Origin of the sequence: Nocardia coffeae (assembly GCF_019890715.1) — a bacterium.
Classification (GTDB): domain Bacteria; phylum Actinomycetota; class Actinomycetes; order Mycobacteriales; family Mycobacteriaceae; genus Nocardia; species Nocardia jiangxiensis.
In genome coordinates this window covers 515,027-572,697 of record NZ_JAINZY010000002.1, presented here as the reverse complement: position 1 = coordinate 572,697, position 57,671 = coordinate 515,027, and the positions used below count along the sequence as shown (strand labels likewise).

48 protein-coding genes (2 of these 48 running past the window's edge) are annotated in these 57,671 nt (G+C 66.8%); 17 read left to right on the top strand and 31 right to left on the bottom strand.

The features are described 5' to 3' along the window. Nucleotides 1–6,902 carry the 5' portion of a WXG100-like domain-containing protein gene (locus K7711_RS11785; RefSeq protein WP_222968392.1) on the bottom strand. It extends 5,137 nt beyond the left edge of the window, so the window shows 6,902 of its 12,039 coding nt (coding positions 1–6,902); it begins with the start codon at nt 6,900–6,902; its stop codon lies off the left edge, out of view. Between the two features lie 531 nt (nt 6,903–7,433). Then, a complete protein-coding gene (locus tag K7711_RS11780; protein ID WP_222968390.1) occupies nt 7,434–8,381 on the bottom strand; it encodes a LysR family transcriptional regulator in 948 nt (315 codons plus the stop codon). 93 nt (nt 8,382–8,474) lie between these two features. Here K7711_RS11780 and K7711_RS11775 point away from each other — a divergent pair, with 93 nt between their 5' ends. The 5 genes from K7711_RS11775 to K7711_RS11755 all read left to right on the top strand — a co-directional run bounded on the left by K7711_RS11775 (nt 8,475) and on the right by K7711_RS11755 (nt 12,596). Beyond that, complete coding sequence (locus tag K7711_RS11775; protein WP_308014646.1) at nt 8,475–9,230, top strand: amino acid ABC transporter ATP-binding protein; 756 nt, start codon at nt 8,475–8,477, stop codon at nt 9,228–9,230. A gap of 87 nt (nt 9,231–9,317) precedes the next feature. After that, nucleotides 9,318–10,265, top strand: coding sequence for a glutamate ABC transporter substrate-binding protein (locus K7711_RS11770; RefSeq protein ID WP_222968388.1), 948 nt, complete (start codon nt 9,318–9,320; stop codon nt 10,263–10,265). A gap of 59 nt (nt 10,266–10,324) precedes the next feature. Beyond that, a complete protein-coding gene (locus K7711_RS11765; RefSeq protein ID WP_222968386.1) occupies nt 10,325–10,954 on the top strand; it encodes an amino acid ABC transporter permease in 630 nt (209 codons plus the stop codon). Next, nucleotides 10,951–11,787: an amino acid ABC transporter permease gene (locus tag K7711_RS11760; protein ID WP_222968378.1), complete on the top strand. Its 837-nt coding sequence runs from the start codon at nt 10,951–10,953 to the stop codon at nt 11,785–11,787. The genes K7711_RS11765 and K7711_RS11760 overlap by 4 nt, the downstream gene beginning before the upstream one ends. A gap of 53 nt (nt 11,788–11,840) precedes the next feature. Beyond that, entirely contained in the window at nt 11,841–12,596 is a 756-nt protein-coding gene (locus K7711_RS11755; RefSeq protein ID WP_222968376.1) for a class II glutamine amidotransferase, read from the top strand. 47 nt (nt 12,597–12,643) lie between these two features. Here the strand turns inward: K7711_RS11755 and K7711_RS11750 are convergent, their stop codons facing one another. Continuing rightward, a complete protein-coding gene (locus K7711_RS11750) occupies nt 12,644–13,528 on the bottom strand; it encodes an alpha/beta fold hydrolase (RefSeq protein ID WP_222968368.1) in 885 nt (294 codons plus the stop codon). Between the two features lie 254 nt (nt 13,529–13,782). On the opposite strand from K7711_RS11750, the gene K7711_RS11745 reads away from it, so the two are divergent. Beyond that, complete coding sequence (locus tag K7711_RS11745) at nt 13,783–14,163, top strand: VOC family protein (RefSeq protein WP_222968366.1); 381 nt, start codon at nt 13,783–13,785, stop codon at nt 14,161–14,163. Between the two features lie 228 nt (nt 14,164–14,391). Here the strand turns inward: K7711_RS11745 and K7711_RS11740 are convergent, their stop codons facing one another. The 6 genes from K7711_RS11740 to K7711_RS11715 all read right to left on the bottom strand — a co-directional run bounded on the left by K7711_RS11740 (nt 14,392) and on the right by K7711_RS11715 (nt 19,736). Continuing rightward, nucleotides 14,392–15,126, bottom strand: coding sequence for a GntR family transcriptional regulator (locus tag K7711_RS11740; RefSeq protein WP_235747014.1), 735 nt, complete (start codon nt 15,124–15,126; stop codon nt 14,392–14,394). Nucleotides 15,127–15,294: 168 nt separating this feature from the next. Continuing rightward, nucleotides 15,295–16,338, bottom strand: coding sequence for an LLM class flavin-dependent oxidoreductase (locus tag K7711_RS11735; protein ID WP_222968364.1), 1,044 nt, complete (start codon nt 16,336–16,338; stop codon nt 15,295–15,297). A gap of 12 nt (nt 16,339–16,350) precedes the next feature. After that, nucleotides 16,351–17,838, bottom strand: coding sequence for an aldehyde dehydrogenase (locus tag K7711_RS11730; RefSeq protein ID WP_222968362.1), 1,488 nt, complete (start codon nt 17,836–17,838; stop codon nt 16,351–16,353). After that, the gene (locus K7711_RS11725) at nt 17,831–18,562 is read right to left on the bottom strand and encodes an alpha/beta fold hydrolase (RefSeq protein ID WP_222968360.1); all 732 of its coding nucleotides are present in this window, start codon (nt 18,560–18,562) and stop codon (nt 17,831–17,833) included. The genes K7711_RS11730 and K7711_RS11725 overlap by 8 nt, the downstream gene beginning before the upstream one ends. 2 nt (nt 18,563–18,564) lie before the next feature. After that, the gene (locus K7711_RS11720; RefSeq protein ID WP_222968358.1) at nt 18,565–19,116 is read right to left on the bottom strand and encodes an amino acid synthesis family protein; all 552 of its coding nucleotides are present in this window, start codon (nt 19,114–19,116) and stop codon (nt 18,565–18,567) included. Next, the gene (locus tag K7711_RS11715) at nt 19,113–19,736 is read right to left on the bottom strand and encodes an amino acid synthesis family protein (RefSeq protein WP_222968356.1); all 624 of its coding nucleotides are present in this window, start codon (nt 19,734–19,736) and stop codon (nt 19,113–19,115) included. Before K7711_RS11715 ends, K7711_RS11720 begins: the two co-directional genes overlap by 4 nt. 374 nt (nt 19,737–20,110) lie before the next feature. Between K7711_RS11715 and K7711_RS11710 the strand changes: the two genes are divergently transcribed. The 5 genes from K7711_RS11710 (at nt 20,111) to K7711_RS11690 (ending at nt 24,253) form a co-directional block, all read left to right on the top strand. Further along, on the top strand, nt 20,111–20,536 hold the full coding sequence (locus K7711_RS11710) for an ester cyclase (protein ID WP_222968354.1): 426 nt from the start codon (nt 20,111–20,113) through the stop codon (nt 20,534–20,536). 29 nt (nt 20,537–20,565) lie between these two features. Continuing rightward, the gene (locus tag K7711_RS11705; protein WP_222968352.1) at nt 20,566–21,072 is read left to right on the top strand and encodes a flavin reductase family protein; all 507 of its coding nucleotides are present in this window, start codon (nt 20,566–20,568) and stop codon (nt 21,070–21,072) included. Nucleotides 21,073–21,146: 74 nt separating this feature from the next. Then, on the top strand, nt 21,147–22,619 hold the full coding sequence (locus tag K7711_RS11700; protein WP_222968350.1) for a purine-cytosine permease family protein: 1,473 nt from the start codon (nt 21,147–21,149) through the stop codon (nt 22,617–22,619). Continuing rightward, entirely contained in the window at nt 22,616–23,881 is a 1,266-nt protein-coding gene (locus K7711_RS11695; RefSeq protein WP_308014644.1) for a bifunctional 3,4-dihydroxy-2-butanone-4-phosphate synthase/GTP cyclohydrolase II, read from the top strand. The genes K7711_RS11700 and K7711_RS11695 overlap by 4 nt, the downstream gene beginning before the upstream one ends. 21 nt (nt 23,882–23,902) lie before the next feature. Then, the gene (locus K7711_RS11690) at nt 23,903–24,253 is read left to right on the top strand and encodes a hypothetical protein (protein WP_222968340.1); all 351 of its coding nucleotides are present in this window, start codon (nt 23,903–23,905) and stop codon (nt 24,251–24,253) included. A gap of 270 nt (nt 24,254–24,523) precedes the next feature. Here the strand turns inward: K7711_RS11690 and K7711_RS11685 are convergent, their stop codons facing one another. The 3 genes from K7711_RS11685 to K7711_RS11675 all read right to left on the bottom strand — a co-directional run bounded on the left by K7711_RS11685 (nt 24,524) and on the right by K7711_RS11675 (nt 27,395). Then, entirely contained in the window at nt 24,524–25,486 is a 963-nt protein-coding gene (locus K7711_RS11685) for a ferritin-like domain-containing protein (RefSeq protein WP_222968338.1), read from the bottom strand. Nucleotides 25,487–25,708: 222 nt separating this feature from the next. Next, nucleotides 25,709–26,095, bottom strand: a complete 387-nt coding sequence (locus K7711_RS11680; RefSeq protein ID WP_222968336.1) for a phosphate signaling complex PhoU family protein — start codon at nt 26,093–26,095, stop codon at nt 25,709–25,711. A 22-nt stretch (nt 26,096–26,117) separates the two neighbouring features. Continuing rightward, complete coding sequence (locus tag K7711_RS11675; protein ID WP_308014643.1) at nt 26,118–27,395, bottom strand: diguanylate cyclase domain-containing protein; 1,278 nt, start codon at nt 27,393–27,395, stop codon at nt 26,118–26,120. Between the two features lie 475 nt (nt 27,396–27,870). On the opposite strand from K7711_RS11675, the gene K7711_RS11670 reads away from it, so the two are divergent. Continuing rightward, complete coding sequence (locus K7711_RS11670; protein WP_222968328.1) at nt 27,871–28,479, top strand: class I SAM-dependent methyltransferase; 609 nt, start codon at nt 27,871–27,873, stop codon at nt 28,477–28,479. Nucleotides 28,480–28,588: 109 nt separating this feature from the next. On the opposite strand, the gene K7711_RS11665 is transcribed toward K7711_RS11670, so the two are convergent. Beyond that, nucleotides 28,589–30,646: a CocE/NonD family hydrolase gene (locus tag K7711_RS11665; RefSeq protein ID WP_222968326.1), complete on the bottom strand. Its 2,058-nt coding sequence runs from the start codon at nt 30,644–30,646 to the stop codon at nt 28,589–28,591. Between the two features lie 287 nt (nt 30,647–30,933). Next, on the bottom strand, nt 30,934–31,848 hold the full coding sequence (locus K7711_RS11660; RefSeq protein WP_222968311.1) for a LysR family transcriptional regulator: 915 nt from the start codon (nt 31,846–31,848) through the stop codon (nt 30,934–30,936). A gap of 77 nt (nt 31,849–31,925) precedes the next feature. Here K7711_RS11660 and K7711_RS11655 point away from each other — a divergent pair, with 77 nt between their 5' ends. Beyond that, nucleotides 31,926–33,179 (top strand): MFS transporter, encoded by a 1,254-nt coding sequence (locus tag K7711_RS11655; protein ID WP_222968309.1) that lies wholly within the window; start codon nt 31,926–31,928, stop codon nt 33,177–33,179. Between the two features lie 178 nt (nt 33,180–33,357). Here the strand turns inward: K7711_RS11655 and K7711_RS11650 are convergent, their stop codons facing one another. Both K7711_RS11650 and K7711_RS48895 read right to left on the bottom strand, forming a co-directional pair. After that, nucleotides 33,358–34,503 (bottom strand): alpha/beta hydrolase, encoded by a 1,146-nt coding sequence (locus K7711_RS11650; protein ID WP_222968300.1) that lies wholly within the window; start codon nt 34,501–34,503, stop codon nt 33,358–33,360. A 205-nt stretch (nt 34,504–34,708) separates the two neighbouring features. Further along, nucleotides 34,709–36,358, bottom strand: a complete 1,650-nt coding sequence (locus K7711_RS48895) for a hypothetical protein (RefSeq protein WP_222968298.1) — start codon at nt 36,356–36,358, stop codon at nt 34,709–34,711. Nucleotides 36,359–36,978: 620 nt separating this feature from the next. Between K7711_RS48895 and K7711_RS11640 the strand changes: the two genes are divergently transcribed. The 4 genes from K7711_RS11640 (at nt 36,979) to K7711_RS11625 (ending at nt 43,031) form a co-directional block, all read left to right on the top strand. After that, nucleotides 36,979–39,768: an aminotransferase class I/II-fold pyridoxal phosphate-dependent enzyme gene (locus K7711_RS11640; protein WP_222968296.1), complete on the top strand. Its 2,790-nt coding sequence runs from the start codon at nt 36,979–36,981 to the stop codon at nt 39,766–39,768. 370 nt (nt 39,769–40,138) lie between these two features. Further along, a complete protein-coding gene (locus K7711_RS11635; protein ID WP_222968294.1) occupies nt 40,139–40,357 on the top strand; it encodes a ferredoxin in 219 nt (72 codons plus the stop codon). Beyond that, the gene (locus tag K7711_RS11630) at nt 40,354–41,745 is read left to right on the top strand and encodes an NAD(P)/FAD-dependent oxidoreductase (protein WP_308014642.1); all 1,392 of its coding nucleotides are present in this window, start codon (nt 40,354–40,356) and stop codon (nt 41,743–41,745) included. The genes K7711_RS11635 and K7711_RS11630 overlap by 4 nt, the downstream gene beginning before the upstream one ends. Nucleotides 41,746–41,759: 14 nt before the next feature. Then, nucleotides 41,760–43,031, top strand: a complete 1,272-nt coding sequence (locus K7711_RS11625; RefSeq protein ID WP_222968292.1) for a cytochrome P450 — start codon at nt 41,760–41,762, stop codon at nt 43,029–43,031. On the opposite strand, the gene K7711_RS11620 is transcribed toward K7711_RS11625, so the two are convergent. The 15 genes from K7711_RS11620 to K7711_RS11550 all read right to left on the bottom strand — a co-directional run. Continuing rightward, complete coding sequence (locus K7711_RS11620; protein ID WP_222969309.1) at nt 42,962–43,456, bottom strand: CoA transferase; 495 nt, start codon at nt 43,454–43,456, stop codon at nt 42,962–42,964. The two genes, K7711_RS11625 and K7711_RS11620, sit on opposite strands and share 70 nt — an antisense overlap. A 79-nt stretch (nt 43,457–43,535) precedes the next feature. Next, a complete protein-coding gene (locus tag K7711_RS11615) occupies nt 43,536–44,486 on the bottom strand; it encodes a zinc-binding dehydrogenase (protein WP_222968284.1) in 951 nt (316 codons plus the stop codon). Between the two features lie 12 nt (nt 44,487–44,498). Continuing rightward, nucleotides 44,499–45,602 carry an acyl-CoA dehydrogenase family protein gene (locus K7711_RS11610; protein WP_222968281.1) on the bottom strand — a complete coding sequence of 368 codons (1,104 nt, stop codon included), beginning with the start codon at nt 45,600–45,602 and terminating at the stop codon, nt 44,499–44,501. Beyond that, nucleotides 45,599–47,110, bottom strand: a complete 1,512-nt coding sequence (locus K7711_RS11605; RefSeq protein WP_222968279.1) for a class I adenylate-forming enzyme family protein — start codon at nt 47,108–47,110, stop codon at nt 45,599–45,601. The genes K7711_RS11610 and K7711_RS11605 overlap by 4 nt, the downstream gene beginning before the upstream one ends. Nucleotides 47,111–47,119: 9 nt before the next feature. Continuing rightward, the gene (locus tag K7711_RS11600; RefSeq protein ID WP_222968277.1) at nt 47,120–47,407 is read right to left on the bottom strand and encodes a hypothetical protein; all 288 of its coding nucleotides are present in this window, start codon (nt 47,405–47,407) and stop codon (nt 47,120–47,122) included. 28 nt (nt 47,408–47,435) lie between these two features. Further along, entirely contained in the window at nt 47,436–48,731 is a 1,296-nt protein-coding gene (locus K7711_RS11595; RefSeq protein ID WP_222968275.1) for an acyl-CoA dehydrogenase family protein, read from the bottom strand. A 20-nt stretch (nt 48,732–48,751) separates the two neighbouring features. After that, a complete protein-coding gene (locus K7711_RS11590) occupies nt 48,752–49,903 on the bottom strand; it encodes a thiolase family protein (RefSeq protein ID WP_222968266.1) in 1,152 nt (383 codons plus the stop codon). Further along, nucleotides 49,903–50,346: a Zn-ribbon domain-containing OB-fold protein gene (locus K7711_RS11585; RefSeq protein ID WP_222968264.1), complete on the bottom strand. Its 444-nt coding sequence runs from the start codon at nt 50,344–50,346 to the stop codon at nt 49,903–49,905. The genes K7711_RS11590 and K7711_RS11585 overlap by 1 nt, the downstream gene beginning before the upstream one ends. A gap of 171 nt (nt 50,347–50,517) precedes the next feature. Next, nucleotides 50,518–51,768 (bottom strand): acyl-CoA dehydrogenase family protein, encoded by a 1,251-nt coding sequence (locus tag K7711_RS11580; RefSeq protein WP_222968262.1) that lies wholly within the window; start codon nt 51,766–51,768, stop codon nt 50,518–50,520. 50 nt (nt 51,769–51,818) lie between these two features. Continuing rightward, nucleotides 51,819–52,904, bottom strand: coding sequence for a phosphotransferase family protein (locus K7711_RS11575; RefSeq protein WP_222968260.1), 1,086 nt, complete (start codon nt 52,902–52,904; stop codon nt 51,819–51,821). Continuing rightward, a complete protein-coding gene (locus K7711_RS11570; protein ID WP_222968258.1) occupies nt 52,904–53,353 on the bottom strand; it encodes a Zn-ribbon domain-containing OB-fold protein in 450 nt (149 codons plus the stop codon). The genes K7711_RS11575 and K7711_RS11570 overlap by 1 nt, the downstream gene beginning before the upstream one ends. Before the next feature lie 146 nt (nt 53,354–53,499). Continuing rightward, nucleotides 53,500–54,678, bottom strand: a complete 1,179-nt coding sequence (locus K7711_RS11565; protein WP_222968257.1) for a thiolase C-terminal domain-containing protein — start codon at nt 54,676–54,678, stop codon at nt 53,500–53,502. After that, the gene (locus K7711_RS11560; RefSeq protein WP_222968249.1) at nt 54,675–55,832 is read right to left on the bottom strand and encodes a CaiB/BaiF CoA transferase family protein; all 1,158 of its coding nucleotides are present in this window, start codon (nt 55,830–55,832) and stop codon (nt 54,675–54,677) included. The genes K7711_RS11565 and K7711_RS11560 overlap by 4 nt, the downstream gene beginning before the upstream one ends. Beyond that, complete coding sequence (locus tag K7711_RS11555; protein ID WP_222968247.1) at nt 55,832–57,142, bottom strand: CaiB/BaiF CoA transferase family protein; 1,311 nt, start codon at nt 57,140–57,142, stop codon at nt 55,832–55,834. The genes K7711_RS11560 and K7711_RS11555 overlap by 1 nt, the downstream gene beginning before the upstream one ends. Continuing rightward, nucleotides 57,143–57,671: the 3' portion of an SDR family NAD(P)-dependent oxidoreductase gene (locus K7711_RS11550; RefSeq protein ID WP_222968245.1), read on the bottom strand. 236 nt of this gene lie beyond the right edge of the window; only the last 529 of its 765 coding nucleotides appear in the window; its start codon lies off the right edge, out of view; its stop codon occupies nt 57,143–57,145. It lies immediately after the preceding gene.

The following is a 57,671-nucleotide window of genomic DNA, read 5'->3' as shown; positions in this document are numbered from 1 at the left end:
TCCGCGACGAACCAGTGGACGGGGGTGGTGTCCTCGGTGGTGACACGGAATACGGCGGAGTTGTCGTTGACGGTGTCGCTGTGCGAATTACTGGTGCTGTAATGGTATGCGGCGCCGGGGATTACGTTGCGGTCGACCTTGCCGACCGATTCGGTCACAGATGCGCCCCACTGGTGACCGAGCTGACGGCTGTCGGTGTGCCCGGCGCCGTTCACGGACTGCAGCCAGCGCTCGGCGTCCATCTTCGGCGGCCGCGGACGCACCCTGACGTTCGTGAGATAACCGGTGGTCTTGACGGTGATATCGGTGGCGGCCAATGTTCCTGGCGTCGAGGCCCCTTCGACGGCGACATAGGAGTCGCGGAAGATCCGCGACGCATCGGCATTCATGTGATACGGCGACAGCCCGGTGTGGATGGCCTCGTGCGCCATCGACTCCGGATTCGTGGCGGGCTCACCGACCGCATTACGCCAGAGCCACCGCCCCACTCGATATCCCATATCGCCCGCCTGCCCCACCGCCCAGTGGGTCGAACCCTGCAGGAAATCGCGCACCTGCGGCCAGGTGAGCGTCGGCTCCGATCCCTCGCCCGCCGTGTCATCGTCGAGCGGGAAGGTGCCGGGCATCGGCCGGTTGTCTGCTTCGGCGATCTCGTGTTCCTGCGAATCGTCGTGTCCCGCATCGCGACGATCCACTTCGTGCCCGTTATCGCTGGAGTCGTCATGCAGATCTATTTCGTGCCATTCCTCGTGCCCGTCCCGCGACTCGGGTGGGGTGAAGGTGATCCGCGGGACCTCGCGAGGGCGGAAGCTCCCGCCGAACCCCGGAGGCGGGGCGGCGTCCTCGAAGTCGAAATCGAATGTCGTGAAGGCTCTCCCGGTGGTCGGGTCCACGAACGACAGCTCGAACTCTTCGGAATCGTCGGGGAAAGTACGGATGATCCGCGGAACGACGGCGTCCTCCTCGATCGACCGATTATCCGGAGTCGACTCCAATTCCGGAGGCGTCTCCTCGGAGTGCTCCGAGGACGTGGAGGGGGCGCCTTCCTGCTCGAGTTCCAGTGCGATGTCATCGATGAGATCGAATGCGGCCCTGCGGACTTCCCTGCTCCCGCCGACCCGGTCGTAGATGGTGGTGTCCGGTGGGCGAAATACGTTGTCCTCGAGGCTTCGACCCGCGGACGGGAGCGCCAGACGCCGGGCATCCACGTCGTCGAACTCACGGAATGTCGGTACGGGCGTCTCGTCGAACTTCTCGGTGTGCGTGCGATAGGTGGGCACGGCCAGGCGAACATCGCCGTCCCGAACGAGGTCGTCCGGTGCGGAACCGTGGCTGTAGGTCAGTACGATCCGGTGCCGCACCGGCACGCCGAAGATCTGGGTGCCGTTCTCGGTGGGGCTGAGCGTGTAGTACTCGTGACCTGTCCCGGAATTCGAATCCCGGATCTCGGATTTTCCTCCCGACAGGGTGTAATCGGGCGTGAAGCCCTGAAACAAGAGCCGGGCCTTCTCGTCGAAGGGACTCGTGACCGAGAAGTTGCCGCCCACATTCCACGCGGCCGGTGTCTTGGAGAACTGCTCGTCCCCGGGGATCGTGGAACCGCTGTAATTCAATGTCTGGACCTTCGGAAGCGTCCACTCGTGGGATACGCCTTCGTGGGGGTCGTCCGAGAGATAGCGCCGTTCGGTGATCAGGAATACCGAGATTCGTTTGGTGCCAGTCGAAGTGGGGAGTTCGAACCAGGTGGGCGCGCCACCGTCCCAGGTGGGCTTGCCATCCTTGCCGATTCGCTCGCCGCCCTCGATCGCCTCGTCCAGCCCGCCGCGCAGCCCGAGCTGATTGCTCATCTGCTCGAATTTGCGAAGGTTGTCCAGGCGCTCGGTGTGCGTGGATTCCAGAGTGGTCTTGTCCGAGAGCCAGCCCAGCTTGTTCTGGCCCCAGCTCGGCGCATCGCGATCGGGCGGAAAGAAGCCGAGGCCGGACATCCATTTCTTCACCTCGGCGAACAGCGGTTTGGTCCCGTGCACGGCGAGCGGCGTCGTGGATACACCGAGCTGGCGCAGATGAAGAACCTCGGAAGGCAGGTACAGCGGGGCGGTGGGCGCGTGCCCGAACGTCTCCAGCGAGGGCACCAGCATGTTCACCGGATAGTCGTGCCCGCCCGCCAGCGCTGTGCCCGGAGCCGGGTCGACGGCACGACTGTTGGGACGAATCAGCTTGACGTGCACGGTCATCTGGGGCGTCACGTGCAGAAGGGGCTCGCCGGTGCGCAGCGAATGTGCGATGCGCGCACTGCCGCCGTAGCTGAGGGTGTGGCTGAACTTCTGGGATGCGCCGCCCTTGATGGTGAACTGCCCGCCGAGCGATTGAATTCCGGTGCTGGGATCCTTCTCTTTCCCGCCGAATCCGAAGCCGAGCGAGGGGTTGAAACCGAGCGAGTTGGCGGTCACGGAACTGCCCTGCATCCCCAGCGAGCGCAGGACGAAGGATTCGAGGACGGATTTCTCCGTGGTCGGTCCGGTGATTTCTTCCCCGCCGTGCAATACGACGCTGACCTGGAGCGCGCCGATCGTCTTGCCCGACGACGTGTAGAGGGTCGGCGAAATGATCGTGCTCTCGTCCTTCTCCTTCTCGCCGCCCGCTGTCGCCCCCTCGTCGCCCGTCTTCACCGTCTCCTCGGCGGACGGCAGATCGTCGGGCGTGCGCGCGGCAGCAGTGATCAGACTGCGAAAATTCCCCTCGCCGAAGAATTCTCGAAATTTCGCCATGGAGTTGTCCGACATACCGCTCAGGTCAGCGCGGAACGACGACATGACATCGGCCATGATCCGGGAGTGATTCGGAATAGTGACCGGACCGTAGAGATGGAACTCTCCCACGGCACGGCTCATCGGGGCGGGTACGGTGCTGGCGATCTTCTCGTTCACCATCGGGATCGCACCGACCTTGAGATAATTGGGGAACCAGACCAGCATATTGTTCGGTGGATCGCCGGCCATTCCCTTCGCCGGATCACTCACCGTGGGATACCACACCCGGTCCGACGGAGTCGGTGACATCGAATCGGCCAGGCTGTCACCGTGACTCAATTCCCAGGTCATCGCGTAATCGAACGGCCAGGAGCGGCCCTTGCTGCGGATGATCACCATCGGCTGCACGGTCGAGGTGACCGTGACGGAGGTGGACACCTGATTGTTGACCAGGTCCAATTCCCCGCCGAGGGCGACATAGGTCAATGCGCCGTGGTCCGCGGGAAAGGTGTGATTGTAGGCGTACGAGAAAGCTCGATAATCGCCGTTGCTGCTGGTGTCGGCAGACGACACGATACCGAAGGCCCACTGCTGAATACCCACCGGCGGACCGTCGGCCAGCGGTGCGATCTGTTCCTTCGAGGGTCCGAGGGCTCGCAGCGAAACCCGCAGCGAGATCGGGTACCGACTCCCCTGGTATTTCACCCGCAGCGGCATCCCCGTCGTGCTCATCAACTGAGGCCACACACTGGCGTCACTGGAGAGCAGACGTTGGGTCAGTACCCGACGCACGGATTCACGGAATTTCTCGTCCACACCGCGGCCCCCCTCGACCATATGGAATATCTGCTCGTGCAGCCATTCCACCGTTTCCTGCGGAATCGGAACTATATTGGTCAGGTCCTTGGCCCCATCGCGCTGCGACCCGAACTCCCGCACCGCAACAGGAAGGTCTTCACCCGAGGGCGTGATCACAATTTTGGGAATATCTCTGGGTAGCTCGGCCTCCTCTTCATGTACCGGCGCCTTTTCCTTCTCCGGCTCCCGCTCCTCCGTCCGGTCCGGTTCGTTCTCCGGCTGCTTCTTCACCTCCGGATCCCGCCGCTGCGTGCTCGTTACCTCGGACCTGACCTCGTACGCGGTCGAATCCTCGCGTGGCGCTGGTGAATCCAGGTCTTCCGCCACACGAAGGGCTTTGTCGGACAGGAGTGGCGACTCCTTCTCGGAATTCGATCGGCCATCGGTTTGCTGGCGATTCGGCTCCGCCGCAATGGTTTCGGGCTTCTCCTCGCCGTCGAAACGCCCGACAGTGCTGTCCTGTTCGAGCGGAGGATCTCCTGGCCTGCGCTCGGCGATGTCGTCGCCGTCGGTCCGCTGGTGTGTGCCGATGCGGACCGCGCCGAAATGCTCGGCGCGGCTCGTGTGTTGCTCGGACAGCAGATGCGGTACGCCCCTGGCGGTGTACAGGATCGCGTGGGTGGAGCGGATGTCCGACGACGTCCGCGAATGCTGCTGTCCGGTGGTCGGGTCGATGACCCGTATCTCGTTGCCGCTGTTATGCATCAGGTAGGCGTGCGCGCCGACACCGTACCGGTCCGTGCGACCGCGGTAGGTGTCCACGACGAGTGCGACGGAGCCGGGGCCGAGGTCCAGCAGATGATCGCCGATGCTGTCGTGGTCGTCGAAGGGATGCAGCGGCGCACCGGCGGCGTCTTCGAGTTCCAGCGCGCTCATACCGCTGCGTCCGACCTTGTCCTGCGGCACCCGGGCTACGGTGCTGCCGGTCAGCTCGACGATCTTCGCCAGCGCCATCGGTCCGCAGGCGTTGAGATTCGGGGCACCGTCGTCGTCCGGTGACCACCACTGGCGATCGAGGGCTGCCGGAAGGTGGTGCACCGACGAAAGTTCCGGCGTCGACAACCGGTCCGCACTAATGTGAATGTTTGATCTGACCTTCGGATCCGCTGTCTCCGAATCGTTTCCATCATCCGCAAGACCCGCCCGTCCCGAGTTGTCGACGAAATCGGACGTGCGACTTCCGCTGAGCGCCGGCCCCGCAGCATCGCGCTTCCCCGCCAGGGAGCGGGTGATTTCGCTGGACTCGGCAGCCTGATCCGACACCCGCACTGCCGGGGCTGATTTCAGTACGGACTCGGTGGCAGGGCTGGTGGCGCGCACCGAGGCGACCGACTGTGGGCGTGCTTGCAAGGTAGCCACCGGCGCTCTGCGCACCGACGACCCGTCCCCACCGTTCGCGGAGGAGATACTCGCCCGCGACTCGGCCCGAAGCCTCGAATCGGCAGCCTCCCGTGAAGTGCCCGAAATCTCCTCGGTACGTAGCGCTTTCGCTGAGCGCTCCCCCGAAGTCCCCTCGATATCCGACGGGCGCATGGACGACGCGCGGGACAGCACATCCCCACCATTGACCGAGCGTGCAGACACCGACACCTGCGACGAGACCTCGCTGCCGGTCCCGCCGCGCATGGAGGTTGTCTCGCCGACATTCTCCGAGCGCGCGAATCCCAGCTCCTTCGGCGACATCTCATCGACACGTCGGCTGCCTCCGGACAACGGCGGCTGCGAACGATTCTCATCGAGGCTCGCACGAGACCCGGATACCCGCGACGGCTGCGTCGTCTCATCCACACTCCGACTACGCCCGGACAACGGCAGCTGCGAGCGCGCCTCGCCGATGCTTGTACGGGACGCGGACACTCGAGACTGCGGCAGCGTCGCATCGACACTTCGGCTCCGTCCGAACGGCGACGTCTGCGAGCGCGTCGCACCGATGCTCGTACGCGATCCAGAAACCGTTGTCTTCGTGGATGTTTCGTCGCCACCACCGGACCGCCGCGGCACCGCCGCATTACGTGTACTCGTCGAAGGGGAGACTTCCGACGACTTCGACTGCGTCGGAGAAACCTTTCCGGAGTGCGCAACCTCGGCAATACTGTCACTACTCGCCGAACGTGCGGACATCGCAGAAGCCGGGCGCGTCCGGTCGGCCCCTTCCGGCTCGAATGTGCTCGAAAACGCCGCAGTCGCGAATCGCGACCGATCACCCGTGCCGGGACCGGGCTCGATGTCCGAGCCGCCAGAGCGTCCTGCTACGAGCGCGCCACCACCCCATTTCTCCTCTCCGCCGGACAAATCCGACAGACTCCCCGCCGGATCGTCACCCTTCGGGAAACTTCCGTCCGCGAACCCGCCGCCCAAAGACAGTGAGTTCAAACGACTCTGAGTGGCATGCCCGATAACCCCGTGCACACCACCGACCAAACCACCACCGACACCACCCAGCAGCGCCGCGGGATCGAATTCCCACTCCCCGGTGATCACACCGTTGGCCACGATCCCGGCCCCGGCTCCGGCCAGCCCCGCGGGCACGGCCGAGGCCACCGCGATACCACTGGCCTTCCACCAGGTCATCGAATCGCGACCGAACCAATTCCCCAGTCCCGCACCGAGATAGTGCCCCACCGGGGTCGCGACACCAGCTGAGATTCCGGCCACCGCCGCGGTGGTGATCGTCTGCTTCCAATCGATCCCGCTGCGATGCCCCCTGTTCTTCTGGTACTCCTGAATGGCCAGGTCCTGCACGAAACCGATACCGGCCTGCTCGACGACCTCGATCGCCGCCAGCTTCCACAACGGCATCTCCGCGACCCGCGCCGCGTGCGCGATCAACCGGTTCGTCAGCGCACGACCGATGATCTGCAGGATTCCGGCGCCCTCGGCCTCGATCGCGGGCACCGCGAAGGCGCCCCACATCGTCGCCAGCGCCCACGCGATCTCCGCGGCCATGATCGCCAGCGTGCTGATGACCTGCAGCTTCGTATATTCGATCTGGGTGCCGCAGTCCTGCACACTGTCGCCGATCTGCTGCAGATTCTTCGCGATCGCATCCACCGACTGATCACCGGACAGCAGCGCCTCGAACTGGGACACCATCTGCTCGCGCCCACTGCCCGAATAGTTGTCCAGCGCGATATCACACGCGGCCTGCACCGCCGAGATCAGATTCTGCAGATCCGTTTCCGCGGTGTGCCAATCCTGCGCCAGTGCGAACAGCTTGTCCTCGTCACCCTCGGGCCACGCCGTACCGGCCAGATAACTGAGCCAGCGCAGCCCCTGAGGCATCTCCAGCGACATCGTTCACAGCTCGACAGGACGTGTCCGCCGCGAACCGAACCCGACACTCCGGCCGAGGCGCTCACCCCGGACACCGAAGCCATTGCTGCCGAACACCATCGAAAGATCACCCTCCTTCGGTCCCGGCGGTGCCCCCTGAATCGGTCGGCCGGGTCGCAGCGAGTTGTGCGAGATTGTCAGCCAGTTACGTCTGGATGACCAGAAGATGATCTTTATGCAAAACCTTTGGCGCGTCAGCAGTCTCGATCATGGTGAGCCGAATCCCCAACAGCCACAACAACTCGCGACACGCAAGCCGCCAGCACACACTTCCGATGGGTCACATGACGATCGAATATGCTTGCAATGCAGACCAATTGGCGAATGTCGGGCAAATCACCCCGGACCACCGAGACCGCCGACGACGCACTCCGTCGTCAGACCCTCGCAATCGATCCCGGCACGATCGCACGGACCGACTTCGCGCGGAACAGCTCTACCCGCTACGACCGGAAACCCACAACGTGATCGTCGCGCAAATACCTTGGAACGTCAGCAGTCTCGATCGGGCTGAGCCGAATCCCCGGAGACCTCGACCGCCGCCCCCAGCCCCAACGCGCTCGCCGCCGACCCGAGCGCCGACAGCATCGCCGAGACCTGCGCCGACTTCAGCAGATCCGGCCACAGCATCGCGTAGATGTGCCGAGTCGGCCACCCGCGCAGCGGCCGGGCGACGACCTGGGGGTGCGTATGCGCGGCGATGCCGAGTTCGTTCATGATCGCCAGCCCGATCCGATGGGCCACCAGCGAGTGGATCGTGAGCTGATCATCCGAGGTCGCGGCGATTCGCGGGGTGAAACCGGCCTCCCGGCACGCGGCCAGGAACCGAGTGCGGACGGTTTCCAGAATCCAGCGCTCCCCGGCGAGTTCGTCGAGCGAGACCGAGGCCGCGTTGGCCGCGGGATGATCGGCGGGCAGCAGGACGCAGCGGTGGTCACTCAGCAGCGGAATGCGTTGCAGCCGTGGATCGGGCGGGTTCTCCGCATCGTCCAGATCACAGACCACCGCGAGGTCCACCTCACCGCTGAGCACCAGCCGATGCGAGATCGCGCACTCGGTCTGGGTCAGCACGACCTCCAGTTCGGGATGGGTGCGCCGCAACCTGGCCAATGCCGAGGGCACCAAGCCCACACAGCCGCTCTGGAAGGCGGACATCCGCACCTGTCCCCCACCCTCGGACACCAGCGAGGCCAGTTCGTTCTGCGCGGTACGCAGTGTGGCAAGGACTGTTTCGGCATGCCGCGCGAGTGCCGCGCCGACGGGAGTCAGTCGCACCCGTCGCCCGTACCGGCTGGTGAGTGGCGCTCCGACAGCGCGTTCCAGGGTGCGCATCTGGTAGCTGACGGCGGGCTGGGTGTAACCGAGCGCGTCCGCCGCGGCGGTGAAGGTGCCACTCCGGGCGACCTCGACCAGGACCTGGAGTTGCCGCGGGTCGTACATCGGCCCAGGCTAAGCGGATACATAAACAAATTCCACACGAAGGTGACGAAACCTTCATTGGACCTATGGATTCCGGCTCGTCATGCTTTTCCCATGCCTGCCGATTCCGCATCACACCCACTGCTCCGCCTCGCCGGAGTCGACAAATCGTTCGGGGCGCATCAGGTGCTCCACGGCATCGATCTCGAGGTGCGCGCCGGTGAGGTGGTCGTGCTGCTCGGCGCGTCCGGTTCCGGTAAGTCGACGCTGATCCGCTGCGTGAACCGACTGGAGACGATCGACTCCGGGGAGATCCAGCTGGACGGTGTCCCGATGCCGCTGGAAGGACGCGAGCTGGCGCGGATGCGGGCGCAGGTGGGCATGGTGTTCCAGTCCTTCAACCTCTTCGGGCACAAGACGGTACTGGAGAACATCACCCTGGCCCCGGTGCGCGTGAGGGGCGTACCGGCGCGCCAGGCACAGGAACGTGCGCACGAACTGTTGGCCCGAGTCGGCTTGGCCGACAAGGCATCTGCCTATCCCGCCCAACTGTCCGGCGGCCAGCAGCAGCGGGTGGCGATCGCCCGCGCACTGGCCATGGATCCCCGGGTACTGCTGTTCGACGAGCCGACCTCCGCGTTGGACCCCGAGATGACCAACGAGGTCCTGGACGTGATGAGCGAACTGGCGACCGAGGGGATGACGATGCTCGTGGTCACCCACGAGATGGGCTTCGCCCGCCGCGTCGCGGATCGCGTGGTGTTCCTCGATGCGGGACGGATCGTGGAATCCGCACCGCCGCAGGACTTCTTCGCCGGACCGCGCACCGACCGCGCCCGCGACTTCCTGTCCAAGATCCTCACGCACTGAAATTCTCACCCGCTGAACATATTTCGCCCGCCGAAGCAGATGTCGCCTGTTTCGGCCATCCCGTCGAACCGTCGAAAGAGCACGCTCATGAGCACGTCCGTGCCGCGCCGCGCACTGCCCGCCGCGATCCTGGCCACCGCCACCGCCCTGTTGCTGACCGCCTGCGGATCATCGTCCCTGCCGGCGGTCAACGGCCCCGGCGGCACCTCGGATTCGGGCGCATACCAGCGCGTCCTGGACACGGCGCCGGTCGCCGATCCCGCGGAGATCCCCGAGGGCAGCCTGATGGCGACGATCAAGGCGCGCGGGCAGCTCATCGTGGGCGGCACCGATACCGCGGCGGTGTTCTCCCTCACCGACCCGATGACCGGTAAGACGACCGGCTTCGACGCCGGTCTGGCCGCGATGCTCGCGAAGTACATCACCGGCCGGACCAATATGAAATTGGTGCAGGTCCAGGTCGCCAATCGGGAGGCACTGCTGCAGAACGGCGCTGTGGACACGGTTTTCGCGACCTACACCATCAATGCCAAACGCGCGCAGGTGGTCGGCTTCGCCGGTCCGTACTACTCCTCGGGCGATGCGATCCTGGTGAAGAAGGCGGACAACTCGATCACGAAGGTTGCCGATCTGAACGGCAGGAAGGTCTGCACCGAGTCCAGTTCCACTGCCGCACAGGACGTCAAGGAACATGCGCCCTCGGCCGAGCTGGTGCTGTTCGACACCAATTCCGAGTGCGTGCAGGCCGTTCAACAGGGCCGCGCCGATGCGTACGTGCTGGACCAGGCGATTCTGCTGGGCGATGCGTACCGGGAGCCGGACAAGGTGAAGGTGGTCGGCCGGCCGTTCACCACCGAGCCCTACGGCATCGGCCTGTCGCTGAACCACCCGGAGATGAAGACCTTCGTGAACAACTGGCTGAAGAAGATCGAAGCCGGCGGCGAGTGGGCGGCCCTGTGGCAGGCCACCGTCGGCGCGGTCCTGCCCGGCCCGGTTCCCGCTCCGCCCGCCATCGGTTCGGTCGCGGGCAGCTGACCGGCGAAATCCCTTCGAGCACAGCGCAGAACAGAACGAAGCAGGAAGGAAGACCCGAGGTGATTTGGGCGGATCTGGGCCCGGCCCTGGAACGAACGCTCGGCCTGGTCGTACTGACCTATCTGGGTGCACTCGCGCTCGGCATACTCCTGGCGATATGCCGGATCGGTCCGGTGCCGCCACTGCGCGCCGCGGCCACCGCCTACGTCACGGTATTCCGCAACGTGCCCCTGCTGGTGCTGTTGGTGCTGTTCACCTTCGGCCTGCCCACCGTGGGACTGCTCGTCCCGCTGTACTACAACGCCGCGCTCGCGATGGCGCTGTACTGGGCGGCCTTCGTCTGCGAGGTGGTGCGCAGCGGCGTGCGGACCGTCCCGCGCGGTCAGGTCGAGGCCGCACGGGCGCTGGGCATGTCGCTGGGCCAATGCCTTCGACTGGTCATCCTGCCGCAGGCACTGCGCACGATGGTCCAGCCGCTGGCCAACATATTCATCGGATCGGCCCTGGCGACCGCACTGGCCGCCGCGGCCGGGGTCTCCGAACTCACGTTCTGGTATCAGCAGCAGGCCAATCAGGCCGGTAGTCCGCTGACCTCCTTCGTGGTGGTCACGGCGATCTATGTGGTGATCGCGCTGGCTGCCGGGCTGATCGCCGGTCGGATCGAAGAGAGGGTGGCGATTCACCGATGACGACACTCGTAACCGAACGCATACGACCGCGCGTCAGCGAATCACGCACGGGCGACACGCTGTTCGACGCACCCGGCCCCCGGGGACGCCGCCGGATCCGGATCGCCACAGCAGGCGCGACACTCGCGCTGATCGCGTTGGCGGCCTTCGTGATTCGCCAGTTCGCCGCGCACGGCCAGCTGTCGGCCGATCAGTGGCGGGTGTACACGCTCGCGCCGATCTCCCGGTACCTGCTGACCGGCGCCGGAAACACGCTGCTGGTCACCGCCGTGGCCGCGGCGCTGGCTTTCCCGCTGGGCGGCGCGCTGGCACTGATGCGGTCGAGCCGCAACGCAATACCGCGCGCACTCTCACGCACCTGCACCGAACTGCTGCGCGCGACGCCGCTGCTCCTGCTGCTCTATCTTTTCCTGTTCGGCCTGCCGCGGCTGGGCATCGGGTTGCCGCCGTTCTGGCAGTTGGTGATTCCCATCGTGCTGACCAACGCCGCGGTGGTCGCGGAACTCGTCCGGGCGGGTGTGGCGGCGCTGGATCCCGGGCAGGGCGAGGCGGCGGAGAGTCTCGGGCTCACGCGTTGGCAGTCGATGCGCTATGTCATTCTGCCGCAGGCGATTCGGCGACTCGTCCCGGCGCTGGTCAGCCAGTTGGTCCGCCTGCTCAAGGACTCCACCCTCGGCTATGTGGTCAGCTTCCTGGAACTGCTGCATCGCGCACAGGTCCTGGGCGAGTACGAGCACACCCTACTGTCCGCCTATCTGGTCACCGCCGCGGCGTTCATCCTGGTCAACGCATCACTGGCGAAGTTCGCGGACTCGCTCGAACGTCGTCTCTGACATCCCCCGCACCGGGTCCTCGCCCGGTGCCCCCGATCGAAAGGCTCTGGCGAATGTGTCGTCTGCTCGGCGTGGTCACCCGCGTCCCCCGACCACTGACCGAGACGCTCGGCGGTCTACTCGAACCGTTCACCGCACTGTCGCACGAACACGCCGACGGCTGGGGTATCGCCGCGCGCAGCGGCCGTGAGCAGATCATCACGCGCGGAACCGATCCCGCCCATGCCAGCCCGGCGTACCGCGCGGCTACCCGAGGTGTCGCGGACGCGGCCCTGCTGCATCTTCGTCTGGCCTCCCCGGGCCTGCCGATCCGGCCGGGCAACACCCATCCGTTCGTCGCGGGCACACTCGCCTTCGCGCACAACGGCTTCTTCTCCCCGCGCGAGGCGCTGGACGACCTGATCGAACCCGAACTCCTGGCCGGGGCGACCGGTGACACCGATTCCGAACGCTTCTTCCTGCGCGTGCTCAGCCGACTGCGCAGCGAGAACACGGACCCGGTCGACGCCCTCGCCCACACCGCGGCCGACATCGGGTCCCGCGCCACCTTCGGCAGCCTCAACTGCCTGCTGCTCACCGAGAGCGCGCTCTACGCCTACGCACAGGAGGATCCCGAATCGGAGGTGAGCCGGCGCCGCGGACCGGAATTCTTTCGCATGCACTATCGCATCGGCGCCACCGACGCGGTGGTCACCTCGAACGGGATCGCCACCGGCCAGGAGTGGGAGACGTTACCGTACGGGCGAATTCTGGAAATCCGGCGCAGCGACCTGCGTGTGTCCACGCACGCCGTCACCACCGCCGCCTGAGTCGACGACCGATCCCGCTTCGCATCGGATGCGAGATCGATTCGGGCTCAGTCGAATTGGTCGATGATTCCGGCCAGTTCGACCGGGCGGTCGCCCTGGATGGAATGACCCGCGTCCGCCACGATGATCACCTGCGCGTCGGGTTGGCGGCGACGCAGCTCCGCGACGTCGGCGTCGTCGACCACCGGCGAGCGCGAACCCCGCACCAGCAGCAGCGGCATCGCCAAGGTGGACAGGTCGTCCCAGAGACCGCTGAAGTCGAATCGGGCGTCGGCGGTGGGACGTAGCCGGTCGTAACGCCACTCCCAGCGGCCGTCCGGACGCGGGCGCGCATTGTGCAGCACACCGCGCCGCAGCGAGGACACCGAGCGGCCCGGATTGTGGGTGACGGTTCGTTCGAGGATCTCCTCGAAGCTCGCGAAATCCTCGGGTCCGTGGACGAATGCGGTGATGGCGGCAGTCTTGCCGGGAGCGTCCCCGGCGCCCGGGGTGACGTCCACGAGCATCAGCCGGGACACCTGGCTCGGATGCCGGGCCGCGAGCCGCAGCGCCGTGAGGCCACCCAGCGACATGCCGACCACGGTCCTCGCCGCCGGAGCCAGTGCCGCGCAAGCCTCGGCGACCGCGTCGGCGAGGCGCTGCGGGGTGTAGTCGTGGTCGGGCCACCAATCCGAATGGCCGTGGCCGGGCAGATCCACCGCGAGCAGCGGACGATTCAACGCCAGCGCAACGGTGTCCCAGGTGTGCGCGTTCTGGGCGCCGCCGTGCAGCAGCACCAACTCGGGCTCCCCTGCTCCCCACTGCAGTGCGCTCACCTGCCGCCCCGACGCGATCTGCGCCGCCCGACGCCGCACCACGGGCGGCCCGGACCACGTCAGCCCCGCCTCCGCGGCGTTGTCCTGGAACATTCCGAATTCGTCGTACTCGGGCATGTCGCCAGTATGCCACCCACGCTTGCGGCGAGATCATCTTCCGAATCGTCTGAGCAGCAACATATTCCGAACCCTCGATGAAACGTGGGCCTGGCGGAGACCACCGATCCGCCTGGCGGGTACCCACCTATTGCGACAAGATCGCCTCGATCACCATGATCCGCCGCACACGCGCACGACGAACGTAACCACGGAAACACTGAAACGGCGCACGACGGCCGCGCAGTTCCGCTGACCGGAGTAGCTTTCCCCGAATGGCATGTCGAATCAGTGAACTCGTGCTCGGCTGTCGCGACCCCGAACTATTGGCCCGATTCTGGTGCGAAGTACTGGATTTCGTCGTCCTCGACCGAGAGCCCGACGGCAGCCTCGAGATCGGCCCACGAGAAGGTTTCGGCGGCCCGCAGCCGACCATCATCCTGAGCCGCAGGCACGAGCCCGAGCCGGGCAAACCCCGGCTGCACATCGATCTCAACCCCACCGACCGCGATCAGGACGCCGAACTCGAACGCCTGCTGCGACTCGGGGCGCGCCGGGCCGATATCGGCCAGACCGGCCAGGAGTCCTGGCACGTCCTCGCAGACCCGGAAGGCAACGAGTTCTGCCTGCTGAGAGCCCAGCTCGATCCGCTGTGAACATGTCCACACTCCAGCCACGGTCGAGTGGCGGATGACGTCCCGGTGAGCGCGCCCGACTGCGTGTTCTGCGATCTGATCACCTCCGCCGACCCAGCGCTCCAAGCACGTCATCGACGGTGACATCAGCGCCCGACTCGCAGTCGCTCTGTGACATCACCATTCGGCCACGTTGCGCAGACGCGATCCGCCATCGGCGTTCGGACGCACCGGTCACCGCGGCGACGATCAGGGTGTGGGCTGCGGCAGTGGCGGCGGCCAGGTTTCGAGTTGGGACATCAGTGCCTGCTGGCTGGCGTGGACGTGCCTGCGCATGCAGTTCTCCGCGCCGATGCCGTCCTTGGCGATGATGAGCTCGAGCACGGTGTGGTGTTCGTGTTCGGATTCGATGGAGCGGCCCGGTTGGCCGAGTGAGGTTTTCACCAGACGTCCGTAGGCCAGCTGGTTCATCAGCAGCCGGTAGTGCGTGGCCAGTTTGCCGTTGTCGGCGCCCGCGATGAGGATCTCGTGGAACTCGTGCACCAGCTGGGCGTAACGTTCGACGTCCCCGGCCTCCACGGCGGCATCGGCCGCGCGGACGTTCGCCTTCATCGCGGTCAGTTCGGGAACGTCGCCCCGGGCGGCCATCAGCCGGGCGGCGCCACCCTCGAGCAGCTGTTTCATCTCGAACAGCTCGTTGATTTCGCGCCGGGAAGGCACGGTGACGAAGGTGCCGATCCGCGGCCGGATCTCCACCAGACCCTCGATCTGCAACTGCTTGAGCGCTTCGCGGATGGGTGTGCGGCTGATCCCGAATATCTCGGCCAGGGTGATCTCGGACAGTGGTTGTCCGGGAGCGAGTTCGCCGGAGATGATCATCTCGCGCAGCCCATCGGCCGCGCGTTCCTGGAAATTGCTCGTATCGATTCTTCGCGATGCGGCGACCATCATGACCCCCTCGGCGGTCTCATATGTATCTTGCATGTCAACGGTACGGTACGTGGCGGGACGGCCACAGCGGCGGACTCGGCGCGAGGACGCGCCGAGTCCTGCGCGCGCACAACGTGATCACCACACACCCGGTCGCCGACCGCGAACGGCTCGGCGCTCCGGCGACCGGATGCTTGCATGGTGCGGATCCTTCCCACGACCTCAGCGGAACGCCGGGACCACTTCGTTGATGAACAGCTCGAGCGACTTGCGCTTCTGCTCGTGCGAGAGCGTGTTGTCGGTCCAGAAGCTGAATTCGTCGATGCCGAGTTCCTCGTAGTACCGCAGCCGATCGATCACCTCTTCCGGCGTGCCGATCATCGCGGTCTTGTGTAGCGATTCGGGTGCGAATTCCGGCCTTTCGGCGAATTTCGACACCGGACTCGGCTCCAGGAAGCCGTTGTCCGGGACGGTCTTGTTCCCGAACCACGCGTCGAAGGTCCGATAGAACTTCTGGATCCCCTCCGCCGCGGGACGCCAGCCGTCCGGATCGTCGGCCGGATGCACGTAGGTGTGCCGCAACACCATGATCTGCGGCTGGGGCACCTCGGGGTGGTTCGTCACGGCGGTGTCGAACTTGCGCTTGAGATCCGCGACCTCCTCGTCGCCCTTCATCAGCGGCGTCACCATGACGTTGCAGCCCTGCGCGACGGCGAAGTCGTGCGAGTCCGGATCACGCGCGGCGATCCACATCGGCGGCGTCGGCTGCTGCACCGGCTTGGGCACACTGGTCGCGGTCGGGAACTGCCAGATGTCGCCGTCGTGGGCGTAGTCGCCCTGCCACAGCGCGCGCACCGCGGGCACCAGCTCGCGCAGGTGCTTTCCGCCGTCGGTGGCGCGCAATCCGCCTGCCAGACGGTCGAATTCGATCTGGTAGGCGCCGCGGGCGATGCCCACCTCCATCCGCCCGTTGCTGATCACGTCCAGCAGCGCGCATTCTCCCGCCGCCCGGATCGGATTCCAGAACGGTGCGATGATCGTGCCCGCACCGAGCCGGATGGTCGAGGTCTGCCCGGCCAGATAGGCCAGCAGCGGCATCGGGCTCGGCGAGATCGTGTACTCCATCGCGTGGTGCTCACCGATCCACACGGTCTCGAATCCACCGGCTTCGGCCATCAGCGCCAGCTCGGCCAGATTCTCGAAAAGCTCTCGGTGCGTGACGTTCTCGTCCCAGCGCTCCATGTGCGCGAACAACGAAAATCTCATGGCTGTCTCTCCTCAGCTCCGCATGGTGAACGGGTCCGCGACGGGATCCTCGCTCGTGTTGATCCAGACGCTCTTCAGGCGCGTGTACTCCTTGACCGTCTCGGTGCCGTGCTCGATGCCGACGCCGCTGCTCTTGAATCCCTGGCGCGGCGACATCGGCGACATCGCGCGGTAGGTGTTCACCCAGACGGTGCCCGCGTCCAGTCGCCCCGCCATCCGGTGTGCCCGAGCAAGATTCGCGGTCCACACGCCGGCGGCCAGACCGTAGTCGGTGTCGTTGGCGAGCCGGACCACCTCGTCCTCGGTGTCGAACCGCATGATCGCCACGACCGGGCCGAAGATCTCCTCGCGCACCACGCGCATGTCGTTGTGCACGTCGACCAGGATCGTAGGCTCGTAGAAGTAGCCGCCGAGCCCGCCGTCGCTGGCCCGTCCGCCGGTGAGCACCCGCGCGCCCTCGCTGCGACCGAGGTCGACGTATCCGGCGACCTTGTCGCGCTGATCCTCGAAGGCCAGCGGCCCGAGTTCGGTCTCCGCATCGAGCGGGTCGCCGATCCGAATCGTCTTCGCGCGCTCGGTGACTCGTTCGAGCAGCTCGTCGTAGACCGCGCGCTGGGCGAAGACGCGGCTGCCCGCGATGCAGGTCTGCCCGGCCGCGGCGAAGATGCCCGCGACCACTCCCATCGCGGCATTGGCCACGTTCGCGTCCTCGAACACGATATTGGGCGACTTGCCGCCGAGCTCGAGCGTGGACCCGATGAATCGCCGTGCGGTCGCCGCGGCGATCCGCGCCCCGGTGGCCGTGCTGCCGGTGAACGAGATCTTCGCCAGGTCCGGATGATCGACCAGGGCCTGACCGGCTTCGGCGCCGAATCCGGTCACGACGTTGACCACACCTTCGGGAAAGCCCGCTTCCAGCGCGAGTTCGGCCAGGCGCAACGCGGTTCGCGAGGTGTATTCCGACGGCTTGACGACCACCGTGTTGCCGACCGCGAGCGCGGGCGCCAGCTTGCTGGTCGTCAGGGTCAGCGGGGAGTTCCAGGGGGTGATCGCACCCACCACGCCGAGCGGCTCGCGCAGGGTGTAGTTCAGCACTCGGCGGTCCGAGGCCGGAACGACCTCGCCGTGGATCTTGTCGGCCAGACCGGCGTAGTAATAGTAGTACTCCGGGACGGTGCCGAGCTGACCTCGCATCTCGCGCAACAGTTTTCCGTTGTCTAGCACTTCCATGCGGGCGAGTTCCTCGGCGTTCTCCCCGATGAGGTCGCCCAGGCGGCGCAGTAGGCGTCCGCGCCGGGTCTGGCTCAGATCGCGCCACCGCGGGTCCTCGAACGCCGCCCGCGCCGCGGCGACGGCGCGCTGGATATCCGCCGCATTGCCGCGCGCAGCCTGGTACAGCGTCTCCCGGTTGGCCGGGTTGGTGCTGTCGAAGTACTCGCCGGATTCGGGGGCCACCGGCTCGCCGCCGATGAAGTGCTGCAATTGGTCGAGATCAGACATGTACGTGCTCTCCGATGAAAGTGGTGATGGCATCGACGAGCTCCCGCGGGCGCTCGACGGGAAGCATGTGCCGTGCGTTCGGGATGATCACCTCGCGGCAATCGGGCAGGGCCGAGGCCAGGCGGTGCGTCATCTCCGGGGTGGAGCCCGGGTCCTGACCACCGGTGACGGCCAGTGCCGGAACGGTGATGCCGCCGAGCGCGGGGGCGAGTTCGGCATCCGCGGTCGCGAAGACGTGGTAGCAGTGCACGAACGACGAGATGTCGTTGCCCGCCAACATCTCTCGCGTGCGCCGGACCCATTCGGGGCCGACCTCGGTGCCCTCGTACCACCGGCCGATGGATGCGGCGGTGCTCGCCTCGAAGTCGGTCTGCGCGGTCTGCAACCGGGACAGCACGGCCGCGCGCTCGGCCTCGGTGCGCCGGCAGACCGAGCTGACCGAGGTCAGCGTGGCCGCCAGGCCGGGCCGGTGCAGTGCGAGGTACTGCGCGACGAGCGCGCCGAGCGAGAAGCCCACCAGATGCGAACCCGCCGGAATCTCGCCGACCACCCCCTCAGAGAGGTCGGCGAGTGTGGTGCCCACCGGCGCGGGCGGACGCGCGCCGTGCCCCGGCAGGTCGGGAGTGATCACCGTGTAGCGGTCGGCGAGCAGTTCGGCGACCGGCTCCCAGACCGTGTGATCGAGCCCGACGCCGTGCAGCAGCACCATGGCTGGCTTGCTCATGACTACTGCTCGGTGGTCAGCGGCGCGAGGCGCTGCTGCGGACGTCCCTGCGCGGCGGCGGCCAGCGCGATCACGATCTCGTCCGGATGCGGCGCGTCGGCGATGCGCACCTCCAGCGTCTGATGGTGCGAGCGGATGGTGGCGTCGGTGATGTGCTTGAGCGGGATGTCGAACACGATTCCGGCCGGGCCGCGCTTCTCCACCGCCGGAAGCAGGGTGGTGGCGTTGGCCGCCTTGCGGAAGTGGTCACCGAACTTCAGGGTGTGGATCAGGCCCGAACCGTGCTCGATCTCCCCGTTCAGCCCCACGATCGCGGCCTTGCCGTACGCCTGCGGCTCGGCGCCCAGCGCCTCGACGACCCGGGGCGCCAGCAGCTCGCCCAGCGGTGAGGCGTTGTCGTCGATTCCTGTGCTCAGATCTTCCACGAAACCCTGTCCGGCCCACGGGTTCTCGATGACGGCGGCGACGACGGCGACACGCGCGGCCGGTGCGACGGCCCGGCCGCCCTCGGTCAGGATCTCCTCGACGACGGTGACGATCTTGCGGACGTTCATGAACGGACTTCCTCCAATTTCTGAGCGGTGACTGCGGGGTCGGTGGTGCGGTCGCCGATGCGCGGATGCGGGCGCGGCCCGGTCGACGCGGCAGCGATGACGACGATCTCGTCGGCGCGGGGAGCGTCGGGGATCCGGGCGCTCACGGTCTGGTAGTGGCTCCGGGTCGCGGCGTGTTCCTTGTGCCAGAGCGGTACGACGAGCGTCTCGCCCGCGTCCGCGCGAGCGTCGGCGAAGCAGATGATCGACTCGCCCCGCAGGAACTCCCGGACGAGATTTCCGAAGTACGGGGTGTGGATCAACGCGCCGCCGTGCTCGATCTCCCCGGCGGTGCCGACGATGGCGGCCTTGCCGAACGCCTCGATCCGATCCACCCCGCCCAGTGCCTCGATCAGCTTGTCGGTCAACACCTTCGCGAGCCGGGGCGCCATCGCGATGGCGGCCGCGGACAGGTCGGTGGTGGCCGGGGTACCCACCCACGGGTTGGACACCACGGCCGCGACGCTGGCGCGGAATGCCGGACGGACGGGCGGGCGGCCCGCCTCGGTCAGGGTCTCCTCGCGATACAGCGATAGCTTCCGGATCTCGATGTGGGCCCCACCACCATTGGACGCTTGCATACAAGGAACAGTAGAGCGGGGTGTCGTTTTGGTCAAGAGGGCGTCATCGACAGCACCCCCGAGGCGCCGAGGCGACCACAAGAGGCCACATAAACACAGGTAATGCACACTTACCCCGCCATTCCGGGCCGACGGAAGCAACTGTGTGCCACGAACCCATTGACACCGGAATGTGACGCGCCTAATAATCGCTTGCATGGCAGAGCGGCGAGAGAGTCGCTCGGCGAACCCCTTCCCCGCGGCGAGTCATCGGTTGCCACACCGCCACTCGACCGTGGGAACGGGCCACGTCACATCGAGCACCCGGCCGCGCGATCGGCGCACCGGTCCGCTCTGGCCGGTACAACACCCGGAATCCGCAGGAGCAGCACACCATGACCGACCACACCGCCCGGCGCGCGCTCATCGCCAACGCGTGGCACCACGCCTGGGACCGCGGGGACCTCGACGCGTTCGACGCGCTGCTGAGCCCGCGATACCAGCGTCACGGCGCCCACGGCCCGGCGCAGGATCGCGACACCTTCAAAGCCTCGGTCCTGACCACCCGCGCCGCATTCCCCGATCTGAGCACCACGATCGACGACATCGTGCTGGAACAGGACTGCGCGGCGATCCGCTGGCACAGCACCGGCAGCCATACCGGCGAATTCCTGGGCATCCCCACCACCGGCAGACGCGTCGAGGTCAGCGGGGCGACGTTCGCCCGTTTCGAGGACGACCGCATCACCGAGGAGTTCGTGACATGGGATCCCCGCACACTGCTGTCCGCGCTGGGCATCATCAGCCTCGGCCAGGACTGAATCCACCGCAACAACCTGGAGTTCACACCATGTCGCAGCTATCGCAGCCCACGGCCGACATCGACCTGATGAAACAGGTCAACCGCAAGTTCGTCACCGGCGTCACCGTGATCACCGCCATCGACGGTGACACTCCGAAAGGCTTGGCGGTCAACGCATTCGCCAGTATCTCCCTGACCCCGCCGACGGTGATGGTCTGCGTGCAGCGCACCTCGAACACGCACGACTGCCTGTTCCGCGCAGATCACCTCGCAATCAACATCCTGTCCGCGGCCCAGGGCCCGGTCGCCGCGACGTTCGCCGGCAAATCCGACGACAAGTTCCGCGACCTCGCCTGGCGGCCCGGCCCGTTCGGCAGCCCGCTGATCGATCAGAGCAGTGCGCGGATGGAGACCGAGATCCGCGAACGGCTCCAGACCCGCACCCATACGGTGTTCATCTGCCGCGTCGTGCACGCCGAGGTCGGCGAACAGGCGCCGATGGTCTACAGCTCCGGTGGATTCTACGACGGCGGGGCGCTCACCCCGCTGCCTTGATCAGGCAATCCACCACCCGCCCAACCGATTTCACTCGTTCTCTGCCGCATCAGGTGGCATTTCCGGAGGTTTCCATGCCCCAGACCCCGTCCTCGGACACCGAAGACCGGCGGTATCGCAGCAAGGTCGCCGCGATCGAGCCGTACGGTGTCGATCACATCCCCGACGTCGAACGGCACGGCACACCGCGCTCGCAGTTCTCCATCTGGTTCGCCGCGGGCATGAACTTCCCGATCATGGTGCTCGGATTCTCGGCCGTCAGCTACGGACTGTCGCTGACCGCGGCGGTGACGGCGATCGTGCTCGGCTCCCTGCTGGGCGCTGCCGTGATGGGCATCCTGTCCCAGATGGGCGCTCGTCTGGGCGTGCCGCAGCAGATCCAGTCGCGCGGGCCGCTGGGCTTCTTCGGCAACTTCGTTCCCGTGGCATACATCAACATCTTCGCCGGGATCGGCTGGGCGGCGGTGACGATCATCCTCGGCGCGCAGGCCATTCACCGGCTCGCACCGGCCGTCCCGTTCTGGCTCTCGGCTCTGGTGCTGGTCAGCATTCAGCTGGTGGTGGCCGTGTTCGGGTACAACATGATCCACTTCCTGCAGAAGATTCTGTCGGTCGTGCTGTTCCTCGGGTTCGTCATGATCACCGTCGTCTCGATCACCCACAGCACGACGGTCGGCTTCCACGCGAATCCGCACGCGCGCTTCTACATCGGCGGAGCCGGTGGCTGGATCACCTTCGCGGGCTTCTTCCTGTCCTTCCTGATCGCCTGGTGGCCCTTCGCATCGGACTATTCGCGGTATCTGCCCGACGACGACCACACCGCCAAGCGCGCCGGGGTCTACACGGTGGCGGGCAATTTCATCACGCTGAGCTGGCTGGGCATCGCCGGCGCCGTCCTGGGCGGATCGGCGGTATCGGGTGAGCAGCCGATCGACGCACTGGCCCGGCTGACCGGATCGTGGGCCCCGCTGGCGCTGATCGTGGTCATGCTCTCCTCGTTCTCGCAGAACTTCCTCAACGTCTACGGCGGCGCGATTTCCGTTCAGACACTGCGGATTCCGGTGAGCCGCCGCACCGCGGTCATCGCCATCTGCGTCATCTCCTACATCATCAGCCTGTGGGCCGACGCGGGCTTCGAGGCGAAATTCAAGAACTTCCTGTTCCTGGGCGCGTATCTGATCGCACCGTTCGGTGCGGCCCTGCTGCTGGACTACTTCGTCGGCGGTCGCAAGGACAAGGCCCGCATCGGCGAACTCTACGACGAGACGCGCATGCTGGAATGGGGTTTCGTCGCCTGGGTCGCCGGTGTGATCGCCTCGGTCCCGTTCTGGAATCTGTCCTTCTACCAGGGCTGGGTGAGCGTCCACCATCCCGGCTGGGGTGATCTGACCTATGTCGTCGGCTTCGCGGTGGCCTCGGTCGTCTATCTGCTCACCTATCGGCTTCCCGGCCTGCGCCGCAGCGCCGGATCGACAGCAGGGAAAAGGTTCACCGAGTCCGCCGGGACGGTCGCCGCGCCGATGACGGTGAGCGAGGAGACACTGTGAGCGAGAACGTATTTCGTCCGGTGCCGCCCGCGTCGGCGGCGTTCGCCGCCGAGGTCGAGCGCGCGCTCGCCGAGATCGCCGCTGGACTACCGATCGTGGTCGTGGACGATCACGACCGGGAGAACGAGGGCGATCTGATCTTCGCCGCCGAATGCGCGACACCGGAACTGGTGGCGTTCACGGTGCGGCACGGATCCGGGGTGCTGTGCGTGCCGATGCCGGGTGACCGGCTCGACGCGCTGCGACTGCCGCCCATGTGCGCGGACAACCAGGATCCCAAGGGCACCGCGTACGCGATCAGCGTCGACGCGAAAGATGGTGTGAGCACGGGGATCTCAGCCGCGGACCGTGCTCGCACGATTCGGCTGCTAGCCGCCGGCGACACTCGTCCCGAACAGCTGACCCGCCCGGGACACGTGTTCCCGCTGCGGGCGCGGCCCGGCGGGGTCCTCGAACGCGCCGGGCACACCGAAGCGGCGACCGACCTGGTCGCGATGGCCGGTATGCGGCCTGCCGGGGCGATCTGCGAGATCGTCAACGACGACGGAACCACGGCCCGCGGCGCCGATCTCGACGACTTCTGCACCACGCACCACCTGCACCGGCTCGCCATCGCCGATCTCGTGCGCTACCGACGATGGCAGGCGCCGCTGACCACCGGCCCCGCCATCCGCCTGCCCACCCCGCACGGGGTGTTCGCGGCCACCGCCGTCACCGCGGACGACGGCGCCGAACATCTGATCCTGACCCTCGGCGATCTCGCCGAGCGCGACGACGTACTGGTGCGAGTGCACTCCGAATGCCTCACCGGAGACATCTTCGGCTCGCACCGCTGCGACTGCGGCCCCCAACTCGACCAGGCCCTGGCCGAGATCGCGCGAGTCGGGGCCGGTGCGGTGATCTACCTGCGCGGCCACGAGGGCCGCGGGATCGGGCTGATGCAGAAGCTGCGCGCCTACCACCTCCAGGAACACGGCTACGACACCGTCGACGCCAACACCGCCCTCGGCCTGCCCGTCGACGCACGCGACTACACCACGGCAGCGAAAGTCCTTGCCGCACTGAATATTCGATCGATCAACCTGATGACGAACAACCCGCGCAAGGAATCCGAACTCGCCTCGTTCGGCATCACCGTCCTGCGCACGACCCCGATCCACACCACCCCGACCGCCGACAACCTGCACTATCTGCGGACCAAACGCGAACGGCTCGGACATCGAGCCCCCACCACCCACCCGACCGCGGCCAGCCACGCCTGAACCCTCCCGGAGCGATCACCCGTGACCACCCTCATCACCCGACACCGCGTGCGCGACTTCGACATCTGGCGCGCGGTCTTCGCCGGACATCAGGACAACCGCCGCGCACACGGCGCGACCGGCCATCGCATCTACCGAATCGGCGACGACGTCACGGTGCTGACCGAATTCCCCGATAGAGCCTCAGCAGAGAACTTCCTCGCCGATCCCGCCCTGCGCGAAACCATCGCTCGGGCCGGATTCATCGGCACCCCGGACACTCGGATCTGCGAACTCGCCGACGACGAGGACTATCGAACACTCCCCACCGCAGAGGCAGAACCCGTCGGTCACCAAACGGTGCCACAGAGCGGTGCGACCTTGATATCGTGAGCGCCCATCCCACCCGGAATGGAGGATCTCGTGCATCGTGTCGTGTCGAAGGTCGTTGCCGCTGGAGCGATCGCTCTGGCGCTGGTTCTCCAACCCGCCCTGGCGGCGGCCACCAGCCCGACAACAGCGAACCCTGAACTCACCGGTCGAACCCATACGACAGCTCCCTTCGACCCCATCTGTCCCCTCTGCTTCATCCGAGAATTTCTGGAGAGCGGCTCGAGCCACTGAGCCCGTCGCCACCGCGGTAGTGGCGGTCGGGACGAGTAGTCAGCTGAGACCGGCGACTTCGTGGGCGATCGCGGTGAGCCGGGATTGCACGGCCGTGATGACGCCGTGGCGGTCCTTGTTGGCTTGCTCGTAGAGGAGAATGGCTCGAATGTCGGCCGGTTCGGTGAGGTCCTTGATCGCGGCGGCGGCTTGGGCGACGGTCAAGTCGTCGTAGTCGCCGATCGGCAACTCACTGGACTCGAGGGTGCCGGTCGAGGTGCGGATGGAACGCAACGCGCCAGCCGCGGTGTCGGCGCCTTCATCACGGGCGACCTGTTCGGCGGTGGCGAGCGCGGCGTCGCGAGAGGCACTGAAGGTTTTGACGGCCACATCACCGGCGTGCGCGCCCTGGGCGAGCAACTCACCGAGCGCGGGCGGAGTGGCACGCACAGCGTCCAGCACCCGGTCCAGGCCACGCGCGGACCAACTGACCGGAAGGTTGACCAGCTTCACCAGCGTCCCGGCACCCGCTTGCAAACGGGTGTGGCGCAGTGCGGCCGGACCGCCGAGAGCGTCCTCGGCCAGCACGGTGGTCAGCCAGTCCACGGTCTCGGTGTGCTCGGTGATCAACCGCTGCGCCAACGCAACGACGCCCGGGTGCCCGGCGGTGGTCGCGAGGGCCATGATGTAGCGGGCGCGGTCCAGGAGTTGGTGTTCGAGAGTCAGGTCACCGAGCAGAGCTTCATCGAACGGCTGGGCCTGGTCGATCACAGCCTTGACCACGGCGGCGCCGCGCCCGAGGAAGGGCGCGACCCGCTGCGGGACATCACCCAGTTCACGGATGGCTGCCTCGATGGCGTGAGCGCGGTCGCGGGCATTGTCGGCGTTGTCCGACAGCGCGCGACGTGCCGCCTCGGTGCGGGCCTGCGCGATGCGCGTGTCCGCGATCTGGATTTCGGTGTGGGTCAAAGCCAGGACGGCGCGCAACTGCGCCGACAATGTAGTCGTATCGCGTGTACTCATGCGTATCTCGTCCCTTCGGCGTTGGTAACGCGTCGAGTCGGCGCAAGGTGTGACGTTTGGCGATTCTACTGCCCGGTAACCAGCTCCAACAGGGCACATCGACGGGTATACAGCGAGGTCGAACGACACTGAAATACCCGCTCGCGTGAACCACGCAGATCACCCACACCGGACCACCGCAGCGAGATCCGCTGCCGCACGGGCCGATCACTCGCCCGAGCGTCACCATTCGGCAGTAGCGCCAGGAAGCTGTGCACGAGGGCACGATCGCATCGCCCGGGTGAGCCACGTAAACCGTTGTTGCGGAGCCTGTTTCGCTAATTGGCGCGATGCGGACGGTCTATCGCAGCCACCGGGCCGGTCCAGTTGCTGCTCGCATGCCCGATGCAGGGCTGGTTGTCGGTCCTCGTCGGTGCGGTGTGTGGGGTTCCATTCGTCAGCGGTTTTGCCGGTGGCCAGGAAGATGGTGCGGCGTCCGACCTCGACGGCGTTGTCTGCGAATCTCTCGTGGTAGCGGCCGATCAATGTGAGATCCACTGCGGTGGTGATTCCGTGGTCCGATGCCGGGTCCAGCACGGTGGCCAGGAGTTCTTCGTGGAGGCGGTCCATGACGTCATCCTGGCCAGCGCGGTCAGGCGTCGAGGATCTGCAAGACCCAGTGGCCTTTGCCGTTGGACTTGGCGTTGTAGAGACCGGCGTCAGCGGCAGCCAGCAGGGATTCGGTATCGGCCCCGGCCAGGGGTCTGACGATGACACCGATGCTCGCCGATATCCGCAGCGAATGCCCATCGACGATGATCGGGACGGCCAGCGCCGTCAACAGCCGGTCCGCGATGAGCGTGGTCCGGGACGTGCTCGCAGGTGGCGGGATGAGGACGACGAATTCGTCCCCGCCGATGCGCGCCAGGAGACAATGCTGATCGCGCACGCTGTTGCGCAGACGAGCCGCGACCGCGGACAGGGCCTTGTCTCCGACGCTGTGGCCGTAGCGGTCGTTGATCGCCTTGAAATGATCCAGATCGACGAAGCAGAATCCGGCCCGATCCTCGGGGTGTGCGGTGGTGATCAGCTCGTCGACCCGTTCGGTGAGCATGCGACGGTTAGGGAGCCCGGTCAGCGGGTCGTGCCGGGCCTGGCGGTGCAGTTCCTCGTGGCGTTGGTGTAGTTCGGTCACGTCGCCACCCACCGCGAGGAGGTAGTCGGGGTGATCGCCGAGCCCGGGGACGTAGGTGATGGCGAACGACATCCACCCGATCGTGCCGTCGGCGCGGACCAGTCTGCGTTCGAGTCGGACCGTGCCCGAGCGGGCGGGAACCAACTCTTCGAACACCAGGCTGCGGATGTGTTCCTTGTCGTCGGGGTGCGCGAAGTCGTACACCGATATGCCCTGGAGCGATTCGACCGGGACACCGATCATCTCGGCGAGTGCACTGTTGGCCTCCAGCAGCGTGCCTTCGACATCACCGATAGCGACCGCGGCGGCGATGTTGTCGAACACCATCCGGAACCTGCTGTCCGGGCCACTGTCCGCAGAGTCGGGCTGCGGCGTGGTGTGCGCGTGGTCGAGATCGCGGAGTTCACACAGCCCGGCCTGGTGGCCTTGCCCGAGGCCGGCCAGGAGCGCGGCGAGCCGGGCGTCGGCGTCGGGGTGCCGACAGTGATCGGCGAGCCGATGCAGCACCCGCGCCGATACCCAGGGAACCATCTCATCGGTCCAGCCCGCTGCGACCAGAGCCCGCCCGACCTGCACACCCACCGACACATCGAACCGATCCGTGTGCAACGCGGCCAGCAGATCCACGATCAGGCCGTGCAGCAGGTACCGCGACTGCGGAGCCGCCTCACGTGCCGCACCACGAGTCAGGGCTTTGAGCCAAGCCCTGGCCAGCATCTGCTCGACATCACCCACTGCAATAATCCCCTTCGGGGACCGAGCCACTCACAGCCCCTCGAGAGCGGGCTCTATAGCCATTCGACATCACGACCTCTCTGAATCTACTGCGTCGAATTCTGATGCGCTCGCGATAGCGGCCGAGGGTTCGGTGATCGACGTGGTGAACCGCGCCGCGAGGTGTTGCGCTGTGCGCGGGGCGCGATGCCAGGACTTGGGTGCGGAGTTGGGATCGTCTGTCATTGGGCCGGACTCGTCCGGGTCTCGACGGTGGTCATGCCGGGAGCCGCCGCAGCGGCATCGATAGCCGGATCCCGGCAAGATCGAGGGTGCCGCGCGGCGACATTCCGGACGGACCACGGGAAGTCGGCGTGGCGTATCGTGTCAGCTGATGCCGATCGTCGCTCGGGCATAGTCCGCACGCGATTGTGACCCGGCCCAGACAACGCCTCGAGTACCGCTTGCCCATCGTGATCCACGTGGGAGGTCTGCTGTGAGTGTCTTCGGGTATCGGGTGGCGCACACGCTGGGATTTCGCCCGTGGGAGGCGGCGGCCCGGCACGGCGACGCACCTCGCATTCTGGCCACCGAATTCAACCGGGAGCAGGCAAGAGCACAGGCGCCGTGGGGGGCCGCACTGGACCTCGGCTGCGGCACCGGCGTACACGCTGTCGAACTGGCCCGGCGAGGGTGGCAGGTCACCGGAGTCGACATCGTGCGAAAGGCGATCCGGCGCGCCACCAAACGCGCCCGCGCCGCCGGCGTCGATGTCCGCTTCCTGGAAGGCGACATCACCGCCCTCCCGGCCCAGGTCGGGACCGGATACAGGCTGATCCTGGACTTCGGCGCCTTCCACGGCCTCACCGACCCAGAGCGGCACGCCCTGGGCAGACAGGTCGACACCGCAGCCGCCGCAGACGCAACCCTGCTCATGATCGCCGTCGAACCGGGCCGGCGCGGTCCACTACCCCGCGGCGCCGCGCCGACGGACATCACGACAGCCTTTCCGGGCTGGACAATCGTCGACGACGTGCTGCTACCCAAGCACCCGATCGGCACGCTCCACCTCTACCGGCTGCGCCGCGCCGACAACAGGCGGTGACCTCCTGCACCAGACCGCACCGACCTCCCACCGATGCCTCATTCCGCGGATGCGATCGGGCCTCGCTGCGGGGATGAAACATGCTGCGCCAGTTGGTAATCGATCGCGACTACGGGATCGGCGTGTTCGTGGGAAGGTTGACGAAGCTGGGGGCGGCGGGGTCCAGATCGAGGTGCTGGGGTGCGAGTTGGGTGTTGTTGAGCAGGGGGCGTAGGGCCAGGGATTTGGGGAAGTTTCCGGCGAATACGTCGATGCGGAGGCGGTGGCCGGGCTGGAGCACCGCGTCGGTGGGGATGACGGCGATATCGAGCGGGGTCGGTTGGCCCGGCACGGTGGGGCGCAGGCTGTCGAGGGTGAGCAGGTTGTAGGGCTGGGTGTAGTCGCCGTCGGGTGAGCGCAGGCTCTCGGCGTCGTCGATCGCGCGCAGGGAGGCGGCCAACTGGCCGGTGGTCAGGACAGTCGAGGTGCCTTCCGGGGCGACATCGTCGACGGTGACGTCCCAGTATCCGTCGGTGGTGTCCTGCACGGTGTTCAGATGGATGTTGATCGGCCCGGAGATCACCGTCGGGGTGCCGACCGGCGGGCTGGTGAAGGTCAGGCCGTTCGTCTCGGCGACTCGATTGTCCTTGGCGCACAGGTCGAGTACGGCGCTGATACCCATCGAACCCTGTGCGGCATCGCGCGAGCACGCATTGGTCAGGCCGGGTGCCACGGTGAGCCGGTCGCGGCCCGGCACGTTCGAGGTCAGCGAGCCGTCGTGCACGGTGGCGGGCGCGGTCCCGCTGGGTGTCGCCGACAGATACACCCGCCGATATTCCATACCCGGCTCCGGGAAGCCGCTGCTGGTCACCCAGCCACCGCCCTGCTGGCGCATCGTGACCGGACCGTACGAGGTGATGCCGTTGTCGACGCCCTTGAGCCAGTGGTCGAACCACGCTCGCTGCAGAACATCCAATCGTGGTGGCCCGCCGGGCATCCCGGTGCCCGAGCCGGGATTCATGTGGTAGGTGTCGCCCATCAGGAACTGTTTCTCGCCCGCGGGCAACGGGATGGCGTCGTAGACGTGCGCGGCGCTGTTGGCGAAGATGTCGTGCCATCCGTCGTAGACGAACGTCGGCACCGTGATTCGCTCCGGATGCCCCAGGACGCCTCGGCGGAACGGGGAATCGGACTGCAGGAGGGTCGCCAGCGTCGGAGGCACCGCGTCGACCGTCGGCACGGTCAGCGCCGCCAGCAGCGCGTCGAACATGGTGAGCGGATCGGCCACCCGGTCCGAGAGCCACTGCCAATCGAAGGTCCCGGTCACCATCGACCGCACGTCCGGAACGAGTTTGAGCGCATCGACCAGCGACAACCACAGCGGCATGAACGTGGTCCCCAGACCGCCGCCCGGTGCGACCACGTCGCGGACCAGATCGCTGCCCGGTTCGACCGGGAAGATGGCCTTCAACGGCCCGGGTGCGTTCTCGGCGGCCTGCAATTGATTGATGCCCGAATACGACATGCCGCTCATGCCGACCTTGCCGTTCGACCAGGGCTGGTGCGCGGACCAGTCGATCACCTCGCGGGTGTCCAATTGTTCACGCGCGCACAGGGTGTTCCAATCCCCTTGGGAGAACCCGGTTCCGCGCACATCGGCCACCACCATCGTGTAACCGCTGCGGATGAGGTTGCGATCCACCCCGAAAACCGTGATCGCGCCGCCGCTGACGGCGTGCACCAGATCGCCGAAGCCGCTGATCGGCGTGCCGGTCAGATCGATCGAACGGGCCAGCTGGACCGCGAGCGGCTGCAGTTTCGGCACCGCCATCGCCGAATCGATCAGATTGGTCACGAGTTTCGTGTACGGCGTCATATTCACCACGGTCGGCAACGGGTCCGACACGATCTGCCCGGCCGCGTCCATCGGGCGATAGACGTTGGCCTTCAACACCACTCCGTCGCTCATGCGGATCGGCACATCCCAGTCGATGTGCACGTCGGAGTAGCGCTGTGGCCCGTCCGCGGTGGCCGTCCACGCGGCCGGTCCCGAACCGACCGGCGACGCGGACGCGGCCCGCAGACCCCAGGCCCCGCCCGCGACCAGGACCATCACACATGCGAGCACACCGGCTCGGCCTGCCACCCCGCGACCGGAGGCCGAGCGAATTCCCCACCGTGACACCATTGTCGCCTCATCTCCTCCCCGGCACACCGCATCGGCAGCGGGGAGTGATCGACCCGAGATTTGTTCGAACCTAACCTCAGGTCCCCCGCCCGCATCCGCATGGCGCGACAATTGAGCCCATTACCTGTCGGGTGCCCGTGGTCCTGGTGTCACTCACAACGGTCACCGGCTCGTCGTTCCGTACAATGCGCCGTACCACAACGCGTCCGAGGGCGACGACCGGCCGAACGCTCCGAGAAGCCCTGTCGCGCTGCACACCTGCGGAACACACAGTGCAGCAACGATACTCAGCTGCGGTCGGCCGAACCCTCGGCGTAGTCGCGGAACATGCGCACCGCCGGCGGCAACGCACGATCCGCCGACCAGACCAGGCCGATCTCCCGGAAAGCCGGTGGGTGCAGCCGAATCTCGACGGTGCCCGGGTTCGGCAGCGGCTCGGACTCCGGCAGGATCGCCACACCGAGATGCGCCGCCACCATGCCGCGCAGCGTATCCGCCTCCTCCCCTTCGAACGAGACCCGCGGTGTACAGCCCGCCTGGACGAACAGATCATCGATGATGCGGCGCAGGCCGAAACCCGGCTTGAGCGAGACGAATTCCGATTCGGCGAGTTCGGTGAGCCCGACGCGCGCGCGGGAGGCGAGCGGATGCCCCGTCGGGACCACGGCCACCAGTGGCTGTTTCGCGATCTCGGAGGTAGCGAAACCGGGATCCTCGACCGGCAGCGGCGCGGTGAGGACCAGATCCGCCTCACCCCTGTTCAGCCGCTGCAACAGATCCTCGCTCGCGCCCTGCACGAGGGTGAACCGGACGCCGGGATGCGCGGTGCGGAATCCGGCCAACAGTTCCGGGACGCGCACACCTCCCATGGTGTGCAGGAAAGCCAGCGAGACGTGTCCGCGCTCCGGATCGGCCTCGGACAGCGCGGCCCGCAGACCCAGCCGCAGCTCGCCCGCCGCTCGTCGAGCGGATTCGGCCAACTGCTGTCCCGCGTGAGTCAGCCGGATACCCCGGCCGATCCGGCTGACCACCGGCGTGCCCAGATTCTCGGCCAGTTCGGTGAGCCAGCGGCTCGCAGTGGGTTGCGGGACGCCCACCAGCGCGGCCGCGCGGGTGAGGTTGCTCTCATCGACCAGGGCCTCCAGCAGCGCGAGACGCGGTGCCAGGTCCACCAGGTTCGTGGTCAGTGCGTCGTCCAGCAAAATAATCCACCAATGGATGATTGAAGGGATTTTTACGTATTGGACGAATAATATGCCACTGCTTACGGTCAGTACACGTGAGAAGTACGCCTCCCCAGTCCACCGCGCTTCGGCATCTGCACGGCACCTCCGGTTTCCGCCGCATCACCCTGGCGCTGTTCGCGTCCGGGCTGGCGACTTTCACCACGCTCTACTGTGTGCAGGCGCTGTTGCCCGCACTGAGCACCCAGTTCCGATTGACTCCGGCCGCGTCGAGCCTGGCCGTATCGCTGGGAACAGCCGGGCTGGCCGTAGGGGTGATCCCGCTGACGGCGCTGTCGGGAGTGGTCGGGCGGACATCCATGATGACCGCCTCCCTGTTCGCCGCCGCGATCCTGGGGATCGCGCAGGCGTTCAGCCCGAGCTTCGCGATACTGCTGGTCCTGCGCGCCCTACAGGGCCTGGCCCTGGCCGGACTGCAGGCCACCGCGATGTCCTACCTGGCCGAGGAGATCGACCGCCGCTCCCTGGGTTTCGCGATGGGCCTGTACATCGCGGGCAACGGCATCGGCGGGATGGCGGGCCGCCTGATCGCGAGTTTCGTACTGGACCTGTCGAATTGGCGGTGGGCGCTGGCGGTGGTCGGTGTCCTCGCGATGCTGTGCGCGGTGGTGTTCCGGATCAATATCGTGCCGTCGGCGAATTTCGTCCCGAGTCCCCCGCGCGTGCGACATCTGGCCGGGGCGGTGGGCCGGTCCTTCACCGATTCCGGTCTGATCCGCCTGTTCGCCTGCGGGTTCCTGCTGATGGGCTGCTTCGTCACGGTGTACAACTACCTGGGCTTCCGGCTGCTGAGCCCGCCGTTCGCGCTGGCTCCGGTCATCGTCGGTTTGATCTTCGTGGTGTATCTGGCCGGATCGGTGTCCTCCACGGTCGCCGGTCGTCTGGTCGACGTGCTCGGCCGACCACGCATGCTGCCGGTCACCGCGCTGATCACGCTCGCGGGCGTCGCCCTGATGTTCCCGTCGAACATCGTGTTCGTGGTGATCGGGCTCATCGTCACCACGGCCGGATTCTTCGCGGCCCACTCGGTCGCCAGCGGCTGGGTCGGCCCGCGCGCGGCGACCCTGAACGTGCAGGGTCCCGCGGTCTACCTGTTCTGCTACTACCTCGGCTCCAGCGTCGGCGGGTCCCTCGGCGGCCTGGCCTACGGCGCTGACGGCTGGTCCGGCGTGACAATCTACGTCGGCGCACTCGTGCTGGGGGTGCTGATCCTGGCGTTCACCCTGCGCAAGCTCCCCCAGGCGCAACCTCGGCAGTTGGCGAGTTCCGAAGCGGTACAACAACCCTAGGGGCACCATCGCTTGTCTGCGGTACTACTCGCCTGCTACGTCCCCAGCCGCGCCCCGGTGCTCGGTTCTTGGTGCTCGGTGCTCGGTGCTCGGTGCTCGGTGCTCGGTGCTCGGTGCTCGGTGCTCGGTGCTCGGTGCTCGGTGCTCGGTGCTCGGTGCTCGGTGCTCGGATGAACCGTTACCGCGTGCCGGGGCACTGTATCCCCGTTGGGCAGAGGTAGGTCGCGTTCTCGTGGGCGACGTTCGTCGCCTGTTTCATGAGCGGCTCGTCGGCGGACGGCCTCAGATGCGGGCCGAGCCAGCCGAAAACGGTGGGGTACATGGCTTGCCAGGTGCCCCAGTTGTGGCCGCCGTCGCGGAGGATGAGCGGGGCCGCGACCCGGGTGGGTGCGCGGGCGGCCTCGAACAGGGCTCGTGAGTTGTCGGGGCTGCTGGACGGATCGTTGACGCTGGTGGCCACCATGATGGATACGGCCGCGCCGCGGGCGGCCAGTTGGGTCGGATCGTTGGCCGTGCGCAGCGCCGGATCATCGATGACGGCGGGATCACCGTGGAAGTCGTCGGGGCTCAGCGCGAGTCCGGTGGCGAAGACCTTCGGGTACTGCAGCGGCAGTTTCGCCGCGCAGTAGCCGCCGGTGGAGTCACCGGCCAGCGCCCATCCCTTCGCGTCGGCGCGAACTCGGAACTGGCGCTGGATCATTCGTGGCACGTCGTGTACCAGCCAGGTCGCGGTCTGCGCACCGCCGGGAACGTTGATGCAGTCGGTGTTGCTGCCCGGATTGATGCGCGGCATGACCAGCACCGCGGGCGGCAGCGTCCCGTCCCGCATCAGCGCCCCGAGCAGCTCGGGGGCACGACCACCCCGGACCCACGCCACCGGGCTGCCCGGCACGCCGTGCAGCAGCACGATCACCGGGAACCGGTGATCTCGGTAGGCGACCTGATCGTATTGCGGTGGCGTCCAGACCAATACCTCACCGGCGAGCCCGGACTCAGGCCCCTGATAGTCGGTTTCGGCCACCCGGTCACCCAGAGTCCGGAAGGTCACCGGCGCTTCCTCGGTGGCCTCGGCGGCCGTCACCGTGGGCATCTGTGTCCGGCCCAGCAGATCGTTCCACGAGGTGTACAGACCGTTGGCGTCGTTGACCCACACCGCGACGGAAACCACTGCGGCACACTGACAGCACACGATCATCGACAGCCGGGTCAGCCACCGCACCGCGCGGGGCCCGCGCAATCGGTTCCATCCCACCAGGGTGACGCCCACTGCCACCACAGCCGTGACGACGACCGTGTAGAGCAGCGCGTCGCTGGTCAAACTCAACACCACAAGCCTCGCATCGATGCACTCGGGCTGTCCGGCCGCAGCGGGTGATCGTCGAGAGCGGACAGCGGCCCGCATAGTACCGCCCTCGACGACCACCGCCGACCGGCGAGCCCCGTCCGCACCGAACTCCGGTGACGCGCAACGGCCCTCGCACCCGCGCAGGAGCGAGCGGGCGATCTGCCCGCACGCGCGAAGGACGTGCTCAGCTCGTCGTCAAAGCCGTTGTGCCACAGAGGTGCACGACGATCCCCAGCGCGTCGAAGCACGCCGCCTTGACCAGCAGCGCCTTGTCCGCGGTATCGACATCGGGTGCGTAGACGACATTCGCGTGATTCGCCTTGTGCCGCGCCATGAACTGATCCCGCGAGACCCCGTGCAGCACCGCATTCATGATCGGCCACTCGGGATTGGTCGCGTTCTTGCGCCGCAGACTCTCCTCCCGCGGAAGCTCGACCACGGTCCCGCGCCCGAGGTCGACATTGAGCCGCCCATCGGCGAGATACACACGCGACCAGACGATTTCGCCCGGCTTGGAGATGCCGTTGATCGTCGACCCACCGGCCGGGAAGAACATCGGCCCCTGACGCCAGCCCTCGGCGTCGGCGTAACCGTTCGCGAAATGCGACGGCGGCACCGAACCCGAGATCTCCAGAACCCAGACGAACTGCCCGTCGTACTCCTCACCCCAGCGAATGTCGTGCAGAGTGGTGGCCGGGTCCAGCCCCATGGCCGTCCACACCCGATTGGTCACCAGCGAATCGACCGCGACCCCCTCGTCGACCTCGTTGAAATTCGGTATCGCACGGCCTTCCCACAGCACGCGCTGCCCGTCGCGACTACGCACCGGCGGACGCTCGACATTGTTCATCAGCCCCTCGACCAGGTCCGAGGCCGGAGCGAGATCCTTCAGCCCCTGCTGATACTGGATCCCCACCGCGTCGAGACCGAAGTCGTCCGCGATCCGCAACGCCGCAATGTACATCTTGTACTGCAGATCCAACTGATCCTGCGTCAGCTCGGTGCGCGGATCGGTGCCGATCTTGAAGGTCATCCCCGCATCGAGCAGCCAACGCCCGATCTCGGCGGCCTCGTCGTCACCCACGGTGAGCATCTCGGCCCACAGCGCGCTCTGCGACAGCCGCTCCTTGTAGATGCCGATCCCGTTGAGCACCTCGTCGTCGAAGATGGCGTTGTACATGCCCATGCAGCCCTCGTCGAAGATTCCGATGATGGCCTTGTCCCGCAGCAGTTGTCGGGCCAGCGCGACGCCGAGATCACGCTCGGCACTCTCCGCCAACGCGGGCAGCGGACGGACGTGCGATGCGTCGTGCACAATCGTTCCGGTCTCGATCCAGCTGCCGATCCCGTCCCGGAACCACTCGTCGGTGCCGTCGATCGTCCAGATCGTCGAATACGGTTTGCCCATCTTGGTAAGTCCGGCATTGAGATTGAGCAATCCGACCAGCCCCGGCCACTTGCCCGCGAAGTTCGCCACCGTCAGGATCGGCCCCTCGTGCGTGCGCAGACCCGCCAGCACATGATGGCTGTACTGCCACACCGCCTCGGCCACGATCAACGGCGCATCGGACGGAATGGTGGCGAACACGTCCAGCCCCATCCGCTGACTGCTGATGAACCCGTGTCCGGTACACGGATCGATCCCGTTGCCGCGCACGACATTCCAGCCGAACCCACCGAACGCCTCGGTCACGATCCGCTCCAACTCGACCTGCGTGGGCCACCCCATCTCGTTCGCCGCAGGACGCAGATCGCCGCTGGCGATCAGGTACGCGGTCCGAGGCGGAGCCGGGGCGAGAGTCTCGACGGCCGGGAAGGTGTAGGAACCACTCACACGAACTCCTCTGCGGATTGAACGTGCCGACGCGAACGTCGACGCCGAGAACTACAGTCGATGTGACACAAAGCACACCGTCCCAGAAATCGGCTACCGCCGCAATACCGTTGCCCTGGAACCGCGAACGCATCCGCGTCAGGCAACCAGGTGTAGAAACCCGGATCGCCCTCGCGGCCGAAGTGCCTTGGTGCGCTGAGATTTTGATCCGCGAGGTTGTGATCGATCGGTTCTTCGGGACGTGCGTGACAACCGGGGTGTCAGTGATGATCTGGTGACTGTGTCATGTCTGACGGAAGGTCCGAGTGCGCGATCTTCCGCAGTCGTCGAGGCCAATTCGTCAGCGGTCGGGTCGCGATGCCGGTCGGCGGTGGCTCTCCAGGGCCGATGTGTGCGCGTCGAGTGTGGATTGGTGTGGCTGGTCCAGGACGGCTTTCGATTCGTCGACGAGGTTGGTCAGGTGGGCCACCTCTGTGTCGGTCAGTATCGGCATGAGCGATGCCGCTAGGAATTTGCTCGGCGGTGGGACACAATATTTGCAGGGAATGACTGTTCCAGGCTGATCCTACGTGTTCGACAGATCACCTCGCCTGCACTGATCGGGGGGCGAAACTGACGATATGCACCGAGACGACGAGCGCCCGAAAAGGCTCAGTGTTTCCGCGCTGGCGGCGGTAGCGAACCCGTCGTACTCGCGAATCGACACCTGGAATCTGCTCGACGACGCGTGCCACCGGCTAGCCGATGTCAGCCGTGCCGGGCTGGACACCACTCACGAAGCTGCCCGGGTGCGGCGCTTGCTCGATCGTCTCGGCGCCTACGAGCGGTACTGGCTGTACCCGGGCGCGGCGAGATTGGCGGCGTTTCGCGGATATGTCGCCGATCTTGCCACGGTGCAGATCACCGAGGAGGTGGCGCTGGCCGTGCGCCTGCTCTCCGAGTACGGCGACGGTGCAGTGGTCTTCGACACCTCCGCGCCGTTGGCTGATCAGGAGCTCGTGGCACGGACCAAACAGCAGCAGTTCTTCACCGTCCTGCTCGGCGACGACTCTCCGCCCGAGGCTCCCGAGAGCCTGGCGGCGAGACTGCGGGCGCTTCGCGACCCGTCCGACGGTGTGCAGTTCGAGCTGCTTGTCGTGGCGAGCATCGAGGACGCCATCACGGCCGTCGCGCTGAACGGTGAGATTCAGGCGGCGATCATCCGGCACGACCTGCCGCTGCGTTCCCGCGACCGGGTGCCGTTGACGACCACGCTGCTCGGCGCGAACGAGGACGTGGTCGTGACAGACCGCACACAGAGCTGGGTCGAATGCGGCGAGTGGATCAAGGAATTGCGGCCGCACATCGACCTGTATCTCCTCACCGACGAGTCGATCGCCGCGGAGACCGAAGACCAGCCGAACGTCTACGACCGCACGTTCTATCGGCTCAACGATGTCACCGACCTGTACAGCACCGTGCTGGCCGGTTTTCGGAGCCGGTTCGCCACACCGTTCTTCGACGCCTTGCGTGCATATGCGGCCGCGCCGGTCGGCCAATTCCACGCCCTTCCCGTCGCGCGCGGTGCCAGTATCTTCAACTCCAGGTCGCTGCAGGACATGGGCGAGTTCTACGGCCGCAACATCTTCATGGCCGAGACGTCGTCCACCTCCGGCGGGCTGGACTCACTGCTGGATCCACACGGCACGATCAGATCGGCGATGGACAAAGCAGCGAAGACATGGTGCGCCGATCACACGTACTTCGTCACCAACGGAACATCGACCGCGAACAAGATCGTGGTGCAGGCCCTGACCCGGCCGGGCGATATCGTTCTGATTGATCGCAATTGCCATCAGTCGCACCACTACGGCCTGGTGCTCGCCGGGGCATACCCGATGTACCTGGACGCCTACCCGCTCGCGCGGTTCGCGATCTACGGAGCCGTGTCCCTGCACACCATCAAGAAGGCGCTGCTGGACCTCGAGGCGGCGGGGCAACTGGACCGGGTGCGCATGCTGCTGCTCACCAACTGCACGTTCGACGGCGTCGTCTACAACCCCCGGCGCGTCATGGAGGAGGTGCTGGCGATCAAGCCGGACATCTGCTTCCTGTGGGACGAGGCGTGGTACGCGTTCGCCACCGCCGTGCCGTGGGCACGGCAGCGGACCGCGATGGTCGCCGCTGAGCAACTCGAATCGACATTGTCCTCGCCTGAGTATGCCGAGGAGTATCGCGCGTGGCGTGCCTCGATGCAGGGGGTCGAGCGTGCCGAGTGGAGCAACCACCGGCTGCTTCCCGATCCCGGGCGGGCGAAGGTACGCGTATATGCGACGCATTCCACCCACAAGTCGTTGTCGGCGCTGCGGCAGGCGTCGATGATCCACGTCCGCGACCAGGATTTCCAAGCTCTCGTCCGGGAGGCGTTCGCTGAGGCGTTCCTGACCCACACCTCGACCTCGCCGAACCAGCAACTGCTGGCGTCGTTGGACCTGGCGCGGCGGCAGGTCGATATCGAGGGCTTCCAGCTGGTCCGGAACGTCTACGAAATGGCGCTGATCTTTCGTCACCGTGTCCGCAAAGACTGGCTGATCGGCAAGTGGTTCCACATCCTGGACGAGGCCGACCTGGTGCCCGGCGAGTTCCGGCGCTCTGAAGTCAGCTCGTACCAGCAGGTCAGATTGGGTGGCTTGGCGGATTGGAACGAGGCGTGGCGGTCCGATCAGTTCGTGCTCGACCCGACTCGGGTCACCCTGTTCATCGGCGAGACCGGCATGAACGGGTTCGAGTTCCGCGAGCAGGTCCTGATGGACCGGTTCGGCATCCAGATCAACAAGACCTCGATCAACAGTGTGCTGTTGATCTTCACGATCGGCGTCACCTGGTCGAGCGTGCACTACCTGCTCGACGTGCTGCGTCGGGTGGCTACCGACTTGGACCGCAGCCTGAACACGGCCGGTGAGGCCGATCGTGCCCTGCATCGGCGACGGGTCGGCGAGATCACCAAGGATCTGCCGGCGTTGCCCGACTTCAGCGAGTTCGACAGCGTGTTTCGTCCCGACGGCGCCAGCTTGTTCGGCGACATACGATCGGCCTTCTATGCCGGGTATGCGGAGTCCGACCGCGAACACGTCCTGCTCGGCGACGCCGGGCGACGGATCGCCAAGGGGAAGACCCTGGTATCCACCACCTTCGTCGTCCCGTACCCGCCCGGCTTCCCGGTGCTGGTGCCAGGTCAGGTGATCTCGCGGGAGATCCTGTATTTCCTGGCCGAACTCGACGTCAGGGAAATTCACGGGTACAACCCCGACCTCGGATTGTCGGTGTTCACCGAGGCCGCGCTCGCCCGGCTGGCCGCGACGCGGCACGCCGTCGCCGCGACGGCCGGCGAGGCGCTGGAGGCAGCTCCGGCATCGGCGTCATTGGGATAACCGGCCGGCCCGGTGTGGAGGCGGTGTGGCCGATGAGCGGCAAACGGGCCCGGCTGCACGTGGATAACGCCAGCTACCCCGAACAACACCCGGCGGAGCCGGAATACCGAAGGTTCCCAGCCTTCGGTCGCGTGTCGCAGTCGAATCTTGCCCGCGTTCTCCAGAGTGCGAACCGGAATCCGGGTGGCGTGGTGGTGGTGCAGTGCCTTTATGGATGGGAGGCTGAAGGTGGCGGGTGGTTGTCGGCTGGCGAATGGCAAGACCCCCGGCGATGTTCACGTCGACCCTTACGGGCGCAGGGCGCTTTTTTGCCCGCCGTGGTTTCGCGGAGGCCTACATCGGGACATGGTTCGGGTGAGGAGCTGAGGGAATGCGCATCGTGGTTGATCTGAATCGGTGTCAGGGGTACGCGCAGTGTGTTCCGCTGGCGCCGGATGTGCTCGAACTGCGGGGTGAGGAGGCGCTGGTATACGACCCCAACCCCGATGACGTGCAGCGCCAGCGGGTGTTACGGGCGGCGGCGTCGTGCCCGGTACAGGCCATCCTGCTGGAGACCTACACCCCCGACGGGACGGAGCAGGCGGGGTGAGCACCGCGCCGCTGGTCGCGGACCTGGTCAGGACCTTTCGGGCCGAGGGCCGCATCGTGATCGTGGGGGCGTCGCTGGCCGGGTTGCGCGCCGCGGAGACTTTGCGGGAGAAGGGCTTTCGTGGGCGGCTGACCCTCATCGGTGACGAGCCGCACGAGCCGTACGACCGGCCGCCGCTGTCCAAGCAGGTCCTCGAGGGATGGGTTCGCGCCGATCACACCAAGTTGCCCCGGATGCGGGCGATCGACGCCGACTGGCGGCTGGGTGTGGCCGCGACCGGATTGGACCGGGTGAATCGGCGGGTCTTGCTGGCCACCGGGGACACGGTGCCCTACGACCGGCTGCTCATCGCCACCGGCGTTCGAGCGCGGCCCTGGTTCAACCCGGCGGAGGGCGCCTTGGCGGGGGTGTTCACGCTGCGCACGTGCGATGACTCGGCCCGGCTGCAAGCAGCGTTGCACGCGGGCCCGAAGCGGGTTCTCGTGGTCGGTTCGGGGTTCGTCGGCTCGGAGATTGCCTCGGTGTGCCGGGAGCTGGGGGGGCCGGTGACCGTCGCCGAGCGTGGCGGCGGACCGCTGGTGGGGCCGCTGGGCGGGGTGATCGGCGACATCGCCACACGAATGCAGCGCGCGGCCGGGGTCGACTTGCGCACCGGGGTGTCGGTGGAAGCGCTCGACGGTGACGTCGGCGGGCATGTGCGCCGCGCCCGGATCTCCGATGGGACCACGTTGGATGTGGATGTGGTGGTGGCGTCGTTGGGGTCGATCCGTAACGTCGAGTGGCTGCGGGGCGCCGGTCTGGCCGCTGGTTTCTGGGGAGTCGGGTGCGATGCGGGTTGCCGGGCGTTCGACGTCAACGGGGTGGTGACCGACAACATCTTCGTGGCCGGAGATGTCGCGCGTCAGCCACACGTGCTGTATGAGTATCAGTTCATCTCGATGGAGCACTGGGACAACGCCGTGTGCGGGGCACAGGTCGCCGCGAACAACATGATCAGCCTCGAGACCGACCGGCGACCGCATCTGCCGCTGCCCTCGTTCTGGTCCGGCCAATTCGGAGTGAACATCAAGGGTGTAGGAGTGTGCTCGTTCGGCGATGAGATCGCGTTCACCCAGGGTTCCCCCGCCGACTATCGCTTCGCCGCCACCTACGGCCGCCGAGGCCGCATCGTCGGTGCGGTGACGTTCAACCACGGCAAGTGGCTGCCGTACTACGCGGCGATGATCGAGCGCTCGGCGCCGTTCCCGCCGCCATCGCCGGGCTACGACCAAGCCCCCGATGTCACTCCTGTGCCGGCCCGCTTCCCCGATCCGCGAGTACCGACCGAGATTCCCGACGTGGTGCTGACCGGTCACGATCCCACCTCCCGGGGCGCGGAGTTCCACTGAACAAGGGAGCCGATATGACTGCAGCAACCGCCTGGGCGGAAGCGATGAAATACGAACACCGCGCCGACCCCTACCCGTTCTTCGACCAGTTGCGCCGAACCCCGGTCGCGCGGGTAGCCGACAACCTGTACGTGGTGACCGGCTACCAGGAACTGCTGACACTGGCCCATGACCCCCGGATCAGCTCCGACATCAGCCGCAGCCCCCTGGGCACAGCCCTGACGACGGGACCCGGCCCGGAACCCGGCGCCGAGGACATGCAGGTCTATGACCGCCGACCCAGCATCATCATGTCCGATCCCCCGGGACACGATCGGGCACGCCGACAGGTCATGCGGCACTTCGGCCCACCGCACTCACCCGATGTCATCCCCGGCAAGGAACCCGACATCGTGCGGTTGTGCAACCAGCTGCTCGATCACATCGAGGCCACCGGCAAGACCCGGCTGGACGTGGTCGAGGACTACGCCTATCCGGTGCCGGTGACGGTGATCTGCAGAATCCTCGGGATCCCGCTCACAGACGAGCCCCGGTTCCATGCCTGGATTCAGCACATGTTGACCGGCACGGATCTGGGCCCGGATGCGGCCACCGAGCAGGGCAGAGCCCGCACCGAGCAGGCCCACGCGAGCCGTGACGCACTCCTGCGATATCTGGCCGCCTTGATCGAGCAGCTCCAGCGCGAGCCCGGACCAGGATTGTTGTCCGAATTGATTCACGACGACGGCCCCGATGGTCCGATGCCTCCCGAACAGGCGTTGTCCAATGCGATGCTGCTACTCGTCGCCGGTCATGACTCCACGGTCAACACCATTTCCAACTGCGTGATGACCCTGCTGCGCAACCCCGGCGCCTACGACCAGCTGCGCAGCCGAACGGAACTGCTTCCTCGCGCGATCGAAGAGGTCCAGCGGCTGCAGGCCGCGGTGCAGTTCTTTCCCAGCCGCAGCACCACCGCCGATATCGATATCGGCGGCACCATCATCCCGAAAGGCGCTGCGGTGCACCTGGTCTACGCCGCAGCCAACCGCGACCCGAACAGATTCGCCAACCCGAACCACTTCGACATCCAACGCCCCGACAACGAACACTTCGGCTGGGGCAGCGGAATCCACACCTGCCTCGGCGGCCCGCTCGCACGACTGGAGATCAACCTGGCGCTGGAAACCTTCCTACGCCGCGTCGCCGCACCCCGCCTGGTCGTCGACCCGCCACCCTATCGGCGAAGCCAGATCTTCCGCGGCCCCCGACACCTGCTCATCGACTTCGACCACATCACCGACTGAGCAGGACCCAACACCGAATACATCCAGCAACTCGACAACCACCGAAGTGAACACGACTTCGAAAATGGGGCTGCGCCTTCCCCGGTCTTCTCGGCCTGCCGCAGCGCCAGCAGGATGTTGACCACGGCCGGGTAGGTCCCCGCGGCGATATCCGCCAGGACGGTCACCGGCAGACTCGGCGCACCCTCGGCGTCGGTCACCACGCCCAAGAGCGCGGCCTCGGCCATATAGTTCAGGTCGTGTCCCGCGCGCCCGGCATGTGGCCCGGAAGGGGCATTCACAGACGTTTTGCCACAGATCAGTTCGCTGCAGCCCACCCGGACCGGCGTCCCCGCCCGAGAGCGGGCCCGGCACAGTTCAGGTCCAGATTCGGCTAATCTCTTGTCCAGCAACAGAACTCGATTTTCACCCGACCGCTCAGGCATGACCAACAAGACCAACAGGTAAGACAACCCGCCCAGCACACACGATCAGTGCGCCATGAGCCGACCCGACGCCGTCGGATCAATCAGTGCCTATGTGGGCAACGAGCCGTCCGACCACGGCACCGGCGTGCAATCTGCCCAGACCGTCCGGTATCTCGTCGAATTCGATGGCGGTGATGATCGGGTCGAGACCTCCCTGGGCGATGAGGGCGTAGACACTCTCGATATCGGCGATGTCACCACCGTTCGAACCGACCAATCGGCATTGATTGGTGATGAGGGATTTGGTGTCGATCGTCGCCTCGAGCCTGCCCATGCCGACCAGGACCACGGTCCCGTCGCGGTGGATGATGTCCACCGCGGCGGCCGTCGTGGTGCCGAAGCCCGCGAAATCGATGATGACGTCCAGCTTTTCGTCGGCCAGGTCCCGTACGTCGGCGACGAATCGCTTGGCGCCGATCTCCTCGGCCAAGGCTCGCAGCTTCGGATTGACCTCCGCCACGAATACTTCCGCGCCGCGCAGGACCGCCACGCGGGCGCCGATCTGGCCCAGTCCGCCGAGCCCGATGATCCCGACCCGGGTACCGGCGGTGATATTTCCAGCGGTGACGACGGCCCGATACGAGGTCATCCCGGCATCGGTGCCGACCGCGGCCTGCGCGAAGGAGACACCGTCCGGGATGCGGACCAGATCCGCGTGTCTGGCAGTGGCTTTCGCGGCGAAGCCGCCATCGCGATAGTAGCCGGGCATGGTCAGCGTCAGCGGGCAGATCGCCGCGCGGTCGCCGACCTGCCATCCGGTGACGCCCGCGCCGACCTCGGAGACGACACCGGCGACCTCGTGTCCGATGGTGATGGGCCGCTTCGCCAGGAGCGAAAGCCAACCCGGGTCCTCGAGCAACCCGACATCGGAGTGGCACAGTCCCGCGGCCTTGACCTCCAGGACGACCTCACCCGGTTCGGCGACGGGCTCGGGGACCTCGGCCAGGTCGAGCGGCTCGCCGGTGCCGGTGAATTGCCATGCGCGCATGGGCTTTACCTCCTAATCGATGCTTGCTCCGGCGAGCACGGCATCGTGATGCCGCGCGCCCTCCGTGAACAGCGCCGCGTCACTGGTGGCACGACGGAAATACAGGTGGGCGGGATGTTCCCAGGTGAAGCCGATCCCGCCGTGCAGGTGGATGTTCTCGCGGGCGCAATCGCCGAACGCCCGGCCGCACACGATGGCCGCCAACGACGCGGCCGAGGCCAGTCGGGGCGAGCGCGTGTGCAGCGCCCAGACGGCGTGGTCGAGGGCCGAGCGCGCGTCGTCGACGAGGATCGCCAGATCCGCGCATCGGTGCTTGATCGCTTGGAACGAGCCGATCGTCCGGCCGAACTGCACCCGGACCTTGATGTGCTCCACCGCCATCCGCAGGGTCTCCTCGGCTCCGGCCAGCTGTTCGCAGGCCACCGCGACGTCCAGCAGGTCTCGCAGGTCCGCGAGAACCGTGTCCGCGGTCCCCGGACCCGCGATGGGACGCGCGGGCGCGTCCGTGAAGTCGAGGCGGGCGAAGGTGCGGGTGAGGTCCATCGAGTCCTGGACCTGTACCGAGACGCCGGGGGCGTCGGTGTCGACGGCGAACAGCTGGGGCCCGTCCCCGGTGTCGGCACGCACGAAAGCCCAAGCGGCGGTGTCCCCGTCGAGCACGAACGAGGTGAAGCCGCTGATCGTCCAGGTCCCCGCCCGCATCGTGGCGTCCAGCGCCTGCGTCGTGGCCCCGTCGGTGCGAAGCGCTCCGAGCGCGACGGTCGCGGTGCGGGAACCATCGAGCAGGGCGGGCAGCATATCGGCGCGCGCCGCCTCATCGCCGGCTCGGGCCAGAAGCCCCTGGGCCAGGACCACCGAACCGAGGATCGGCAGCGGCGAGAGCACACGGCCCGCCTCCTCGAGCACGATCGCCAATCCGGCCGATCCGATTCCGGCACCGCCGAATTCGTCGGGCTCCGCGACACCTGCCAGGCCCAGTTCGGTACACGCGCGCCGCCACCGCGCCGGATTCCATCGCGGTTGCCCCGACGTGCCTGCGGCGATGTCGTCCTCGCGCAGGAACTCTCGAACCACCGTGCGCAAGGTGTCCAGATCCGCGTCCTGTCGCAGGATCATCGGCTCATCTCCTGTGCGGAGGCGTTCAGTTCGTCACGTAGCTTGCGGCGCAACAGTTTTCCGGTCTCGTTGAACGGCAGTTCGGTCCATTCGTGGATCCGGGCCGGGACCCGGGTGGACCGCAAGCGCTCCCTGACCCAGTCCTGCAACGCCGGTTCATCGACGACGGCGCCGGGTGCGGCGACGACGACCGCTTCGACGCGCTCACCCCACTCCCGATCGCCGACACCGACCACCGCGGCCTCGGCCACGGCCGGGTGCTCGGCGAGCACATCCTCGATCTCGCCCGGCGAGATGTTCTCCCCGCCCCGCACGATGACATCGTCGGCGCGACCGTCCAGGAACAGATAACCCTCCGCGTCGAGCCACCCCCGATCGCGGGTCGGATACCAGCCCTCGCGGTCGAGAGCACTGTGCGAGGTGTACTCCCCCGCGACCTGCTCGCCGCGAACGAACACCTCCCCGGGCTGCCCGTGCGGCACGGGCGCACCGTCCGCATCGCGGATCTCCACCTCGATCGTGGGCACCGGACGGCCGACCGAACCGAGCCGCGCGCGTACCTCCGGCGTTTCACCTGCGAGCGCCTCGCGGTGATCCTGCGGCCCGAGCACGGCGATGGTCGAACTGGTCTCGGTCAGACCGTAGGCATTGACGAAATCGACCGCCGGAAGCAGCCGCATCGCGCGTTCCACCGTCTGGCGCGGCATCCGGCCGCCGCCGTAGGACAGCGTTCGCAGGGCCGGCACCGTCGCACCCGTGGCCTCCAGCACGTCGAGAATCCGGCCCAGCATGGTCGGCACGACCATCGCCTGGGTGATGCGTTGCGCCGCAGCGAGTTCCACCCATGCCTCCGGGGAGAACGCGGGCAGCTGCACCATCCTGCGCCCCGAATAGACCGAGCTGAGCACCGAACTGATGCCGGCGATGTGATAGTTCGGCACCGAGACGAGAATCGCCTCGTCCTCACCGGCGTTCCAGAACTCCACCGTGCCGATGATGTAGTTGGTCAGGTGACGATGCCGGAGCACGGCGGCCTTGGGGACACCGGTCGTGCCGCTGGTGAACAGCAATACCGCGGGGTCGTCGGGATCGACGAACGGCAACTCGTCCTCCCCCGCCGGGGAAAGCGCGTCGGTCAGAACATCATTTGTGTACCGAACCTCGACGCCCGCCCGCGGCGTGATGCGTTGCGCGGCAGAAGATCCGGCGACGACGGTGACCGGGGCCAGTCGGTCCACGGCCTCGTTCAGTTGCGCGTCGGTGAGACGATAGTTCAACGGCACGAAGGGAATTCCGGCCAACGCCGCCCCGAACAACAGGACCGGAACAGCGGGGGTGTTCAGGTCCAGCACGGCGATGTTCGCATGGCCCGATTCCCGCCACCGCGCCGCCAGGGCACGCGAACGGTGCAGCAACTGGCGATAGGTCAGACCGTGGGACCCGGCGCCGACGGCGATCCGGTCGGGTCCGGACTCCGTGGCCATCTCGAGCAGCATGGCTAGATTCACGGAATCTCCTCAGTCCGAAGAGGGCAGCGCTTTGGCGGCCTTGATGGTGAGCTGTCGCCCGGCGACCGACAACGTCCCGGCCCCCGCCTTGACGCACAGGACCTCGAGACCGCTGTCCGTGTCCTCGTATCGTTTGCCGACCTGCGTGCCCGCGCCGGGTTGCCCGCCTCCGGTCGCGGAGCCGGCCGCCTCGGTCATCGGCGCTCCCCCGCAGTCCGGGACGAGATCGCCCACGGGCCGCACGACGACGACGACGGTGTCACATACGGTGCTGTACAGCCTGGTGCCAGGTTTCATCTGTCTTCTCCTCGAAAAATGTGTCGGGTCAGGCGAGCTCGAGATCCTCGAGGACGTCGCGGAACTTGTCCCGGGCCCGGTCCCGGCGAGCGGGCAGGTGCCCGCTCGGGAACAACCCCGTCGCCGGCTCGACGCGCCGCAGCAGCTGCTTGGCGACCTGAATCTTGTGCAGCTCGGTGGCGCCGTCGGCCAGCCCCATGTGATAGCTCTCCATCACCCAGCTGCCGAACGGCATCTCGGTCGAGATTCCCAGCGATCCGTGCAGCTGGATGGCGCGGCCCGCCACGTCGAGCAGCACCTTCGGCATGGCGGCCTTGACCGCGGAGATATCGATGAGGACCTTGCGGTAGTCGTTGTATTTGTCGATCTTCCACGCGGTCTGCAGGACCAGCAGGCGGAACTGCTGCAGCTGGATCCACGAGTCCGCGATCATCTCCTGCACGAGCTGGTGATCGGCGAGCGTGCCGCCGCGACTGGACCGGGAGACCGCCCGCTCGAGCATCATGTCCAGCGACTGCTGAACCAGGCCGACCGTGCGCATCGCATGGTGGATCCGGCCGCCGCCCAGGCGGGTCTGGGCCACCGCGAAGCCCTGGCCGCGTTCGCCGAGCAAGTGGTCCCGCGGAATGCGCACATCGGTGTACCGGATGTAAGCGTGTGTGCCGCCGAGGTTTTCGTGACCGCAGACCTCCACGTCCCGGATGATCTCGATTCCGGGAGTGTCCGCCGGGACGACGAACATCGAGGCGCGGTGATGCCGGTCCGCTTCGGGATCGGTCACCGCCATGACGATCAGGAAGGAGGCGAAGCTCGCGTGCGAGGAGAACCACTTCTCGCCGTTGATGACCCACTCGTCCCCATCGAGTTCGGCGCGGGTGAGGAAGGCCGTCGGATCCGAACCACCCTGGGGTTCGGTCATCGAATACGCGGAGACGATCTCGTTCTCCAGCAGCGGTTCGAGATAGCGTCGCTTCAATTCCGGCGTGCCGTAATGCGCGAGGATCTCCGCATTGCCCGAATCCGGTGCCTGACAACCGAATACCACCGGTCCGCTGTGGGTGCGGCCGAGCTTCTCGTTGAGCAGCGCGAGCTTGAGCTGCCCGAACCCGGGACCGCCGAGTTCGGGCCCGAGATGGCAGGCCCACAGCTTGCGTTCACGCACCTGCTGCTGCAGCGGCTTGATCAGCGCATTGCGCAGGGGATCGGCGACGTCCCAGGCGTGAGCGACGACACGGTCGATGGGCTCGACTTCGTCGGTGACGAATCGATCGACCCATTCCAGGTCGGCGCGATAGTCGTTGTCGGGTTCGAATCCCCAGGTCATGAGTTGGTCATCCTTTCGGCTCAGCGACTGAGCACGGTGCATGCGCTGATGCCCGGGGCACCGTAGACATGCGTGAACGCGGTGCGCGGCGAGCCGGGAACCTGTCGTTCTCCAGCGGCGCCGCGTAACTGGAGGACGTTCTCGTAGACCTGCCGCAGTCCCGTGGCCCCGATGGGCTCGCCGTTCGCGAGCACCCCGCCGTCGGTGTTGATCGGCAACCGCCCGCCGATCGCTGTGGCTCCGGATCGGATCAGCGATTCCTGCTCGCCGTGTTCACACAGACCGGTCTCGGCCATATGCATGATCTCCGCGCCGGATTCGGTGTCCTGGATCTGAGCCAGATCGATATCCCGCGGGCCGATGCCCGCACTCTCGAACGCCGCCGCGGCCGCCTCCACCGTGGGACCGGCCACGACCTCGGGGGCGGTCCACGGACTGTAGACCTCGAACGAGCCGAACCGCCGGGAGCGGAATTCACACGCGCGCAAATGGATCGGCGGACGCGGGAAGCGCGCGGCGTGGTCGGCGCGCGCCAGGACCAGGGCCACTGCGCCTTCGCCGGGTGAGCAGAACATGTACTGGGTCAGCGGATAGCTGATCATCGGCGCGCCGGCTATCGCCTCGGCCGTCAATGCCTTGCGCCGCCAGGCATTCGGATTGAGCGACCCGTTCGCGAACGCCTTGGCGGCCACCTGCGCGAGGGTTGCCCGCTCGATTCCGTGCATCCGCATGTAGCGCTGGATCTTCATGGCGAAGAACTGCGTCGTCACCATCATTCCGGTCTCGCCGTACCAATCGCCCAGGCCCAGATTGGCGGGGTCCTCGTTGAACGCCCCGGGTGGATGCTTGTCGAAGCCGACCACCACGCCGAGGTCGTAGGCGCCCGATCGGATCGCATGGCGCGCACTGGTCAGCGCCGAGCCGCCGGTGCCGCAGCCGTTCGAGACGTTGATGAACGGCAGACCCGTCATCCCCAGATCCGAGACCAGGCTGTCCGCGTCTCCGGCGGAATAGCTTCCGCCGTAAGCGAATTGAACATCGGGCCAGTCCACTCCGGCATCCGCGAGGGCCAGCCGGACCGCATGCGCTCCCTGCGCGCGACCGCTCACCCCCGGGGTACGGCCGAAGGGATGGATGCCGATGCCGACGATCACCACGTCGTCCGAGGTCATCAGTTGTCCTCACTTTCGGTCTCGATCGGGGCGAAGGCGAAGGTCAGCACGGTGGCGCCGTCCGCGTCGGTATACGCCGGGCGCAAACACAATCCGACTCGGGTCACCTGCTCCAGCACGTCCGGATCGTTCTCGGTCAGGATCGATTCGACGATCACCTCACCCAGATCTACATATCCGACGCCGTACGGAGTGAACGAGCCGTTCGAGCGGTAGGGCGGCTTGGGTTCGAAACCCTGGACCGTGAAGGCCCACAGATCGCCTTCGCGCGGCAACTCGTGCGCGGACATGGACAGCCCGGCGCAGCGAGGGCAGGAGTTCTGGAACGGGAACGTCACCGTCGCGCAGTCCCCGCACCGGCTGCCCCGCAGAACGGCTCCGGCGCCGGTGTCGGGATCGGCCCCGTCCGCGAAGAGGGACAGGTCGACCAGACGATTCGGCATCGCAGTCATCTCCTTGTCTGTGAATGGTTTTCGGCACATGGGCGCGGACCGCGGGAAGGGGGCGCACTGTGCGGACATCCGAATGGGATGACGGACCGAGAAATCTCTCCGGTCAAGCTCAGCCTATTCCTCATGATGAATTTTGGCAACAGCCATTCGGGCCAGGTACGGCTAGCGCGGCAGGTCGCGCCAGGCGGTACCGCGATCGGCTCGCGGCTCGGGCGGCAGACCGAGCCAGCGCTCGGCGATGATGTTGCGCTGGATCTCGTCCGATCCGCCCGCGATGCGGTATCCGGGAGCACCCAGCACATGCTGACCCCAGGCGTAGGTGCCCCATTCGCCGGAATCCACGACCAGCCGCGGTCCCAGTGCGGCGGTGACGAATTCGGAGATCCCACTCATCCGGCGCACCCATTGCATCTTGCGGATCGAGCCGAGCGCACCCAGGGGTTCGCCGTTGCGCTGGGCCTGTTCGTCGCGAGCGCGGGCGATGTCCGCGAGCCGATCCGCGATGATCACCTCGGCCAGTTTCCGGCGCAGCAGCGGATCACGATCCGCCCCGGTGTGCCGGGCCAGCGCCATCGCCTGCGCACAACTGCCTCCGACCCCGGTGTTGGCCGAGCTCGCGCCGCGTTCGAAGCCCAGGGTGGTCAGCGCGGCCTGCCATCCGTGGCCCACCTCGCCGAGGCGCAGACTGTCGGGGATGCGCACGTCGTCGAAGAAGACCTCGTTGAAGCTGGTGCCGCCGGACATCTGGCGCAGCGGGCGCACCCGGATGCCGGGCAGCTCCAGGGGCACCAGGAAGGCGGTCATCCCTTGATGTTTCGGCACATCGGGATCGGTGCGCGCGATCAGCTCACCCCACTGCGCGAATTGGGCGCCGGAGGTCCACACCTTCTGCCCGTTGACGATCCAGGCATCACCGTCGCGGACCGCGCGGGTTCCCAGGGCGGCGAGATCCGAGCCCGCGCCCGGCTCGGAGAACAGCTGACACGCCAATTCCGCACCGCTCAACAGTGGGCCGATGAACCGCTGCCGCTGTTCCGCAGTGCCGAGCAGCCGGATCGTGGGCGCGATCAATCGCACTGTGACCGAGAGCAATTCGTGCATACCGCCGGTGTCGAACGCCCGTTCCTCCTCGGCGAAGGCCTCCTCGAATTCCGGTGGAAGCCCTCGGCCGCCGAATTCCTCGGGCCACTCGAGCGCACCGTAGCCCGCCTCGAATTTGCGGCGCTGCCACTGCCGGAGCCGGTCGAGCAGAGCGCGCTCGTCATCGTGCGACAGGTTGTGGAATACCGAGACGTCGTCCGAGCCGGTCCCCCACGCGGCCTCCGCCGAGTCGGTGCGCGGGAGCGGAGTGCTGTTGGCGTGCAACCATTCTCGTGCCTGCGCACGGAACTCCCGCAGGGCCGCCTCACTCATCGGACACCTTCCTTCCGCCATCGTGTGGTTCCTCGACTCGGTGCGGCCGCTCACGACAGCAGTTCCAGAGCTCGCCGGGCCAGCGGGCCGACCGCGGCCCCGCGCTCGCCCATCCGGGCATCCGGGGTCTGCCCCCGGACGAACCGCGCGTACAACTGCTGCAGGATCACCGCGGTCTTCCAGCATCCGAATGCCTCGTACCACCCGATATCGGTCAGATCCAGCGTGCTGCGCAGGGCATATCGTTCGACGATCTCCGCGCGGGAAGAAAGCTGTAGCGCCGACATGCCGGGGACGGCGGTGAACGCGGCATCGGAGTCCGGGGCGACCGTGGAGTCCGGCCAATAGTTCAGCAGCGTCCCGAGATCGACCAGGGTGTCACCGAGCGTGGCCATGTCCCAATCGAATACCGACACCACACGGTCCGGATCACCGAGCGCGAACTGGCAGTTGTCGACCTTGTAGTCGTTGTGCACGATGCCGCTGCGCTGACTGCGCGGCGCGCTCGCCGCCAGACGCTCCCCCAGGGTCCGCACCGCGCCCGCGGTCGCCTCGTCGGTCGCCTCCGCTGCCACGGCCTCCCACCGGGTTCGCCAGCCACGCAGTTGCCGCTCCAGGTAGCCGTCCGGGCGGCCCAGATCGTTCAGATCGACTGCGGCGGGGTCGATCTCGTGCAGATCGGCGAGCGCGTCGACGACCGCGAATCCGATTCGCACCCCGGTGTCGGCGAATTCGCGCATCGAGTCCGGGATCTGGTCCCACACCACGATGCCCGAACGGTATTCGCTGACCATGAATTCCGCGCCGATCACCGACGGGTCGGCACAGTGCAGCAGGGCGCGAGGCGCCCGCGCGTACTGCCGGTGCAGTCGCGAGAGCACCTTGTACTCCCTGCCCATGTCGTGTGCTCCGGGGGCCAGTTGGCCGAACGGCGGACGGCGTACCACCAGCGGCGTGTCACCGATCGACACCCGATAGGTGAGATTGGCCGAACCCCTGGGGAATTGCAGCACGGTCAACTCGCCGCTGAGCTCGGGCAGGTTCCGGCGCAGATAGGCGTCCAAGGCCGCCCAGTCCAGTTCCTCCCCGGGCCGTACGGGGGCGAGTTCGGCCCGGATGTTCTGCTCGGCGTGCATCAGTGCTCGGCCTCCTCGATACTCCAGCGGGGCAGGACGACGGAATTGCCCTTCGGATCGGCGCCCAGATCCTCGAAATCCGCTACGACACATGTTTTTTCGGATACCTCGGCGCGGCCGGGCAGATATCCGATCATCCGGACCTCCGGGCAGTGGTCGACATCGATCAGCACGACCGTGTACGGCACCGGAAACCATGGGTGGACCTGGTGTTCCACGATGGTCCAGGACCGGACCCGGCCGCGCCGGGGAATGTCCTGCCACTGCAACGTGTCACCTCCGCAGTGCACGCAGAACGGCCGCGGCAGGTGGGTGCGCCCGCCGCAGTCCGAACAGGTCAGGACCGTCAACCGGCCCTGCGCGGCAGCGGCGAAGAAGCCGCCTGACGCGGGATCGGTGACGACCGGGGCCAAGCGCGCGTTTGCCGCCTCCGGCCCTGACCCGCTCATGCCGTGCCCATCGGGCATGACCGGGGGGCCTGCGTGGTAACGCTCCGCTGCCGCCTCCGGCCCTGACCCGCTCATGCCGTGCCCATCGGGCATGACCGGGGGGCCTGCGTGGTAACGCTCCGCTGCCGCCTCCGGCCCTGACCCGCTCATGCCGCCACCAACAGCAGCGCCGAGGTCGCCGGTGGCGGCGCGGATGTCACGAGGGAGACCGCGGCGCCGGGGACCTGATTGGTCGATGTGCCGCGAATCTGGCGCACGCCCTCCACGACATGGTTCATGCCGTGGATGTAGCCCTCCGACAGATGCCCTCCACTCGTGTTGAACGGCATGGCTCCTCCGATCTCCAGCTCCCCGCCCGCGGCGAATTCCCCGGCCTCACCCGGACCGCAGAACCCGTAGTCCTCGATCTGCAGCAGCGCGGTGATGGTGAAGCAGTCGTACAGCTGTGCCACATCGACCTCGGACGGACCCAGACCCGCACGCTTGTAAAGGGTTTCGGCGCAGTACCGCGACGGCAGGCACAGCGGGTCGGGGCGCATCAGCGTGGGATACATCATCCCCGGCTGGGGTTGCGGTCCGGTCGCCATCGCCGCCGCGCGGATCAGTGCCGGGGGCCGAAGCAGATCGCGTGCGCGTTCGGCGGTGGTGACGACCACGGCCGCGGCCCCGTCGGTCTCGAGGCAGTAGTCGAACAGCCGCAATGGCGAGGACAACGTGCGCGAAGCCAGATAGTCCTCGAGTGTCATTGTCCGCGAATGCATCTGGGCGCGCGGATTGTTGTTGGCATGTCGCCGGGCGACCAACGCGACCTGGGCGAGTTGCTCGGCGGTCAGACCCGTGCGGACCATGTACTCCCGGGCCAGCAGAGCGAAGAACTGCCCCGGCGCGAGCAACCCGTAGGGGGCGAAGAATTCGGTCATCGCCTCGGCGCCGCCGACGCTGCGTTCGAGTTCCGCGGAGAGCCCGAATCGGTTGCCGGAGCGGCCGTTGAGCGAGCGGAAGACGACCACGGTGTTCGCCTGACCACTGAGTACCGCGGCGGCGGCCTGGGCAACCATGGCGGCGGGTCCGGATCCCCCGGGCCCGGCCTCGCCGAAGTAGGTCAGATTCCGGGCGCCGATCGCATCGGCCAGGGCGGCGCACGACACCAGATCCATATCGTTGCGCACGATGCCGTCGACGTCGGCGGGATCCAGCCCGGCGTCCTGGATCGCGGCGAGTGCCGCGCGCGCGGCCAGACCGGTCACGCTGGTGCCGGAATCCTTGGAGTACTCCGATTCGCCGATGCCCACGATCGCGCAGGCATCACGCCGCCACCTGGTCACGACCGCACCACTTCGGCGGTGTGCTCCCCCAACAACGGCGGGCGGGTCGGCGCGGCCGAGGTGCCCGAGAACCGGTACGGCGCACCGGGAAACGTCGCGGTATCGCCATCCGCCAGCTCCACCTCGACGAAGAACTCGCGCGCCGCGAGATGCTCGTCGCGCAGCACTTCCTCCGGAGCGCGCAGCGGCGCGATCGGCAGTCCCCAGCGCTGGCCGTCACGGTAGACCGACTCGGAGTCCTGGATCAGGAAGAACGCCTCGAGCAGGCCCTGGATGTGCGCGAAGTTCTCCTGCCGATGGGCCAGCGAATCATAGGTGGGATCGGTGAGATCCGCGGCCACGCCGACCTCGTCCATCCAGCCGGTCAGCGCCTTCCAGGCGAACTGGTCCGCCAGGATCAGCGCGAAATAGACCCACACCTCGTCGGCGCACTGGAACAGCGCGGGCTGGGTGGGCACCGGCTGGGCGTGCCGACACGTCTGCCGCTGCACGATCGCCTTGGGGTAGAACCAGTACGGATTCGCCAGTTCGCCTGTGACAGCGATGGATTCGTGCATCGACACGTCCACGACCTGCCCGAGCCCGGTCTGCTGACGTTCGATCAGCGCCAGCAGGAGCCCGCACAGCGCGAAGCTGGCCGCGGTCATGTAGCCCTGATTGCCGCCGGGCCGGATGGGTGGAATGGAGTGGTCGTCGTAGCCGCAGCTGTTGAGCAGTCCACCGGCGGCCAGGCCGACCAGATCGCTGCTGAGATAGTTCGCCCATGGGCCGGTCAGCCCGAACGGCGAGACCGACACCGCAATGAGTTTCGGATACCTCTCACACAACACGTCCAGGTCCAGGCTCGCCCGTTCGAGGTCCTCGGGTCGGCCGCTGGTCAACAGAATGTCCGCCTCGGCGATCAACGCGTCGCGTTCGCCGGTGGTGTGCAGCACCGCCGAACGCTTCGAGGTGTTGTAGGTCCAGAAGTTCAGGCTGTGGTCGGGATCGTGCACCCCACCGGCCCACGGGCCGATATGCCGACTGGCCGCGCCGTCGGCCGGCTCGATCTTCACCAGGTCCGCGCCGTGATCGGCGAGCAGCTTGCCGGTGTATTCACCGGCCGGGTCGTCGGCGATCTCCACGACCCGAATTCCCTGGAATGCCAGTTCCATCAGATGACACCCTCCGCACTCAGTTCGGCGATCTCGTCCGGCTCGAGGCCGAGAATGTCGCCGAAGACGTAGTCGTTGTCCTCGCCCAGCAGCGGAGCCGAACGCCAGTTCTGCTGCGTCGTGCGGGTGAACCGGATCGGTGTTCCCTCGAATTTCGCCATCCCGATCACGGGGTGGTCGAGTTCGAAGAAGGTGCCGCGATGGGCGATCTGTGGATCGGTTTCGGCCAGGTCGCGGGGGTTCTGCACGGCCGCGGCCGGTACGCCCGCGCGCTGCAGCAGGCCCATGGTGGCGTGGGCGTCACGCTGCGTCGTCCACGTGGACAGGTGGGCGTCGAGTTCGTCCTGACGTGCGAAACGCGCGCTCTGCGAGGAGAACTCGGGCGACGTTGCCCAGTCGGGATTGCCCATGGCCGCCACGAGGCGTCCCCACTGCGCGTCGTCGAACACCGCGATGGCCACCCACGTGTCCGGTCCGTCCGCGGGATAGACCCCGTGCGGCGCGGCTTGCGGATGTTCGAGGCGGTTACCGGTCGGATAAGTCGAACGCCGCGTCGCGACGCCGTTGACCACCACGTCGAGCAGATCCGGCCCGATCAGATTGATCCCGGCTTCGACCGCGGACATATCGATCTCGGTGCCTCTGCCGGTGATGTTGCGCCGCATGATCGCCATCAACACCGCTGCGGTGTTGTAGTACGCGGCCTGGTTGTCCATATACGACAGGCCCCAGCCCGACGGTTCGCGCCCGGGCAGTCCTGAGATGAAAGACAGACCCGAAACCGCCTGCACCACAGGGCCGTAGCTCTTGTAGGTGTGGTGCGGGCCGCTGTGCCCGTAACCGCTCATCCGGGCGAGAATCACCTCCGGGGTGATCTCGGTGAGGTCGCGATAGGTCAGGCCCCATCGTTCCATCACCCCGGGCGCGAAGTTCTCCGTCACCACCGAGCTGGCTCCGATGAGCTGCCGGACCAACTGCTGCCCGCGCTCGGTCTTCATGTTCAGCGTGATGCCGAGCTTGTTGCGGCTGTAGTTGTTGAACAGCCCACCCTTGTCGGGATCCGGATTCGGATCCTCCTCACCGTAGGAGCGAACCTCACCCTTGTAGATCGGCAGCCGCCGCGGCATGTCCAGCCGCTGCCTGGTCTCGATCTTGATGACCTCGGCGCCGAAGTCGGCGAGCATCCTGGTCGCAACCGCGCCCACGCCCATCCAGCAGAAGTCCGCGACACGGATACCCGCCAGCGGCCCCACACGCCGGCCGGGGCGCCGATCCGACGCCTGTGCCGGTAGATCCTCGATCGCGGTCATTCAGCCCACCGCCATCCGGCCGCCGTCGACCGGGAGGATCGCACCGGTGGTGAAGCTCGCTCCCGGACCGGCGAAATACAATGCGGCGCCGACGATCTCCTCGGCCTGACCACCCCGGGGAATCGGCCAGGCCGCGGACAGGTCACCGAACGCCTCCGGGTCCCAGCCCTTGGCGATATCGGTGAAGAACGCGCCCGCCATGATCGCGTTGACCCGCACCTCGGGACCGTAGGATGCGGCGAAACCCTTTGTCAGAGAATTGAGTCCGGCCTTGGCCGCGCCGTAGGGCACATACTCCGGCGCGGGCCGTTCCGAGGCGTTGCTGGTGATGTTGATGATCGAGCCGCCGCCCGCGTCCTTCATCCGCTCGGCCACCAGGGTGGTCAGCCGGAACGGACCCTTGAGATTGACGGCGACGACCTTGTCGAACAGTTCCTCGCTGATCTCGCGCAAGCTCGGGTACAGCGGGGCGATACCCGCATTGTTGACCAGCACATCGATGCGCCCGAAGCGTTCGTACACGGCCTCG

Bases quoted from the DNA above. Each gene is read 5' to 3' on its own strand.
- K7711_RS11780 (WP_222968390.1), bottom strand. From the start codon at position 8,381: ATGTACGACCCGCGGCAACTCCAGGTCCTGGTCGAGGTCGCCCGGAGT.
- K7711_RS11775 (WP_308014646.1), top strand. From the start codon at position 8,475: ATGCCTGCCGATTCCGCATCACACCCACTGCTCCGCCTCGCCGGAGTC.
- K7711_RS11770 (WP_222968388.1), top strand. From the start codon at position 9,318: ATGAGCACGTCCGTGCCGCGCCGCGCACTGCCCGCCGCGATCCTGGCC.
- K7711_RS11760 (WP_222968378.1), top strand. From the start codon at position 10,951: ATGACGACACTCGTAACCGAACGCATACGACCGCGCGTCAGCGAATCA.
- K7711_RS11755 (WP_222968376.1), top strand. From the start codon at position 11,841: ATGTGTCGTCTGCTCGGCGTGGTCACCCGCGTCCCCCGACCACTGACC.
- K7711_RS11750 (WP_222968368.1), bottom strand. From the start codon at position 13,528: ATGCCCGAGTACGACGAATTCGGAATGTTCCAGGACAACGCCGCGGAG.
- K7711_RS11745 (WP_222968366.1), top strand. From the start codon at position 13,783: ATGGCATGTCGAATCAGTGAACTCGTGCTCGGCTGTCGCGACCCCGAA.
- K7711_RS11740 (WP_235747014.1), bottom strand. From the start codon at position 15,126: ATGCAAGATACATATGAGACCGCCGAGGGGGTCATGATGGTCGCCGCA.
- K7711_RS11735 (WP_222968364.1), bottom strand. From the start codon at position 16,338: ATGAGATTTTCGTTGTTCGCGCACATGGAGCGCTGGGACGAGAACGTC.
- K7711_RS11730 (WP_222968362.1), bottom strand. From the start codon at position 17,838: ATGTCTGATCTCGACCAATTGCAGCACTTCATCGGCGGCGAGCCGGTG.
- K7711_RS11725 (WP_222968360.1), bottom strand. From the start codon at position 18,562: ATGAGCAAGCCAGCCATGGTGCTGCTGCACGGCGTCGGGCTCGATCAC.
- K7711_RS11720 (WP_222968358.1), bottom strand. From the start codon at position 19,116: ATGAACGTCCGCAAGATCGTCACCGTCGTCGAGGAGATCCTGACCGAG.
- K7711_RS11715 (WP_222968356.1), bottom strand. From the start codon at position 19,736: ATGCAAGCGTCCAATGGTGGTGGGGCCCACATCGAGATCCGGAAGCTA.
- K7711_RS11710 (WP_222968354.1), top strand. From the start codon at position 20,111: ATGACCGACCACACCGCCCGGCGCGCGCTCATCGCCAACGCGTGGCAC.
- K7711_RS11705 (WP_222968352.1), top strand. From the start codon at position 20,566: ATGTCGCAGCTATCGCAGCCCACGGCCGACATCGACCTGATGAAACAG.
- K7711_RS11700 (WP_222968350.1), top strand. From the start codon at position 21,147: ATGCCCCAGACCCCGTCCTCGGACACCGAAGACCGGCGGTATCGCAGC.
- K7711_RS11685 (WP_222968338.1), bottom strand. From the start codon at position 25,486: ATGAGTACACGCGATACGACTACATTGTCGGCGCAGTTGCGCGCCGTC.
- K7711_RS11680 (WP_222968336.1), bottom strand. From the start codon at position 26,095: ATGGACCGCCTCCACGAAGAACTCCTGGCCACCGTGCTGGACCCGGCA.
- K7711_RS11665 (WP_222968326.1), bottom strand. From the start codon at position 30,646: ATGGTGTCACGGTGGGGAATTCGCTCGGCCTCCGGTCGCGGGGTGGCA.
- K7711_RS11640 (WP_222968296.1), top strand. From the start codon at position 36,979: ATGCACCGAGACGACGAGCGCCCGAAAAGGCTCAGTGTTTCCGCGCTG.
- K7711_RS11635 (WP_222968294.1), top strand. From the start codon at position 40,139: ATGCGCATCGTGGTTGATCTGAATCGGTGTCAGGGGTACGCGCAGTGT.
- K7711_RS11625 (WP_222968292.1), top strand. From the start codon at position 41,760: ATGACTGCAGCAACCGCCTGGGCGGAAGCGATGAAATACGAACACCGC.
- K7711_RS11620 (WP_222969309.1), bottom strand. From the start codon at position 43,456: ATGCCTGAGCGGTCGGGTGAAAATCGAGTTCTGTTGCTGGACAAGAGA.
- K7711_RS11615 (WP_222968284.1), bottom strand. From the start codon at position 44,486: ATGCGCGCATGGCAATTCACCGGCACCGGCGAGCCGCTCGACCTGGCC.
- K7711_RS11610 (WP_222968281.1), bottom strand. From the start codon at position 45,602: ATGATCCTGCGACAGGACGCGGATCTGGACACCTTGCGCACGGTGGTT.
- K7711_RS11600 (WP_222968277.1), bottom strand. From the start codon at position 47,407: ATGAAACCTGGCACCAGGCTGTACAGCACCGTATGTGACACCGTCGTC.
- K7711_RS11595 (WP_222968275.1), bottom strand. From the start codon at position 48,731: ATGACCTGGGGATTCGAACCCGACAACGACTATCGCGCCGACCTGGAA.
- K7711_RS11590 (WP_222968266.1), bottom strand. From the start codon at position 49,903: ATGACCTCGGACGACGTGGTGATCGTCGGCATCGGCATCCATCCCTTC.
- K7711_RS11585 (WP_222968264.1), bottom strand. From the start codon at position 50,346: ATGCCGAATCGTCTGGTCGACCTGTCCCTCTTCGCGGACGGGGCCGAT.
- K7711_RS11580 (WP_222968262.1), bottom strand. From the start codon at position 51,768: ATGAGTGAGGCGGCCCTGCGGGAGTTCCGTGCGCAGGCACGAGAATGG.
- K7711_RS11575 (WP_222968260.1), bottom strand. From the start codon at position 52,904: ATGCACGCCGAGCAGAACATCCGGGCCGAACTCGCCCCCGTACGGCCC.
- K7711_RS11570 (WP_222968258.1), bottom strand. From the start codon at position 53,353: ATGAGCGGGTCAGGGCCGGAGGCGGCAAACGCGCGCTTGGCCCCGGTC.
- K7711_RS11560 (WP_222968249.1), bottom strand. From the start codon at position 55,832: ATGGAACTGGCATTCCAGGGAATTCGGGTCGTGGAGATCGCCGACGAC.
- K7711_RS11555 (WP_222968247.1), bottom strand. From the start codon at position 57,142: ATGACCGCGATCGAGGATCTACCGGCACAGGCGTCGGATCGGCGCCCC.